At 72.3% G+C, this 41983-nt stretch carries 34 protein-coding genes, 1 other RNA gene and 1 pseudogene; 12 read left to right on the forward strand and 24 right to left on the reverse strand.

All coding sequences use genetic code 11. The annotated features are described in order from the left end of the window. Positions 1-56 precede the first annotated feature (56 nt). Both ACWEVN_RS16800 and ACWEVN_RS16805 read right to left on the reverse strand, forming a co-directional pair. Entirely contained in the window at positions 57-1340 is a 1284-nt protein-coding gene (locus tag ACWEVN_RS16800) for a lipopolysaccharide biosynthesis protein (RefSeq protein ID WP_452051844.1), read from the reverse strand. Continuing rightward, positions 1337-2356, reverse strand: coding sequence for a glycosyltransferase family 2 protein (locus tag ACWEVN_RS16805; protein ID WP_452051845.1), 1020 nt, complete (start codon positions 2354-2356; stop codon positions 1337-1339). The genes ACWEVN_RS16800 and ACWEVN_RS16805 overlap by 4 nt, the downstream gene beginning before the upstream one ends. An 84-nt stretch (positions 2357-2440) precedes the next feature. Here ACWEVN_RS16805 and ACWEVN_RS16810 point away from each other — a divergent pair, with 84 nt between their 5' ends. Together ACWEVN_RS16810 and ACWEVN_RS16815 are read left to right on the forward strand one after the other, a co-directional pair. Continuing rightward, a complete protein-coding gene (locus tag ACWEVN_RS16810) occupies positions 2441-3538 on the forward strand; it encodes a UDP-N-acetylglucosamine 2-epimerase (protein WP_449681960.1) in 1098 nt (365 codons plus the stop codon). A 108-nt stretch (positions 3539-3646) separates the two neighbouring features. Then, positions 3647-6670: a BTAD domain-containing putative transcriptional regulator gene (locus tag ACWEVN_RS16815; protein ID WP_452051846.1), complete on the forward strand. Its 3024-nt coding sequence runs from the start codon at positions 3647-3649 to the stop codon at positions 6668-6670. Positions 6671-6689: 19 nt separating this feature from the next. Here ACWEVN_RS16815 and ACWEVN_RS16820 read toward each other — a convergent pair whose 3' ends face one another. Then, on the reverse strand, positions 6690-7595 hold the full coding sequence (locus ACWEVN_RS16820) for a PIG-L family deacetylase (RefSeq protein ID WP_452051847.1): 906 nt from the start codon (positions 7593-7595) through the stop codon (positions 6690-6692). Continuing rightward, a complete protein-coding gene (locus ACWEVN_RS16825; protein ID WP_452051848.1) occupies positions 7595-9118 on the reverse strand; it encodes a hypothetical protein in 1524 nt (507 codons plus the stop codon). Before ACWEVN_RS16825 ends, ACWEVN_RS16820 begins: the two co-directional genes overlap by 1 nt. Positions 9119-9289: 171 nt before the next feature. Between ACWEVN_RS16825 and ACWEVN_RS16830 the strand changes: the two genes are divergently transcribed. Then, positions 9290-10894, forward strand: coding sequence for a glucosaminidase domain-containing protein (locus tag ACWEVN_RS16830; RefSeq protein WP_452051849.1), 1605 nt, complete (start codon positions 9290-9292; stop codon positions 10892-10894). Between the two features lie 49 nt (positions 10895-10943). Here ACWEVN_RS16830 and recR read toward each other — a convergent pair whose 3' ends face one another. Next, a complete protein-coding gene (gene recR / locus ACWEVN_RS16835; RefSeq protein ID WP_310969294.1) occupies positions 10944-11540 on the reverse strand; it encodes a recombination mediator RecR in 597 nt (198 codons plus the stop codon). 5 nt (positions 11541-11545) lie between these two features. Next, positions 11546-11905 (reverse strand): YbaB/EbfC family nucleoid-associated protein, encoded by a 360-nt coding sequence (locus tag ACWEVN_RS16840; RefSeq protein WP_013230627.1) that lies wholly within the window; start codon positions 11903-11905, stop codon positions 11546-11548. 78 nt (positions 11906-11983) lie between these two features. On the opposite strand from ACWEVN_RS16840, the gene ACWEVN_RS16845 reads away from it, so the two are divergent. Further along, positions 11984-12829, forward strand: coding sequence for an N-acetylmuramoyl-L-alanine amidase (locus tag ACWEVN_RS16845; protein WP_452051850.1), 846 nt, complete (start codon positions 11984-11986; stop codon positions 12827-12829). Positions 12830-12975: 146 nt separating this feature from the next. Here the strand turns inward: ACWEVN_RS16845 and ACWEVN_RS16850 are convergent, their stop codons facing one another. Next, a complete protein-coding gene (locus tag ACWEVN_RS16850) occupies positions 12976-15258 on the reverse strand; it encodes a DNA polymerase III subunit gamma and tau (protein ID WP_452051851.1) in 2283 nt (760 codons plus the stop codon). Between the two features lie 43 nt (positions 15259-15301). Continuing rightward, positions 15302-16864, reverse strand: coding sequence for an ALF repeat-containing protein (locus ACWEVN_RS16855; RefSeq protein WP_452051852.1), 1563 nt, complete (start codon positions 16862-16864; stop codon positions 15302-15304). A 54-nt stretch (positions 16865-16918) separates the two neighbouring features. On the opposite strand from ACWEVN_RS16855, the gene ACWEVN_RS16860 reads away from it, so the two are divergent. Further along, entirely contained in the window at positions 16919-17794 is an 876-nt protein-coding gene (locus ACWEVN_RS16860) for a spermidine synthase (protein WP_452051853.1), read from the forward strand. A 385-nt stretch (positions 17795-18179) separates the two neighbouring features. On the opposite strand, the gene ffs is transcribed toward ACWEVN_RS16860, so the two are convergent. From ffs to ACWEVN_RS16915, 11 genes are all read right to left on the reverse strand, one after another. Next, an RNA gene (ffs, locus tag ACWEVN_RS16865) (signal recognition particle sRNA small type) lies at positions 18180-18274 on the reverse strand. 21 nt (positions 18275-18295) lie between these two features. Further along, on the reverse strand, positions 18296-18889 hold the full coding sequence (locus ACWEVN_RS16870) for a GTP-binding protein (RefSeq protein ID WP_449681952.1): 594 nt from the start codon (positions 18887-18889) through the stop codon (positions 18296-18298). Then, positions 18867-19220 (reverse strand): DUF742 domain-containing protein, encoded by a 354-nt coding sequence (locus tag ACWEVN_RS16875; RefSeq protein ID WP_043776019.1) that lies wholly within the window; start codon positions 19218-19220, stop codon positions 18867-18869. The genes ACWEVN_RS16870 and ACWEVN_RS16875 overlap by 23 nt, the downstream gene beginning before the upstream one ends. After that, a complete protein-coding gene (locus ACWEVN_RS16880) occupies positions 19220-19654 on the reverse strand; it encodes a roadblock/LC7 domain-containing protein (RefSeq protein ID WP_003061341.1) in 435 nt (144 codons plus the stop codon). Before ACWEVN_RS16880 ends, ACWEVN_RS16875 begins: the two co-directional genes overlap by 1 nt. Next, a complete protein-coding gene (locus tag ACWEVN_RS16885) occupies positions 19651-22479 on the reverse strand; it encodes a nitrate- and nitrite sensing domain-containing protein (protein ID WP_452051854.1) in 2829 nt (942 codons plus the stop codon). The genes ACWEVN_RS16880 and ACWEVN_RS16885 overlap by 4 nt, the downstream gene beginning before the upstream one ends. 25 nt (positions 22480-22504) lie before the next feature. Beyond that, positions 22505-23293, reverse strand: coding sequence for an ABC transporter ATP-binding protein (locus ACWEVN_RS16890; protein ID WP_449681949.1), 789 nt, complete (start codon positions 23291-23293; stop codon positions 22505-22507). Continuing rightward, entirely contained in the window at positions 23290-24240 is a 951-nt protein-coding gene (locus tag ACWEVN_RS16895) for an ABC transporter permease (protein WP_452051855.1), read from the reverse strand. The genes ACWEVN_RS16890 and ACWEVN_RS16895 overlap by 4 nt, the downstream gene beginning before the upstream one ends. Next, positions 24237-25250 (reverse strand): ABC transporter substrate-binding protein, encoded by a 1014-nt coding sequence (locus ACWEVN_RS16900; RefSeq protein WP_452051856.1) that lies wholly within the window; start codon positions 25248-25250, stop codon positions 24237-24239. The genes ACWEVN_RS16895 and ACWEVN_RS16900 overlap by 4 nt, the downstream gene beginning before the upstream one ends. A 651-nt stretch (positions 25251-25901) precedes the next feature. Beyond that, complete coding sequence (locus tag ACWEVN_RS16905) at positions 25902-27788, reverse strand: glycosyltransferase family 39 protein (protein WP_452051857.1); 1887 nt, start codon at positions 27786-27788, stop codon at positions 25902-25904. An 81-nt stretch (positions 27789-27869) separates the two neighbouring features. Next, positions 27870-29378, reverse strand: coding sequence for a sensor histidine kinase (locus ACWEVN_RS16910; RefSeq protein WP_452051858.1), 1509 nt, complete (start codon positions 29376-29378; stop codon positions 27870-27872). Beyond that, on the reverse strand, positions 29356-30105 hold the full coding sequence (locus tag ACWEVN_RS16915) for a response regulator transcription factor (RefSeq protein ID WP_449681944.1): 750 nt from the start codon (positions 30103-30105) through the stop codon (positions 29356-29358). Before ACWEVN_RS16915 ends, ACWEVN_RS16910 begins: the two co-directional genes overlap by 23 nt. A gap of 168 nt (positions 30106-30273) precedes the next feature. Between ACWEVN_RS16915 and ACWEVN_RS16920 the strand changes: the two genes are divergently transcribed. From ACWEVN_RS16920 to ACWEVN_RS16935, 4 genes are all read left to right on the forward strand, one after another. Further along, a complete protein-coding gene (locus ACWEVN_RS16920) occupies positions 30274-30882 on the forward strand; it encodes a hypothetical protein (RefSeq protein ID WP_449681943.1) in 609 nt (202 codons plus the stop codon). 101 nt (positions 30883-30983) lie between these two features. Next, positions 30984-32138, forward strand: a complete 1155-nt coding sequence (locus tag ACWEVN_RS16925; RefSeq protein WP_452051859.1) for a sensor histidine kinase — start codon at positions 30984-30986, stop codon at positions 32136-32138. Beyond that, complete coding sequence (locus tag ACWEVN_RS16930; protein ID WP_449681941.1) at positions 32135-32791, forward strand: response regulator; 657 nt, start codon at positions 32135-32137, stop codon at positions 32789-32791. Before ACWEVN_RS16925 ends, ACWEVN_RS16930 begins: the two co-directional genes overlap by 4 nt. A 9-nt stretch (positions 32792-32800) precedes the next feature. Beyond that, positions 32801-32998 carry a hypothetical protein gene (locus ACWEVN_RS16935; RefSeq protein WP_400896558.1) on the forward strand — a complete coding sequence of 66 codons (198 nt, stop codon included), beginning with the start codon at positions 32801-32803 and terminating at the stop codon, positions 32996-32998. On the opposite strand, the gene ACWEVN_RS16940 is transcribed toward ACWEVN_RS16935, so the two are convergent. After that, positions 32988-33434, reverse strand: a complete 447-nt coding sequence (locus tag ACWEVN_RS16940; protein WP_449681940.1) for a nitroreductase family deazaflavin-dependent oxidoreductase — start codon at positions 33432-33434, stop codon at positions 32988-32990. The genes ACWEVN_RS16935 and ACWEVN_RS16940 overlap by 11 nt on opposite strands. Before the next feature lie 125 nt (positions 33435-33559). On the opposite strand from ACWEVN_RS16940, the gene ACWEVN_RS16945 reads away from it, so the two are divergent. Both ACWEVN_RS16945 and ACWEVN_RS16950 read left to right on the forward strand, forming a co-directional pair. After that, positions 33560-34231, forward strand: coding sequence for a TetR/AcrR family transcriptional regulator (locus tag ACWEVN_RS16945; protein ID WP_452051860.1), 672 nt, complete (start codon positions 33560-33562; stop codon positions 34229-34231). A gap of 37 nt (positions 34232-34268) precedes the next feature. Next, positions 34269-35792: a 3-hydroxyacyl-CoA dehydrogenase gene (locus ACWEVN_RS16950; protein ID WP_452051861.1), complete on the forward strand. Its 1524-nt coding sequence runs from the start codon at positions 34269-34271 to the stop codon at positions 35790-35792. A 46-nt stretch (positions 35793-35838) separates the two neighbouring features. Here the strand turns inward: ACWEVN_RS16950 and ACWEVN_RS16955 are convergent, their stop codons facing one another. Together ACWEVN_RS16955 and ACWEVN_RS16960 are read right to left on the reverse strand one after the other, a co-directional pair. Then, on the reverse strand, positions 35839-38814 hold the full coding sequence (locus ACWEVN_RS16955) for a PQQ-dependent sugar dehydrogenase (RefSeq protein ID WP_452051862.1): 2976 nt from the start codon (positions 38812-38814) through the stop codon (positions 35839-35841). A 111-nt stretch (positions 38815-38925) separates the two neighbouring features. Further along, positions 38926-39585, reverse strand: a complete 660-nt coding sequence (locus ACWEVN_RS16960) for a L,D-transpeptidase (protein WP_449681936.1) — start codon at positions 39583-39585, stop codon at positions 38926-38928. A gap of 217 nt (positions 39586-39802) precedes the next feature. Here ACWEVN_RS16960 and ACWEVN_RS16965 point away from each other — a divergent pair, with 217 nt between their 5' ends. Further along, entirely contained in the window at positions 39803-40300 is a 498-nt protein-coding gene (locus ACWEVN_RS16965; protein WP_449681935.1) for a hypothetical protein, read from the forward strand. On the opposite strand, the gene ACWEVN_RS16970 is transcribed toward ACWEVN_RS16965, so the two are convergent. Together ACWEVN_RS16970 and ACWEVN_RS16975 are read right to left on the reverse strand one after the other, a co-directional pair. Next, the gene (locus tag ACWEVN_RS16970) at positions 40290-41180 is read right to left on the reverse strand and encodes a serine/threonine-protein kinase (RefSeq protein ID WP_452051863.1); all 891 of its coding nucleotides are present in this window, start codon (positions 41178-41180) and stop codon (positions 40290-40292) included. The two genes, ACWEVN_RS16965 and ACWEVN_RS16970, sit on opposite strands and share 11 nt — an antisense overlap. An 8-nt stretch (positions 41181-41188) precedes the next feature. Beyond that, positions 41189-41983 (reverse strand): annotated as a pseudogene (locus ACWEVN_RS16975) (SAM-dependent methyltransferase); the annotation flags it as partial.

The following is a 41983-nucleotide window of genomic DNA, read 5'->3' on the forward strand; positions in this document are numbered from 1 at the left end:
GTGGTAAGGCGGGTTCTAACCCGCCTTACCACTCACGACAACTGCGGAAGGGAACCTCAGCCGGCGTCGGACTCGACCGGCTCCGGTGCCCGCCGCAGCACGAACGCCAGGACCACCGCCAGCCCCAGCGTCGGGGCCACCGCCAGGGCCACCACCGCGCGGAACACTGTGTCACCCGGCAGGAACAGCAGCACCAGCGACGCCGTGCCGGTCACCGCCGCCCAGGTCGCCAGCACCAGCTTCGCCTGGGTGCGCGCCACCAGCACCGCCGTGAGCAGCTGCATCGGTACCAGCAGCACCGATGACCACACCAGCCCTGCCACCGACCAGCCGTCGATGTCGTACTTCGGGCCGCTTACGAACCGGACCGCCCAGGGGCCCAGCCACAGCCCCACCAGGGCACCCAGTGCCGCCAAGACCAGCGAGCCCGCCGCGCCGAGGGCCAGGACACGGCGCAAGCGGTGGCGGCCCTCCGGTGTCACCGACAGCCGGACCACGAACGGGACCGCCAGGGACTGGACCGGCCCGATCAGCGTCAGCGGCAACCGCGCGATGACCAGGGCCGCGAACAGCGAACCCACCCGGTCGCCATCGCCGCCCGGGGCCAGGAGGCCGACCAGGGCCGGGTAGCCCGTGATCACCGCCGCCGTCAGAGCCGCGCCGACCAGGAGCATGCCCATCCGGCGGGAGGTCACGCCCCAGCCGTCGCCCTCGACCTGGAAGTCCAGCAGCTGACGAGCGGGACGCGCGAACAGCAGCCAGGCGAACGAGCCCGCCGCCACCGCGATCGCCAGCGAGACGACGTTGTACGCCACCGAGACGAACAGAACACCCAGGATCAGCGCCCGCACCGCCGGTTCGGCGACCACCAGCAGCGAAAACGCCTTCACCTTGTGCTGCCCGATCAGCAACCCGCGTGTGCCGAACTGGCAGGCGAAGGCGACGCCGCCGGCCAGCACGATCACCGCCAGGGACCACTCGCCGTGGAACAGCTTGTCGTTGATCGGCGGGATCAGCAGCGCGAGCGAGAACGCGGCCGCGACGACCACGCCCACCGCGACCGCCCGCAGCGCCGGACGCCCCGCCTTGCCCCCCGCCAGCGCGGCGACCGCCGACTGGCGCGAGAGCTCCTGCTCCAGCGGCGAAAGCGTGCTGCCGAGGCCCATCACCAGGCCCCAGAACGTCACGAAGACCGCGTACTCCTGCGGCGGCAGCAGCCGCTGGCAGGCGACCGTCAACAGGTAGCCGAGGCCGATGGACACGATCAGCGAACCGCCGAGGCTGCCCGCGGTCGTGCGCCCGCTGCGCGCGGCGGCCGGCGTGTCCACTTCGGTGCTCATCGGCGGCGGAGCTGGGCGCGCACGGCCATCGCCAGGCCACGCAGGACACCGGCGCCGAACCCGCCGGCGAACACCGGCAGCAGCTTGGTGACCGCGCGGGCCTCGGGGCCGGTCGCGCCGCACTTCTTGACGACCTCGCCCGCCGCGACCGCGCCGAGCACCCCCGCGGCCAGCGTCGTCTTCGGCTTCTTCGCCGCGAAGACCAGGCCGATGACGCCGGCCGCGAGCGCGCCGAACAGGGCGTTGCGGGCCGGGCCCGGCGAAGCGATGTAGGAGTCCACGTAGGTCGTGCCGCGGAAGTACGCCTGCTGCGTGAACTTCTTGAACGAGTCACGCCCGTTGTAGGTCGCCGACAGCTCCGGGGCCAGCCAGATCCGCTCGCGCTCGGCGATCCAGCGCAGCATGCGGGTGTCGTCGCTGGCGAAGCGGAGGTCGTCGAACAGCGACGCGAACGCCGTCACCGAGCCCTCGAGCAGGCCGCGGCGGGCGCAGAAGAACGTCGTGCCCTTCGGGTAGACGTCGAACTCCTCGATGCCGTACGACATCAGCCGCGGGTTCGCGCAGTACTTGCGCCAGGGCACCTTGACCAGGCCGGCCATGAAGCCGGCGTACGGGTTGTGCTCGGACGCGACGTTGATGTGGCCGTTCCAGACCGCGCGCTCGGGGTGCTCCACGAGCTGGTCGCGCAGGAACGTCAGGGTGTGCTCGTCGACGATGACGCGGCTGTCGAGCAGCGCGACCCACTCGCCGGACGACTTGGCGATGCCGGCCCGCCGCGCCTCGAACCGGCCGGAGTTGGCCTGGCTCAGGACGGTGATGCCGTGGCGTTCGCGCAGGTCGTCGAGCCGGGACGGCGTGGCGTCGGTGCTGCCGTCGTCGACCACGACGACCTCGATCGGCCAGCTCGCGGCCGATGCCGAAGCGAGCAGCGCGCCGACACTGCGTTCGATCCAGTCCTGCTCGTTGTAGACCGGGATCACGACGCTGAGCGAGGGGAGGAGCGGGTTCGCACTCACCGGGCCGAGGCTACCCGGCGGCCCGTGCGCCGGGTCGGCCAGTATCCTTACGCCACCGCACCCGACCTGAAATGGGCTCCTCTGGTGATTTCCTTCATTCTCGGCACCACCGCGGAACTGATCAAGATCGCGCCCGTCTACCACGGGATCCGCGAGCGCGGGATGCGGCCGAAGATCTGGTTCACCGCCCAGCACGTCGACGAGGTCGCGGACGTTCTGGCGGACCTGAACATGCCGGCGCCGGACGTCTGGCTGGTGCCGGAGGACAAGGCCCACAACCTCGAGTCGCCGGCGCAGGTGCCCGGCTGGGCCGCGCAGGTGCTGCGGACGGCGTGGAGCCGCCGCCACGAGCTGCGCGCCGCGCTGACCGAGGACGGCCGTCCCCCGCTGGTGCTGGTGCACGGCGACACGTTCACCACGCCCTACGGCTCGCTGATCGGCAAGCGGATCCTCAAGTCCCGCGTCGGCCACGTCGAGGCGGGTGCGCGGTCGGGCAGCATCCTCTCGCCGCTGCCGGAGGAGCTGAACCGCAAGATCGCGGCGAAGATCGTCGACATCCACTTCGCGCCGAGCATCCGCGAGGTGAACAACCTGCGCCACGCCCGCGGGGTGGTCGTCGACACCGAGGCGAACACCGCGATCGACGCGATGCGCCTCGCCATCAACGGCCCGCTGGACGTGCCGAACCTGCCGGAGAAGTTCGGCCTGGCCACGCTGCACCGCTTCGAGCTGGTTTCGCGCCCGGACAAGTACCGCGAGGCGCTCGAAATCCTGCGCGAGCAGAGCCGCAAGATGCCGATCCTGTACATGGCCGGCGCGCCGGAGCGCGAGAAGATCCGCGCGCTGGGCATCGGGAACATCTTCGACGACCAGTTCATCGTCCAGCCGAAGATGCGGTACCTGAAGTTCCTGCCGCTGGTGGCGCGCGCCGAGTACGTCGTCACCGATTCGGGTGGTCTTTCGGCGGAGTGCTACTACCTCGGCCTGCCGTGCGCGGTGCACCGCGAGCGCACCGAGACGCCGCAGCACCTCGGCGAGACGGTCGTGCTGACCGAGATGCGCGGCGACAAGCTGCAGAACTTCCTCGACACGTACCAGAACCGGCGCGGCGAGTCCTGGATGGACAAGTACCACCCGTCCGAGATCGTCGTCGACACGCTGGCGCAGCTCGGCTACTGCTGACGCACCACCCGGGCCCGGCTGCTCGGCTGCGAGCAGCCGGATTCTTGCGCGCCCACCGGACCGCTGGTTAGCCTCTCGACGAGGTCGGCACGGCGGTATGGGGGGCTTGTGCTGTTTCGGGTACTTGGTGCTGTCGGGGCTCAGCGCGGTGCGGACGCCGTCGCGCTGGGCGGTCCGAAGCCGCGCGCGCTGCTGGCCGCGCTCCTGCTCGCCGAGGGCCGGGTGCTCCCGGTGTCCCGGCTGATCGCCGTCATCTGGGACGACCACCCGCCGGAGAGCGCGCCGGCCCTGCTGCACACCTACGTCTCCGCGCTCCGGCGGGCCTGTGGGCCCGGCGCCGGCTCGATCGTCACCGAGCCGCCGGGCTACCGGATCGACCTGACCGGCTGCACGCTCGACTACCAGGAGTTCACCCGGCTGGCGAAGCAGTCCGCGGCCGCGGCGGCGGCCGGTGACCACGAAACCGCCGCACGCACGGGCCGGGCCGCGCTCGCCCACTGGCAGGGACCGGCCTTGAGCGGCCTGAAGACGGCCTTCGCCGACGCCGAGTCGGCGCGGCTGACGGACCTCCGGCTCGCGGTCACCGAAGACGTCTTCGAGGCGGAGATCGCGTTGGGCCGCGGGGCAGCCCTGGTCGACGACCTGCGCACCCTGGTGGCCGAGCACCCGTTGCGCGAGCGGCTGCGCGGCCAGCTGATGACCGCGCTGTGGTCGGCCGGCCGGCAGGCCGACGCCCTCGGCGTCTACCGGGACGGACGCCGGCTGCTGGTCGAGGAGCTCGGCGTCGAACCAGGCCCGGAGCTGCGGGCCCGGCACGAGCGGATGCTGCGCGGGGACGGGAACCCGGCGGCCGTCGCCGCGGCGGAACCGGAGCCCGAACCCGTCGCCGGCCCGTGCCTGCTCCCGCCCGACATCACCGACTTCACCGGCCGCGGCACCGAGGCGGGGAAGCTCACCGGGACGGCGGCCCGGATCGTCGCCGTCTCGGGGAAACCCGGGTCGGGCAAGAGCTCACTGGCCGTGCACGCGGCCCACCGGCTGCGGCCCCGGTTCCCGGACGGCCAGCTGTACGTCGACCTGCGTGGCGCGCGGGAGACGCCGGTCGAGCCGGTCGCGGTGCTCGGCCGGTTCCTGCGCGCGCTCGGCGTCCCGGACGCCGAACTCCCGGCGGAGCTGGACGAGCGGGTCGAGCTGTACCGGATGGTGACCGCCCGGCGCCGGCTGCTGGTCGTGCTCGACGACGCGGCGGGCGAACGCCAGGTGCGGCCGCTGCTGCCGAGCGGGCCGGACTGCCTGTGCGTCATCACCAGCCGCGTCCGGCCCGCCGCCCTCGAAGCCGCGGAGCACCTCGGCCTCGGCGTGCTCGGCGACGACGACTGCCTCGCGCTGCTGGCCCGGATCGTGGGCCTCGAACGGCTGGCGCGCGAACCCGAGCAGGCCCGGCTGCTGGTGCACCTGTGCGGGAACCTGCCCCTTGCCGTGCGGATCGCCGGTGCCCGGCTGGCCGCGCGCCCGGACTGGCCGCCGTCCCGCCTGGTGTCCCGGCTGCAGGAGCAGCGGAAGTCGCTCAACGAGCTGGCGATCGGCGACCTCGAGGTCCGCGGCAGCCTGGCGCTGAGCTACCACAGCCTCGACGAGCCCCAGCGCACCGCGCTGCGCCGGCTCGGCTGGCTCGGCGTGCCCGATTTCGCGGCCTGGCTGGTGTCCCCGCTGCTGGAGGTCTCGCCGGACGACGCCGAGGACGTCGTCGAGGCGCTGGTGCGGGCCCAGCTGCTGGACGTCGTGAGCACGGAGGACACCGCACCCACCCGGTACCGGCTGCACGACCTCACCCGGGTCTTCGCGTGGGAGCGCGCGGAAGCCGAGGAGGACCACGACGTCCTCCGGGCCGCGGTGGAACGGGCCACCGCGGAGTGGCAGCGGCTGGTCGAGTGGGCGTCCGGCGGGTCGCCCATGCGCGCGCTCCACAAGCGCGCCGCCGGCCGGGTGCCCGGCCGGGTGCCCACGGCCGCGCTGGGCGACCCGCGGGCCTGGTTCGACACCGAGCAGACGGCGCTGGTGCACGTGGTCGAGCGGGCGGGCGCGCTCGGCCTCGCCGACGCCGCGGTCCGGCTGGCGACCACGCTGTGCGCGTCGTCGTTCGCCGTGGAGAACCACTTCCACCACTGGTGGCGCACGCACACCGCGGCGCTGGCCGCCGCCCGGCGGGCGGACGACCTCTGCGGACAGGGGCTCCTGCTGTCCGGGCTCGGCCTGCTGCGCGCGGAACAGGACCGCTACGACGAAGCCGCCGACTACTACCGGGAAGCGCTGGACGCCTACGCCGGAATCGCCGACCCGGTGGGCGAGTCGACCGTGCGCGTGCTGCTGTCCGGGGTCCACCGGGAGCAGGGGAAGCTCGCCGAAGCCCTCGACCTGCTCGACGGCGTCCTTCCCGCGCTCGCCGCGGCGGACGACGTGACGACCTCGGCGCAGGCCCGGCACTGGCGGGGCATGGTGCTCACCGAGCTCGGCAGGCTGGACGAGTCGCTCGTCGACTACGACGCCGCGCTCGCGGGCTACCGCTCGCTGCCGGACGAGCACGGGGTCGCGCTGGTGGTGCGGTCGATCGGGATCACCCACCGCGCGGCCGGGCGGCTGGCCGCTGCGGAACGGCGGTGCGCGGAGGCGCTGGAGATGTTGCGGGGCAAGGGCGACCGGCTGATGTCCGCGTATGCGGCGCAGTCGCTGGCGAAGGTCCACATCAGACGCGGGAACCGGCCGTGGGACCAGGTGCACGCGGTGCTGACCGAGGCGCTGGAGACGTGCCACGGCATGCAGGACGGGTTCGGCCAGGCGCTGATGCTGCGCACGCTCGGCGAACTGGAGCTCGCCCGCCACCGGCCCGACGCGGCGCGGCGGCGGCTGGAACACGCACTGACCTGGTGCGACGCGCTGGCTGTCCCGTTGTGGCGGGCCCGCACGCTGCGGGACCTCGCGGTCGTCCTGGATTGCCTGGGCCTGCCCGAGGAAGCCGGCCGCACGCACGCGGAGGCGCAGGCGCTGTTCGTGACGTGCGGGAGCCGGGAAGCGCGGGAACCGCGCCTCCCGGCACCACGCCGCCAGCCGGCCGAGGACCTACCCGGCTCGTGAGCCTCGGCCGGCGACGTCCTCAGCAGCGGGCTTCGAAGTCGCCCGGCGGCACCCAGGCGGTGCCGGGCCAGAAGATCCGGCCGTCGGGGCGGTACTGCTTACCCATCACGTCGTCCCACGTCCATGGCTCGATCTTGTAGTCGAACGGCTTGTACGCGTTCCAGATCGCCTGCTTTTCGTCCCGCCAGTACCCGAAGACGTTGTCGGGCAGGCCCGCGATGGCGTACCCGGTGTACTCGTCGCGGCGGATCCAGGTGTTCCCGGCGCCGTCGACGTCCGCGTCCGCCGCGAGGATCGCCGCCGACGTGTGGTCGATGTGGTCGCCCTCGCGGTGGCCGATGGTGCTCTCCGTCCGGATGTAGTCGGGCCGGACCTGGCCGATCACCGCGTTGAGCATGCCGACGAAGGAGTCCTTCGTGTACGCCGGGCGCCCGTCGATCGGTTCGGCCTCGTACGCGTCGTCGTGCAGCATCCGGTAGAGGTCACCGCAGTCGTCCTCGGGACCGGCGGCTTCGTGGATGTAGGTGAACACGAGGTGCACGTCGGTACCGTCGAGGTGGTCGACGGCGAGGGGGTGCCCGTCGAACCACATCTCCTCGTAGGTCCAGGAGTTCGCGACCCCGGCCGCCCGCGCGTAGGCGGCGTGCTCCCCCTGGACCCGCTGCTCGGCGTAGTCGATGCCGCACGGGCCATCGCCCCGGCAGGGCAGTTCACCGGCGGTCAGGTAGGCGACCCACACGGCGTAGCCGGCCTGGATGTCCGAGGCGATGTCCGGGTTCATGAACAGCAGGTCGTCGTCCTGGTGCGCGACGAAGCTCAGGGTGGTGGTGCCGGGTTCGGCGGCCGCCTGTCCACTCAGGACCGTCGTGCCGAGGATGAGCGCGACGGCAGGCAGAACGACCGCGCGGCGCAATTTCTCCATCATCACTGCCCCCAGGTTTCGTGGTCGGGCGCGGCCATCTCGGTGTTCCAGTACCAGTGTGCGAGGGTGCCGTCGGCAGCCCGGCCGTAGACGTTCTGCTGCGTCGCCGTGGCGAACCCGGTCGGATCGGTGGCCAGGTCACCGCCCCAGCTCACGTACTGCGGCGCGTTGTCCGCCGGGGTCCACCACCAGTGGCCGAGCTCGTTGCCCGGTGTGCGGGCGAAGACGTGCTGCTGGTCGTTCCAGACGTAGGCGATCGGGTCGCCCGCGATGTCGGCACCGAGCGGTTCCACGGTCACGTCCTCGCCGACCGCCCAGTAGAAGTGCACGAGCTTGCCGCCGGTGTCGCGCGCGAAGACGTGCTGCTGGTCGCCGAAGGCGTACCCGGCCGGGTCACCGGCCAGCCGGCCGCCCCACGAGACGTAGTTGGGGTCGTTGTCCGACGGCGTCCAGTACCAGTGCCCGAGCTCGCCCGCCGGGGTGCGGCCGAAGACGTGCTGCTGGTCGCCCCACACGTAGGCCACCGGGTCACCCACGACGTCCTGGCTCTGCGTCTCCTCGACCACGCCGGTGTCCGGCGTCCAGTAGAGGTGCTTCAGCTTGCCGTCGGTGCCCCGGGCGTAGACGTGCTGCTGGTCACCGAAGGCGTACCCGGTCGGGTTGCCCGCGATGTCGTCGGCGCCCCACTGCTCGAAGTGCGGCTGGTCGTCGGTCGGGTACCAGTACCAGTGGCCGATCGTGTTGTCGGCCAGCCTGCCGAACACGTGCTGCTGGTCCCCGGCCACGTACGCCACCGGCTCGCCGGCCAGCTCCGCGGGGAACGACTCGGACTCGATGGCCTCGCCGGTGTTGTACGAGTGCAGCAACGCCCCGTCGGCTCCCTTGGAGAACATGTGCTCCTGGTGGCCGTAGCGGTAGGACGCCGAAGCCGCGATGCCCTCGTCGCCGAGTGCGGGGCCGGCGTCGTCGACGATGTTGCGGTACCGCATGGGCGTGAAGTTCCGGGCCCAGCTCGACGACCAGGTCCGTTCCTCGGCGGTGAAGGGCTCGCTGTACTCCTCCCACACGACCGGCATCGTGTGCGCGTCGTCCGCCCAGCGGATGAACAGGGCGATGTGCCCGTCGACGTGGTTGGTGTCCTTCCACAGCGCGTCACCCGGCTTGAGGTCGCCCCAGCCGATGACGTCCATCAGCGGCGGCAGCGTCCAGGTGACGTAGCTGCTGTCGAGGTGCCAGGCCATCGACACGTAGCCGGAGCAGTCCTGGCGGTACGTGCCGTACTCGTTCGTCCAGCTCCGGCCCTGGTTGTAGGGCACCCGGTCGCGCAGCCAGGACTGGGCTCTGGTCAGCACCTCCGACCGCGTGATCGCCTCGTTGGAAGCCGCCCGCAGGGACTTCCCCGGCGCTCCCTGGGGTGCGTCGACGCCGCCGGTGACGACCGCACCGGACGCGCCGGCCGGGGTGGTCCCGGCGCTGGTGAGCGCGACCAGCAGCGCCACCAGGGCTCCGGTCCTCTTGATGTTCATCTGCCCTCCCTCGAAGGGCTCCGCGGTGGAGCCGAGGACAGCTTGCGGCGCCGCCCTCCAAGTCCGCCCCAAAACGCCTCCAGAACCCGATCGGCGGGTTTACAGATCGTTTGGTGCCGATCTACAGGCGCGGCCCCGAGGCTGTGACCAGCACCGACCTCGGGAGGACTGATGAAGACCGGCAAACTGTGGCTCACCACCGTCGGCGTCGGCGTGCTGCTGGGCACGCTGACGACGATCTCGCCCGCGCTCGCCGCACCACCGCCCAAGCCCGAGCCCGGGGCCAGCGCGCCCCTGCAGGAGCAGCAGAGATCCGCGGCCGAGTCCGCGGCACCGGGCAGCTACCAGGAGGACTTCGTCGCCGTCGCCGGTCCCGCCGCCCAGCGCGTCCGCGACGACTACGACATCCCCGCCTCGACCACGGTCGGGCAGGCGATCCTGGAGTCGAACTGGGGCCGCAGCGGGTTGTCCGCGAACGACCGGAACTACTTCGGCTTCAAGTGCGTGGACGCGGGCAGCCCCGGCCCGATCGCCGTCGGCTGCCACGCCTACGACACCACCGAGTGCACGCCGGGCTGCCACACCGTGACCGCGTGGTTCCGGGTGTACGCGTCGATGGAGGACTCGTTCCGCGACTACGCGCGGCTGCTCACCACGAGCGGGCTGTACGACCACGCCCTGCCCTACCGCCACGACCCGCGGGCGTTCATCACCGCGGTGGCCCACCCCTACGCGACCGACCCGGACTACGCCGCCAAGGTCATCGGCCTGATGGACAGCTACGACCTGTACCGGTTCGACTCGGGCACCCAGCCGGGCGCGATGCCCGGTGACGAGGGCATCGCGGCTTCGGCGTCCTACCGCTACGGCAACCAGGAGCACATGTTCTCGAAGGGGGCGGACGGGGCGCTGCTGCACTCGTACAACACCGGCGAAGCCATCGAGTCCGAGTCCTACCCGGCGGAGCTCGCGGGTGAGCCGGTCGCGTACGTGGCCGGGGACCAGCAGCACGTCTTCGCCCTGCTGACCGGCAACCGGCTGGGGCACTGGTTCTGGAACCCGACCGACGCCGACCCGACGTTCGAGGTGGCCGCGTCCGACATCGCCGGCAACCCGACCGGGTACGCCTTCGGCGGCCAGCTGCACGCCTTCGCGCGGGGAACCGACGGCAAGCTGAAGCACCTCTACTGGGCGCCCGGGGAACCCGATCTCATCGAGGAGAACCTGGCCCAGTCCGTGGCCGGTGACCCGGTGGCCTACGTGTGGGGCGACCAGCAGCACGTCTTCGGCCGCACCCCGGACGGGCACCTCGGGCACTGGTGGTGGCAGACCACCGACAACGAGCCGAACTACACCGTGTGGGGCGGCACGACCCTCGCCGGCGACCCGGCCGGCTACGCCTTCGAAGACCAGCAGCACGTCTTCGCCCGCGGCACCGACGGGACGCTGAAGCACTTCTACTGGACGTTCGACAGCGGGGTCGTCGAGGAACCGCTCGGCGCGCCGCTGCAGGGCGACCCTGTCGCCTACGTCTGGAACGACCAGCAGCACGTCTTCGCCCGCACGCCGGAGAACACGCTGGGCCACTGGTACTGGACGCCGGTCGACAACGAGCCGCGCCACGACGACTGGGGCGGGAACCTCGGCTCCGACCCGGCCGGCTTCGCCACCCCGACCCAGGAGAACGTCTACGGCCGCTCCGGCGACGGCACGCTGACGCACTGGTACTGGAACACCGAAATGGCCGCCCCCGACGTCGAAACCTGGGGGCAGTAACGCCTCGGGTGGGCTGGAGAGGGCCGCCCTCTCCAGCCCGCCGGTGCCGTCAGAGCACCCGGCGGCCCGACAGCGCGCGGCCCAGCGTCAGCTCGTCGGCGAACTCCAGGTCACCGCCCATCGGGAGGCCCGACGCCAGCCGCGTCACGCTCAGGCCCGGGAAGTCGCGCAGCATGCGCACCAGGTACGTCGCCGTCGCCTCGCCCTCGGTGTTGGGGTCGGTGGCGATGATGATCTCCTTGATGTCCGCCTCGCCGATGCGCTTGAGCAGCTCGCGCATCCGCAGCTGCTCCGGGCCGATGCCCGACAGCGGGTCGAGCGCGCCGCCCAGGACGTGGTAGCGGCCCTTGAACTCGCGCGTGCGCTCGACCGCCAGGACGTCCTTCGGCTCCTCGACCACGCAGATGACCGTGAGGTCGCGGCGCTCGTCGCGGCAGATGCGGCAGGTCGGGTGCTCGGAGACGTTGCCGCAGATCTCGCAGAACTGCACGCCCTCCTTGACCTTGCCGAGCACGTCCTGCAGCCGCGCGATGTCGGCCGGGTCGGTGGCCAGCAGGTGGAACGCGATCCGCTGGGCGCTCTTCGGCCCGACCCCGGGCAGGCGCCCGAGCTCGTCGATCAGGTCCTGGACGACACCTTCGTACAAGTTCGTCAGCCGCCGAAGCCGAGGCTGCCGAGGTCCGGCATGCCGCCACCACCGCCGAGCCCGCCGGCCAGCGGGCCGAGCTTCTGCTCGGTGAGCTTCTGCGCGCTCGCCGACGCGTCGCGGACCGCCGCGACGATCAGGTCGGACAGCGTCTCGACGTCGTCCGGGTCGACCACCTTCGGGTCGATCTGCAGGCTCTTCAGCTGGCTGTCACCGGAGACGGTCGCGGTGACCAGTCCGCCACCGGCGGTGCCGGTGACCTCGGTGTTGGCCAGCTCTTCCTGGGCTTCGACGAGCTTCTGCTGCATCTGCTGCGCCTGCTGCATCAGCTGGGAAAGGTCGAAGCCGCCGCCGGGTTGGGCCATGATCGCACTCGGTCCTCTCTGCACGCCTGTGTCCCCACCAGGGTAGTCGCGCCACGCGAGGTGCCGGGCTGTGGCACCGTGGTCGCCGTGCGACGCGCGACTGCTCCCCTGCTGCTGGCCGGTGCCCTCCTGCTCACCGGCTGCTCCGACGACGCTCCGCCGGCTGGTTCGCCTTCGCCTGCTCCGGTGGTGACCACTGCTTCGCCGTCTTCGTCGGTTGCGCCGCTGTCTTCGGCTTCGCCGTCGCCTACGCCTTCGCCGTCGCCGGTGGCGGCCGGGAAGGTGGTCGTGCTGGATCCCGGGCACAACGGCGGGAACGGCGCCCACCCGGCGGAGATCAACCGCCAGGTGCCGGCCGGGCGCGGGCAGACCAAGCCGTGCAACACGACCGGCACCGCGACCAACGCGGGTTACCCGGAGCACGCGTTCACCTTCGACGTCGCCCAGCGGGTCGGAAAAGCGTTGGCGGACAAGGGAATCCGGGTCGTCTACACGCGACAGGACGACACCGGGGTCGGCCCCTGCGTCGACCGCCGCGCGGCGATCGGCAACGACGCGGACGCGGACGCGGTCGTCTCCATCCACGCCGACGGCTCCGAAGCGGCCGGGGCGAACGGCTTCCACGTGGCGTATTCGTCACCCGCGCTGAACGCGGCGCAGGGAGCGCCGTCGACGCGCCTGGCCCAGACGCTGCGCGACACGCTGCGAACGAGCGGCTTCACCGCGGCGAACTACATCGGCTCGAACGGCCTCTCGGCCCGGGCCGACCTGGCCGGCCTCAACCTCTCGACCCGCCCGGCGGCACTGGTGGAGTGCGGCAACATGCGCAACGCCACGGAAGCGGCCCGCATGACCAGCGCGGACGGCCGCCAGCGCTACGCCACAGCCATCGCGGCGGCGATCGAGGCCTATCTGGCCTCCTGACCCGGCGTGCCGTCCTCCTGATCACGCGTGTCGACCTTTCCCGCACGGCGCCTGCGTGCGCGGAGGGTCGACACGCGTGATCAGGGCGTCGACACGCGTGACTGCAGGGTCGACACGGCGTGGCCGGAGGGTCGGCCGATCCCGGGTCAGTCGAGGGGGCGGGCGCCGAGGTGCTCGGAAAGGAGCTTGCGGGCCACCTCGTCCGGGTCCTTGTCCGGCGGGGGCGGGGGTGGTGGGGGCGCTGGGCTGGCGTCCTCGTTGTAGAGGTCCTCGTCGTCCTCGTCGGAGGGTTCCGGGGGGAGCGGGATGTCCGGCTCGGTCGTCGTGACCTTGGGGCGCGCCGGGGGCGGCGGGGCCGCGGGGCGGGCCGCCGGTTCGGCGGCGGGGGCCGCGGCCGCCGACTGGCGGGTGAACGACCGCTCCGGCGCCGGGGCCGCCTGCTGCGGACGGGCGGCGGGCGCGGCCGGGGCGTTGCCGTGGACGCAGCGGACCTGCCAGTCGCCGCCCAGGACGTCGGTCAGGGCGCCGGCGATCTTGCGGGCGTTGTCCTGGTCGGAAAGGCGGCGGGCCAGGGGCTCGGACTTGTGGGTGAGGGTCACGGCGGTGCCCTCGACGCTCGCGACCGTCGCCTGCGTCAGCATGGCTTCGAGGCTGCGGCCGCCGGTGAACTTCCGCAACGCGGTCATCAGCTGCGGCCAGACGTTCCGGATCCCGGCGGCGTCCAACCCGCCCGACGTCGAGGCCGCCGCGGGCGCGGCTTCCGGCTCCGGGGCACTCGCCGGGGCGGGGGTGCCACCACCGGGGGCACGCACCGCGCCCCAGCCGTCGCCCGAAGGGGCCTCGGCCGCCGGGGCGGGGGTGCCGCCGCCGGGCGTGCGCACCGCACCCCAGCCGTCGCCCGACGCCGCCGCCGGCGCTTGGGTTGCCGCACTAGCGGGAGCGACCGCCGGCTGGGCTGCGGCCGCCGGAGCAGACGCAGCCGCCGGAGCGGTCGCAGCCGCCGGACCAGAGCCGCCCGGCCCGGCCACAGCAGGCGCGGCCGCCGGAGCAGAGCCGCCCGGCCCGGCCGGAGCAGAGGCAGCCGGAGCAGAGGCGGCCGGCCGGGCCGCAGCAGGCGCGGCCGCCGCTTCCGCCGGGCGCTTGACCGGCTCCGCCACCGGCGCCGGTCCCGCCGACGCCGCGCGCTGCGAAGGCCTCGAAAACTCACGCTCGGGCGCCGCACGCACCGGCGGCTCCACGCCACCCTCCGCCGGCGCGCCTCCGCCGCCCGCCAGCGTCGCCCGGCGCTCCAGCCGCTCGATCCGCGCCAGCAGTGCCTTCTCCGCCTCGGTCACCGACGGCAGCAACATCCGCGCGCACAACAGCTCGAGCACGAGCCGGGGCGACGTCGCGCCCCGCATCTCCAGTAGTCCATTGTGGACGATGTCGGCGTAGCGCGACAGCGTGGCCAGGCCGATCCGCTCGGCCTGCGCGACCATCCGCGTCAGCTCCTCCTCCGGCGCGGACACCAGCCCGCCCGCGGAGTCCGGCACCGCGCGCAGCAGCACCAGGTCGCGCAGCCGGTCGAGCAGGTCGGTCGCGAACCGGCGCGGGTCGTGGCCCGCCTCGGTCAGCTTCTCGACCGTGCCGAACACCGTGGCCGCGTCCTCGGTCGACAGCGCGTCGACCATGTCGTCGATCAGCGCGACGTCGGTGACGCCCAGCAGCGCGACCGCCCGCGAGTACGAAACGCCCTCCGGCCCGGCGCCCGCCAGCAGCTGGTCGAGCACCGATTGCGTGTCACGCGCCGAGCCGCCGCCCGCGCGGATGACCAGCGGGTACACCGCCGGCTCGACCTCGACGCCCTCGGCCGCGATGTTGCGCTCCAGCAGGTTGCGCATCGAGCTCGGCGGGATCAGCCGGAACGGGTAGTGGTGCGTGCGCGAGCGGATGGTGGTCAGCACCTTGTCCGGCTCGGTGGTCGCGAAGATGAAGATGACGTGTTCCGGCGGCTCTTCCACGATCTTCAGCAGGGCGTTGAAGCCCTGCGTGGTGACCATGTGCGCCTCGTCGATGATGAACACGCGGTACCGCGACTCGGCCGGCGCGTAGAACGCCTTGTCCCGCAGCTCGCGGGCGTCGTCGACACCACCGTGGCTCGCCGCGTCGAGCTCCGTGACGTCGACGCTGCCCGGCCCCTCGGGCGCCAGCGCGCGGCACGAGTTGCACTCGCCGCACGGGTCCGGCGTCGGGCCCTTGGCGCAGTTCAGCGAACGCGCCATGATGCGCGCGCTGGACGTCTTGCCGCAGCCGCGCGGGCCCGAGAACAGGTAGGCGTGGTTGATCCGCCCGGCGGACAGCGCCGTGCGGAGGGGTTCGGTCACATGCTCCTGACCGACGACCTCGGCGAAGGTCGCCGGACGGTACTTGCGGTACAGCGCGAGAGCCACCTCGCGAGGGTACCGGGCACCACCGACAACCTTCGCCGTGCGGTCAGGAGACCAGGGCCGTCGCTTCGGCGACCATGGCGTTCACCTTGGTGACGTGCGCCGCCGTGAACGCGTCACGCGCCCGCGCCTTCGGCAGCTCGACGTCGAGGTAGTGCTGCAGGCCCGAGTCCGGCCCGTCGAGGACGCCCTGGGCGACCGCGACGACCTCGGGGCCTTCGCCCAGCGTCCGGGTGGCGTAGACGTCCAGGTCGATCAGGTGCGCGACGTACCGGCCGTGGGCCAGGAACTCGCGGACGTCCGCGACGGTGCCGTCGAGCGCCTTCTGCGCCGCCGACTTCGTCGACGGGCCGCCGGCCGCCAGGAGCTGGTTGACCTCGATGCGGTCGTCGGTGTCCCGGCCCGGGTAGTCACCGGTGCGCAGCAGCGCGGCGACACCGGCGTACGGGCCGGCGAGCGCGTCACGAGCCGCCTGGCGCAGGCCCGGGCGGGCGTTCGGGTCCGCCGCGATCGCCGAGACGGCGGCGCGGTCGTCGGACTCCTGCGCGACGGCGAGACCGCTGTTCACGAACGTGACGACGTCGTCGTCCGAGCCGCTCAGCGCGGCCCGGGCGGCGTTCTTGACGGCGGCACCGCCGGTGCGCAGCAGGTAGATCGACGCCTTGCGGCCGTTCGGCACGGTCAGCGCCGGGTCGGCCGCGTCGGCGAGCAGCTTGTCGTTGTCCGTCTTGGCCTTCGCCGCGCGCGCCGCGGCCTCGCTGGCCTGCTGCTGCGCGGCCGCGTCGGCCTGGGCGGCAGCCTGGCCGGTGCGCTGGTTCTCGGCCTGCTGGGCCTTGAGCCGGTCGGCGTTCGCCGTGCGCGCGTCGGCGGCGATCCGGCGGGCGGTGCCCGCGGCGATCTTCACTTCCAGGGTGCGGTGGGCGGCCTTGGCCGCCTTGGCCTCGTCGAGGCGCTGCCGGACCGAGGTGGCTTCGGCGTCGTAGTTCACGCTGACCTGCCACCACAGCGACAGGAAGTACCGGACGTCCTCCGGCGTGCCGTCGAGCGCCGCCTGCCCGGCGGCCTTGACCTCCGGGCCGCCTTCGGCCATGGCCTGGTCGACCGTGAGGCGGTCGTCGACGTCCTTCGCTCGCTGCAGGCCGGTCTCCAGGAAGGCCCGCACGTCGGCGGGTGTGCCGTCGAGCGCCTGCTGGGCCCGGGCGTTGACGGTCGGGCCGCCGGTGCTCATGGCCTGGCCGACGGCGATCCGGTCGTCGGCGATCCGGGCCTGCGCCAGGCCGTGCGCCAGGTACTCGCGGACGTCGTCCTGGGTGCCGCTGAGCGCCTTCTGGGCGGTGCGCTTGGTGACTGGACCGCCGTTGGTGAGCGCCTGGGTGACGAGGACCCGCTCGTCGTCGTTCTGCGCCTGCTGGCGGCCGGTGGCCAGGAAGGCCCGCAGGTCGGCGGGCGAGCCGAGCAACGCCGCTTCGGCGGCTCGCGCGACGCCGGTCCCGCCGGTTTCCAGGTACGCGACGGCCTGCGCCCGGTCGGGCAGCACGTCCGCGGCCGCCGGCGTCGCGAACACCCCGGCCGCGAGCGCGGCGGCAACGATTAGTGCGTTTGCACGCAAGTGAAACCCCCTCGATCGATGATCGTCCGGTGGCTTATCGCGGGGGCGGTCGGAATGTTTCCGATAACCTCGGATTCCGTGAGCCGCACGCGGAAACCCGAGCCGGTGCCCGGGCGCTACCCGGTGCGGTTCGGCACGGCGGAGCTCGTCCGCGACGCCGACCGCGGCAACGCCTGGCTGGTGTCGGTGGACGGCGTCGCGCAGTCGTACGTCGACCTCGACGACCCCGCCCACCTGGAGTTCGACTACGTCCGCCGGTTCGCGGACGTGCTGGACCGCCTGCCGCCCGGCCCCCTGGACGCGCTCCACATCGGCGGGGCGGCGTGCACACTGCCCCGGTACGTCGCGACGGCGCGGCCGGGCTCCCGGCAGCTGGTGTTCGACGCCGACGGCGAGCTGGTGGAGCTGGTCCGCACCCAGCTGGGGCTGCGGGTCCCGGGCCTGCGCGTCCGGGTGACGGACGGCCGGGAGGGCCTGGCGACGCGCCGGGAGGACTCGGCGGACCTGGTGGTGGTCGACGCGTTCCAGCGGGCGACGCTGGCGGGCGGCCTGGCCACGCTGGAGGCGACGACGGCGATCGCGGGCCTCTTGCGACCGCCGGGCATCTACCTGGCGAACATCACGGACGGCTCGGGCCTCCCGTTCGCCCGCCGCTTCCTGGCAACGCTGCTGGAGGTGTTCCCGGAGGTCCTGCTCCTGGCGGACCCGGGCGTCCTGCGCGGCCGCCGGTTCGGCAATCTGGTGCTGGCGGCCTCGGCGACCGAGCTGCCGACGGCGGAGATCGCGCAGCGCACGGCATCGGCGGCGTTCCCGGCGAGGTGCGTACACGGCGCGGAGCTGCGAAAGCTGGCGGGCAGGGCGGCCCCGATCACGGACGCGGACGCCCCACCGCCCCCAAGCCCCCCGGACGACGTCCTGGGCCTGTTCTAGGCAACCCGCGAGTCGCGGCAGCCCACCCAGCCAAGGGCGAGGCACGAGCCCGACCACCAAGCCACGGCAGCCCACCCAGGCAAGGGCGAGGCACGAGCCCGACCACCAAGCCACGGCAGCCCACCCAGCCAAGGGCGAGGCACGAGCCCACCGGCAAGGCCACGGCAGCCCACCCAGCCAAGGGCGAGGCACGAGCCCGACCACCAAGCCACGGCAGCGCACCCAGGCAAGGGCGAGGCACGAGCCCGACCACACCAAGCCAAGCCACGGCAGCCCTCCCAGGCCATGAGCAAGGCACCGTGGGGGTCCGGGGGCTCGGCCCCCGGGAGAAACGACGAAGTGAAGGCCCGGCGAAGGGGCGAAGCCCCGAGAGCCGGAGCCGAAAAGAAGGGGACCCCGCGCACCCGCCAGAGCCTGCTTATCCTTGCTGCCTTCCGGCCCTGGGGAGGTTCACAGGGTGGACGCCGCGCGGGGTCCGTGGATCAGTGTAGCGGGCTCGGTTCAGGCCCCCGCGCCCGCCTGGGCTCGGGCTCGCTTGAACGTGTTGTGCAGCACCGCCAGGAGGGCGTCCCGGACCGAGAGCTTCTGCCGGGCGTCGAACGTGATCAGCGGGACGTCGTCGCTCACCGCCAGTGCCCAGCGCACGTCCTCGAGGTTGTGGCCGAGGGAGCCGTCGAACATGTTGACCGCCACCACGAACGGGAGGCCCGCGTTCTCGAAGTAGTCGACCGCCGGGTAGCAGTCGTCCATGCGGCGGGTGTCGACGATCACCAGGGCGCCGAGTGCGCCGTGGACGAGGTCCTGCCACATGAAGCCGAAGCGGTCCTGGCCTGGCGTGCCGAACAGGTACAGCTTGACCTCTTCGTCGATCGTGATGCAGCCGAAGTCCAGGGCCACCGTCGTCGTGGTCTTGGAGGGGACGTGACCGGTGTTGTCCACGGACATCGAGGTGATCGCCGCCTCGGTGGTCAGCGGCTTGATCTCCGAGATGGACGACACCGCCGTCGTCTTGCCGACGCCGAAGCCGCCCGCGATGACGATCTTGACCGGGGCCGGCGGCCGGGCGCTCGGTTCAGTGAATGGCTTCGAGTCCACGAATGACCCTTTCGATCATGCCGAGGTCGTGCGAGTTGTGGTTGCCCGGCCGCCGGACGACGACGTAGCCCAGCTCGGCGAGGTCGGCCACCAGCACCCTGGCCACGCCGATGTGCAGGCCGAGCATGGCGGCCACCTCGGCGACCGACATCGTGTTCCGGCAGAGGGAAACGATTTCCTGGCGTTCGAACGTGAGCTTCGGGTGCGACGCCGCGCCCAGGCGGGACGTCATGACCTGCGCCTCGATTTCGAGGCTCTGGTCGACCGGCTGGGCCCGGCCCGAGGTCATCAGGTACGGCCGCAGCAGCGAGATGTCCGGCTCTTCGGACATCACGACCCCACAGTGTTCTTGAGCTCCTCGATCAAGCCGGGTGTCAGCACCTCGGTGGCGCGGTTGGCGAACATCGCCATCTCGTAGGCGATCGTGCCGAGGCTGGCCTGCTTGTTGGCCAGCACGCCCAGCGAGCAGCCGATGCTGATCGTGCAGACGAGCAGGTACCCGTGCTCGAGCTCGATGATCACCTTGTCCGGCGAGCCGAGCGGGTGGCTTTCGGAGACGCCGTGGGCGAGGCCGAGCATGGCGGAGGAGATCGCGGCGAGGCGGTCGGCGTTGGAGCGCTCGAGCTCCGTCGACATCGCGATCAGCAGGCCGTCGGCCGAGACCGCGATGGCGGCTATCGCGCCCGCGGTGTGCTGCGCGAAGCGGCTCACCAGCCAGTTGAAGTTCTGGGCTTCGACACTGACGCCAGGTGCGGGGATGCTCATTTCCTGCTCTCTTCTCCTCGTTCCATCACACGACCGGCGACCACGCCTTGGGGCGGGCTGTCTGCCGTAACGTCCTCCGCCTTGGCGAGGCCGGCGGCGAACGCGTCGAACGCCGCTCGTTCGGCCGCCGGGTCCCGCTTGCTGCGGTTGACGACGGCACGGGCGAGCGGCCGCCCCGCGGGCTGCTGACGCAGGCCGGGGGCGAGCTGGGCACCGGGGACCCGGCGGATCAGGCCGTCGCGCGACCGCTCGGCGGCCGTGAACGGGGCGGTGGCCACCAGCGGTGCGTCCACGGGGGCGCGGACCGGGAGAGGTGACACGGGCGCGGTGACGACGGTGGGCGGCGCGGCCGGCGGGTCGGTCGTCAGCGCGCTGACCTCGGCCGCTTTCGTGAAGGCGACGGTGGGCGGCGGGCCGGCTTCGGCAGCCTTCGCGAAGGCGCTCGCGAAGCCGTCCATCGCGGCCTTGGTCGCTTCCGGGTCGTGCCGCGGCTTGGTGTCGGACACCGGCGCGGACGTGCCCGGGCTCGGCAGCTGGGCGCCGCGGACCCGGCGGCGCAGACCGCCCCGCGACTCCGAAGAAGACACCGACGCCGCAGAAGACACAGACACCGACGCCGCGACCGCCACTTCGGGTTCGGGTTCCTCGGCGGGGGTGGCGTCGGGTTCGGCGTCCGGCCACACCGGTTCCAGTTCGCGGAACCAGCGGAAACCGTTGCCGTGGCCGAGCAGCGCCGGGATCGCCGGCGCCGGCAGCTCGGCGGGCCGGTCGCGGTCGGGCGCCGGCGGCCGGAAGTCGTCCGAAGAGGACAGTGGGAGGGGCGTGACCGCCGCGGCGTGCCGCGGCGGTGCGGAGATCGGCGGCGTGGCCTGCGCCGGGATCGCGGGTGCCTGCTCGGTCTTCGGGCGCAGCGAAGTGCGGTGGGTGAACAGCGACGCCGGGATGGTCAGCCGCGCGGTCACACCGCCGGTGGTCGGCGTCGCGAGCAGCTCGACGCCCAGCTCGTGCCGCCGCGCCAGGCGGCCGACCACGAACAGGCCGAGCACACTGGTCGGCGCGAGCTCCAGGCGTTCGCGCTCGACGAGCCGCTGGTTCTCCTCGGCCAGCTTCTCCGCGGTCATGCCGATGCCGTGGTCGACGATGCTCACCAGGCAGGCGCCGTCGGCCAGCGGCATGGTGTCCACCTCGACCATCGAGCCCGGCGGCGAGAACGACGTCGCGTTCTCGAGCAGTTCGGCGAAGACCAGCACCAGGTCGGCACCGAGGGCCGACGACAGCAGGATGTCGGCGACGACCCCGAGCTTGACGCGCTGGTAGTCCTCGATCTCGGCGAGCGCCGAGCGCAGGGCCGTGGACAGCTCGATCGGGCCGGCGATCCGGGTTTCGTCGCGGGTGCCGGACACCACGAGCAGGTTGTCGGCGTTGCGGCGCAGGCGGGTGGAGAGGTGGTCGAGCCGGTAGAGGCTGGCCAGCAGCCGGGTGTCCTGCTCGTTGCGCTCGACCTCGTCGATCAGGGCCAGCTGGCGGCCGACGAGGTTCTGCGTGCGCTTCGCGACGTTCGCGAACATCAGGCTGGTGTTGCGCCGGGTCAGCGCCTGGCGTTCGACCAGCTCGGCCGCGGTGGTCTGGACCCGGTTGAACGCGGCGGCCAGCTTGCCCAGCTCGTCTTCGGAGACGACGTCGATGGTGGCCAGGCGCGGGACCTGCTCCTCGGCCTCTTCGGTGTCGGTCACGCGGACGAGCTCGGTGCCGGCAAGGTCGGCGACCGACGTCGCCGCGGTGGTCAGCTGGCGCAGCGGGCCGGCGATCGAGCGGGACACCGCGACGGCGAGGAAGGCGACCAGCAGGAACAGCGCACCGGCGCCGAGGCCGACCGTCCAGGCCAGCCGCGTCGCGCCGTCGGCGCGTCCGGTCGCGGAGTCGGCGATCTCGTTGATCGCCCGCTCCTGCACGAGCCTCCGCTGTCCCGCGTGGGCGTCCGCCGCGGAGAAGACGTCCGCGACGTACTGCGTGGTGGCGGCCGCGTCGCGCGGCTGCTCGACCAGGGCGGCGAGTTCGTCGACGCGGCGCCCGGCGTCGCTCTGCTCGACCCGGACGACGAGGGCGGAGCGCTGCGAGTCGTCGCCGTCGTCGCCCTGCTTGACGAACCGGTCGACGAAGATCGGCGCCTGCTGGGTCGCGTCGTCCAGGATGGGCTTGCCGGCGTCCGGGGACACCGCGGTCACGATGAGGGCCATCGCGCGCAGCGAGTTCTCCTCGTTCGCGCGCAGCAGCGCGTCCAGCGCGGTCAGCTCGCGGGCGCCCTCGGCGTCGCTGGTGAGCTGCGGGACCAGGCGCAGGGCGTCGATCACCGCGTCGACCACGGCGTTGTAGGTACGGGCGACGCTGTCGAGCGCGACCCCGCGGCGGGCGGCGTTCTGCCGCAGCTCGGCGAGCGAGCCGATCCGGGTCAGCGCCGCGGAAAGCTCGTCGGGGGCGTCGTCGCCCAGCGACCTGCGGACGTCGGCGACCGTCTGGTCGACCACCTTCTGCTGCTGGACCATCTGGTCGGGGCTCGCCGACGGCGTCGCCACGAACGCGGCCGTCACCAGCCGCTCGCGCTGCAGCTGCCACATCAGCCCGCCGAGCTGCTGCGCGTGCCGCGCCACGTCGGCCGACTGCGCCGCCGCACCGGCGCTGTTCGCCTGCGTCAGCACGAACGGCACCGACACCAGCACCACCGCGACCAGCGGGGGCAGGAGCAGCAGGTTCAGCTTGCCGCGGATACCGAGCCGGGCGAGAAAGCCTCCGCCGGCCCGTTTCGCGGTCGGCCTGCCGTGTCTCATCCCGCGACCTTCCCGTCTTCCGTTCTCACTCGACCGCGGCCACCCGGCTCACGTGGCCCCGGTGCTGCTCCCGGACCAGGTCCTCGATCCGGGCGCGCAGCTCGAGGAACCGCGGTTCGCGCTTCACCGCCAGGTCCCGCTCGGCGGGCAGCGCCACCTCGACGTCGGCGGCGATCCGGCCCGGGTCGGAGGCGAGCACCACCACCCGGCCACCGAGGAAAACCGCTTCCTCGACGTCGTGGGTGACCATCAGCACCGTGGTGCCGGTGTCGGCCCACACCTGGCGGATGAGCACCTGCATGTCCTCTTTGGTCTGGACGTCCAAGGCACCGAAGGGTTCGTCCAGCAGCAGGACTTCCGGTTCGCACGCGAGGGCGCGCGCGATCGCGACGCGCTGCTTCTGGCCGCCGGAAAGCTGTTTCGGCAGCGACTTGCGCACGGTCTGGAGGCCGGTTTCGGCGAGGTACCAGTCCACCCGCTCGGCGCGCTCGGCCGGGTCGAGCGAGAGCAGCTCGAGTCCGAACGCGACGTTCTTCTCGACGCTGCGCCACGGGTAGAGCGCGCCGGCCTGGAAGACGAGCCCGCGGTCGGGCCCGGGCCCGGTCACCGGCACGCCGTCGAGCACGATCGCGCCCTCGGTCGGCCGGCTCAGCCCGGCCACCAGCGAAAGCAGCGTCGACTTGCCCGAGCCGCTCGCGCCGACGACGCAGACGAACTCGCCGCGCAGCACTTCGAGGTCGACGCCGTCGAGCGCGCGGGTGACCTTGCCGCGGACGGTGTAGTCCTTGGCGACGTTCCGCAGTTCCAGCGTCATGCCGCCCACTTCCCGACCCGCGTGCGCAGCAGGCGCAGCAGGACGTCGATGGCGAGCCCGGCGATCCCGATGACCACGAGCACCGCGAAGATCTTGTCGGTCTGCAGGAACCGCTGCGCGCGCACGATCCGGTAGCCGAGGCCGGCCGAGGAGTTGATCAGCTCGGCGACGACCACGAAGTTCCACGCCGCGGCGGCGTTGACCCGGATCGCGTCGATCATGCCGGGCAGCGAGTGCGGCACGACGATCTTGCGCAGCACCTCGCCGCGGCGCGCGCCGAGCGTGTAGGAGACGTCGATGAGCGAGTTCGGCACGCCGCGGACGACGTCGGCGGTCATCAGCGTGTTGAAGAAGACCGTGCCGATGAAGAGGATGGCGATCTTCGACGGCTCGCCGAGGCCGAGCCAGATGATCAGCAGCGGGATGAACGCGCTCGCCGGCAGGTAGCGCAGCAGCCCGATCAGCGGCTCGAAGAACGCCTGCCCGGCGGTGAAGCTGCCCATCAGGATGCCGAGCGGGACGGAGACGAGCACGGCGAGGCCGAAGCCTTCGAGCACCCGCTGGGTGGTCGTCCAGAGGTCGTCGAAGAGCTCGCCGCTGCCCGCCATGTCGAGGCCGGCCTGGAGCACCGCGGCCGGGGACGGCAGGAACGTCGAGTCGACGGCCCCGCTGAAGCTCAGCACCACCCAGGCCAGGAACGGGACGGCGAACGACAGCACCGCGAGCGTCCAGCGGGACGCCGCGGAAATGGGCGTGCGCAAGGAGAACAGCGGTGAAGCGGACGGTTTCAGCCCGGCCCGGCGGGGCAGCGGCGACCAGGCCGGCCGCCCGCCGCCCGCCCGGCCGGCCTCCTGCTGCTCGGCGAGCCGCTGTTCCGCTTCCTGGGCTTCCGCGGCCCGGGCGTCGGCCGTGTCCGCCGGGGTGGTGCGCTGGGTCGGACCGGTCACTGGGGCGCGGCCTTCACGAACTGGTCGTCGAACAGGCCGTCGAGCGAGGGCCGCTGCTGGGCGAGACCGGTGCCGACGATGAAGTCGATGATCTTGTTCGCCTGGAAGTCCAGGTGCTGCGCGGTGACGCCCGGGGTGAACGCGTCGATGTTCTGCTGGCGCGTGAAGATCGTGGTGCCGGCGTCGTAGGACTTGTAGTCCGCCTCGGAGACACCACCGCGCTTGGCCATGATCTTGACGGCCGCGTCCTTGTTGTTCTTGATCCAGGTCAGCGTCTCGAACCAGGTGTTGACCAGCGCCTGGACGTCCTTCGGGCGGTCCTTGACCAGCTTCTGCGACGTGACCAGGTGGTCCGGGATGGCGCCGGGGAACTCGGCCGACGACGAGATCGCGCGGCTGCCCGCGCGCTCCAGCGCCGTCGAGGTGAACGGCGCGAACGCGGCGACCGCGTCGACCTGGCCGCTCTTGAACGCGGCGGCCGCGGCGTCGGTCGGGAGGTTGACGAGCTGGATGTCCTTTTCGGTCAGTTTCGCCGACTGCAGCGCCAGCAGCAGCAGGTAGTGGTCGACCGCGCCCTGCTCGACGGCGACCTTCTTGCCCTTGAGGTCGGCGATGCTGGTGATCCCGTCCCGCGCGATGATCTTGTCGTTGCCGGTGGAGTTGTCGTTCACCAGCACGATCGACAGCTTGGCGCCGCCGGAAACCGACGACAACGTGTCGTTGAGGGTCTGGCTGTTGGCGTCGATGGCGCCACTGGAGAGGGCGTTGATGCTGTCGGTGTAATTGTCGAAATACTTCAGATCGACGTTGACGCCGTTCTTGGCGAACAGGCCCTGTTCCTGCGCCACCTGCCAAGGGAACCAGCCCGGCCAGGCGCTGAACCCGATGGTGATCTTGCCGCCGCTGCCGGAAGCGGAACTGTCGCTGCACCCGGAAAGCGCAGTGACCCCGGCGAGGGTCAGCAAAGTCAGGAGCACCGTCAGCAGACGGGGGCGAGGACGGGAAATCACAACGAACTCCAGGTTGCGGGGGAAGTGGAGTGGTGCGTACCGAAAGGGGGAATTGCGGCGCTCGGGACTACGGGTGGTGACGACGGGAAGGGCAATCGGTTCGAGCTGCGCTGCCGCGCACGGTCATCAATGCTCACTTCCGCCGCACCTGATCGGGTCATCGCGAGAGAACGCGGACAGGAGGCGCCTACCACCAGTGAAATCCCAGCACTCAGCGCACCGGATCAGCCACCCCTGTCCCTCTCCCGGCGGAGAGCCTAGCGAGTGACACAAGATCCCCACAACGTCCGTCCAATGCAGCCGAACGAGTGACCGCCGCCCGGGTCAGCCTGCGGCATCGATGTGTTCGAGGGTGTTTTGAACGGCATTTCTGTCGGCCGCCCGGCCAAGATCACGGCGCGCGTGTGCGCGGAGCGCGTGCAAGTGCACGCCCCGAAGTCTCTTGTCGTTACTGCGATCGCAACCGGTGCCGAGAGTGTTACCCAGCGCGATCCTGCAGATCCGAACGGCCGTTCGGAATGACCCGCATACGCTCCGGCTATTCGAACACCTGTCCGCATCCGCCGATACCGCACAGGTCTCGAATACGCCGAATGATTCCCCGACTGTTTACACGCTTGAAACAATTCAACCCGGCCGGCCGAATTTCTATCAATCGATAGATTTAGTCAGGTCGTAAACCGTCGTGCCCCCGACCGGCAGCGACGCGAAGTTCTGCTCGACCCAGGCCTGGATCTCCCCGGCGGTCCCGCGGCCGCCGCCGAAGCCCCCGCGACGACCGGCGACGTAGTAGCGGATGTCGCCATCGGCGACGTACGCCTGGAACTGCTGCAACGTCGGCGCCGGGTCGCTGCCGCTGAAGCCGCCGATCGCGAGCACCGGGCGTCCGCTCGCCAGGGCCAGCCCCGCCGACTGCATCGCGCCGCTCTGCGCCGCGGCCCACTTCGTCGTCGTGCCCTTCAGCAGGTCGATGACCGCGGTGCCGGCTTCCCCCGCGCCGAAGCCGCTCGGCCCCCGTCCACCGGCGACGGCCGGCCCGGACGACGGTGTCCCGCCGGAGTGCGCGGCCGCCGCGGTGGCCAGCGTGAAGGACGTCGTCCCGAGCAGCGCGCCGCACAGGCCGAACACGGCCACGACCGGGCCGAGCCGCCGGAACCGGTCGGCGCCGAAGAGCAGTCCCGCGACGGCGGCGGCACCGATCACCAGGAGCGTGTAGCGGACCCACGGCTGCCAGTCCGGTGTCCGCGCGAGGAGGACGAAGGCCCAGACCGCCGTCACCGCGAGCATCACGGCGAGCACCGCGCGAGCCGCGAAGTTCGCCCGGCCGCGCCAGAGCTCGCGCGCGGAGATCGCCAGCGTCGCGGCGATGCCGGGGGCCAGCGCGACCGTGTAGTACGGGTGGATGATGCCGCTCATGTAGCTGAACACCAGCGCGGTGACCACCAGCCAGCCACCCCAGAGCAGCAGGGCGGCCCGCGTGCGGTCGGTGCGCGGCGCCCGGCGGGTGAACCACAGGCCGGCGGCCAGCCCGATGACCGCGGCCGGCAGCAGCCACGACGCCTCGCCGCCGAACTCGCCGCCGAACAGCCGGGTCAGGCCGGCCTGCCCGCCGAAGCCACCGAACCCGCCACGGCCGCCGGTGGGCAGTTCCATCCCGGCGGGCGGCGTGAACGTCCGGCCCCCGCCACCGCCGCCGCGGCCTTCGCCGAAGATCCGGCCGAGGCCGTTGTAGCCGAAAGCCAGTTCGAGCACGGTGTTGTCGGTCGAGCCGCTGATGTAGGGCCGGTCCGCGACCGGCCACAGCGCGACGGCCGCGATCCACCAGCCGGCGGAGACGACCACCGCACTCGCCGCGGCGACCAGCTGCCCGATCCGGCGCCCGAGCGACGCCGGGGCCGCGACGGCGTACGCGAGCACGAACGCGGGCAGCACGAGGAAGGCCTGCAGCATCTTGTCGAGGAACCCGAACCCGATCGCGACCCCGGCCAGCACCAGCCACTTCGTGCCGGCGTGCTCCAGCGCCCGCACCACGCAGTAGCCGCCGGCGACGAGCAGCAGGACGAGGAAAGCGTCGGGGTTGTCGTAGCGGAACATGAGCGCGGCGACCGGCGTCAGCGCGAGCCCGGCCCCGGCCAGCAGCCCGGCACCCGGCCCCGAAAGCCGCCGCACGGCGAGGTAGAGCAGGCCGACGGAGGCGACGCCCGCGAGCGCGTCCGGCACGAGCAGGCTCCAGCTGGAGAAGCCGAAGAGCCGCCCGGACAGCCCCATGAGCCAGAGGGAAAAGGGTGGTTTGTCGACGGTGACGACGTTGCCGGGATCGAGCGAACCGAAGAACAGCGCCTTCCAGCTCCACGTGCCGGCCTGCACGGCCATCGCGTAGAAGTCGTTGGCCCAGCCGGTTTTCGCGAGGTCCCAGAGGTAGAGCAGGCCGGTCCCGAGCAGCAGGGCGGCCACGGAAGGCTTGACCCACCGCGGTTCCCGGGCGGGAGCGGGCGGCTGGGGCTGGGCGTGCGCGGGCGCCGACAGCGTGGTCGTCATGACGCTCACCGTGTCGGCGGCGCATGTGGTGAACTTGTGGCGAAGCTGTGCGCCGGCTGTGCATCGCCCCCGGACGGGTGATCACTGCGGCGCGGGCGCCTCCGCCAAGGTGATCTCGAACTCCGTGCGTCCCGGCCGGCTCTGCACCCCGACGCGGCCGCCGTGCGCGGCGACCACCGCGGCCACGATCGCCAGGCCCAGTCCCGTGCTCCCCGCCGCGCGCGACCGGGAATTGTCGCCGCGGGCGAAGCGCTCGAAGATGTCCGGGAGGATTTCCGGTGGGATGCCCGGGCCGTCGTCGGCCACCCGGAGCCGGACGATTCCGTCCGAAGTGGACAATGCGGCCGTCACCGTGGTGCCCGGCGGCGTGTGGGTGCGCGCGTTCGCGAGGACGTTGATCACCACCTGGTGCAGCTGGCCCGCGTCGCCGAGGACGCCGATCGGCTCGCCCGGGACGTCCATCAGCCACTTGTGGTCCGGGCCCGCCACGTGCGCGTCCGCGACCGCGTCGGCCACCAGCCGGCACAGGTCCACCCACTCGTGCACCACCGGCCGCCCGGAATCGAGGCGGGCGAGCAGCAGCAGGTCCTCCACCAGCGTCGTCATCCGGCGTGACTCGGACTCGACGCGGCTCATCGCGAACGCGACGTCCGGCGGCACCTGCTCGCCACCGCGCCGGGTCAGTTCCGCGTAGCCGCGGATCGCCGCCAGCGGGGTGCGCAGCTCGTGGCTCGCGTCCGCGACGAACTGGCGGACGCGGTTCTCGCTCGCGTGCCGCGCGGTCAGCGCGTTCGCGACGTGCTGCAGCATCCGGTTCAGTGCCGAGCCGACCTTGCCGACCTCGGTGTTCGGGTCGGTGTCGGCCTCCGGGACGCGTTCGGACAGCGCGACTTCGCCGCGGTCCAGCGGCAGTTCGGAGACGCGGGTCGCGGTCGCGGCCAGCCGGTCGAGCGGCTGCATCGTGCGCCGGATCGTCGCCGCGCCGACCGCGCCCGCCACCAGGATCCCGGCGAGCGCAACCCCGCCGAGGATGAACCCGAGCTGCCAGAGCGTCTCGTTGACGTCCTTCAGCGGCAGGCCGATGACCGTCTTTTCCCCGCGCGGCGACGTCGTCGAGACGACGCGGTACTCGCCGAGGCTGGCGCCGAGGTCGATGCTCCGCTGCTTTCCGTCCGACGGTAGCGCGAGCAGGGCCAGCACCTGCGCCGTCGGGACTTCTTTGAACGGCGCCTTGCGCTTCGACGGACCGGCGGCGCTCGAGTCGAGGACGCCGGCCGTGGCCTTCGAACCGATCTGGACGACGGCGAGCGTGCCCTCGCCCTGACCGAGCACGCGCAGCGCGTCCGGTGGCGGCGTTTCACCGTAGGGCCAGGGTGCCGGCCGTTCCGGGCCGTGTGCGGCGCGGTCGCTCGCCGCGGCCAGCCGCTTGTCCTGCTGGCCGACGAGGAACTCGCTCAGCGCGAACTCCGTCACGACGCCGACGACCACGCAGACCAGCGCGAGCAGCGCCGCCAGTTGGACGATCAGCCGCCGCCGCAGCGACCACGGCCGTCGGGCGCGCCCCGGTTCAGCCTGCGGGCTTGAGGACATACCCGGCGCCCCGCATGGTGTGGATCATCGGCTCGCGGTCGGCGTCGATCTTCTTGCGCAGGTAGGAGATGTAGAGCTCGACGATGTTGGCCTGGCCGCCGAAGTCGTAGCTCCAGACGCGGTCCAGGATCTGGGCCTTCGACAGCACCCGCTTCGGGTTGCGCATCAGGTAGCGCAGCAGCTCGAACTCGGTCGCGGTGAGCGGCACGAGATCGCCGCCGCGGTGCACCTCGCGGCTGTCCTCGTCCAGGGTGAGGTCGCCGACGACGAGCGTCGACCCGCCGGCGCCGGTGACCCCGCCGGCCCGGCGCAGCAGCGCGCGCAGGCGCAGGGCGACTTCCTCAAGGCTGAACGGCTTGGTGACGTAGTCGTCGCCGCCCGCGGTGAGCCCGGCGATGCGGTCCTCGACCGCGTCCTTCGCCGTGAGGAAGAGAACGGGCAGGTTCGGCGCCTCGGACCGCATCCGGCGCAGCACTTCGAGGCCGCTGAAGTCGGGGAGCATGACGTCGAGGACGACGGCGTCGGGCCGGAAGTCGCGCGCGATCCGGACGGCCTCGGTGCCGTCGCCCGCGCTGCGCACCTCCCAGCCCTCCATCCGCAGGGCCATCGACACGAGCTCGGCCAGCGTCGCCTCGTCGTCGACGACGAGCACCCGCACCGGGCTCCCGTCGGCGCGGCGCAGGTCGGCCTTGCCAGGGCCGGGTGACGTGGCGTTCATAGCGGTCATAGTGCCACCTTCCCGGCCCGGCGTCGGTGTTCGCTGTGTGGTCGCTGTGCATTTGCTGTGAAGGTTCCCGCGATCGAGGCACAGCGCCCGCTGACGCTCCGCACAGCTCAAACACAGCCGCGGCGGTGAACCTGAGCGGGACCAGTGTGGGCACCACCGGAGGACACGATGACGACCGAGCCGATGCCGAACACCCAGCCCGAGGGCGCCAATTGGGGCGATCCGGCCCCGGCGGCGCCGAAGAAGGGGTGGTCCGGCAAGAAGACGGCGATCGCGGCCGGCATCGCCGTGGTGATCGCGGCGGGCGGCGGCGCGGCGATCTGGGCGGGCACCAGCAGCGCCGACAACTCCGCGCAGGGCCCCGGCGGCTTCGGCGGCCCCGGCGGCGGTCCGGGCGGCGGCCAGTTCCGCGGCCAGGGGCCGGGCGGTGGCTTCGGCGGCGGAATGACGGCGTTGCGCGACGCCCTCCACGGCGACTTCGTGGTCTCGAACGGCAGCGGCGGCTACACGACCGAGCGCCTCCAGACCGGCGACGTCACCGAGCTGAGCGCCACTTCGGTGACGCTGACCAGCAAGGACGGCTACAAGCAGACGTACACGCTCGACTCGTCGACCCAGAAGACGGGTGACGTGAAGACCGGCGACACGAACGTCACGGTGGTGGCCAAGGTCGAGGGTCAGACGGCCACCGCGACGACGTTGGGCAAGGGCTTCGAGCCGGGCCAGCGCCAGCCGGGTCAGCGCCGGGGCGGCTACTCGGCCCGCCCGACGAACTGACCCGCCTCCCCCAGTCGGGGAACGCCCCGGTGCCGCGCACACCCCCTCACGTCGCATCGGGGCGTTCCCGTCCGTTCCCCGGGTAGGGCACAGTTGCGGGTGTGCAGGACATCCGGGGGTCGCTGAGACGGCAGTCGCTGCTGGTCGCGCTCGTCTGCGTCGTCTGCGACGCCGCCCTCTTCACCCTGCGCGGGCCCCTTCCCGAGGCCGGGTGGCGGGCCTGGGTGGTGCTGGCCGCCGGGATCGCCGTCAACGCCGCGCTCGCCGGGGCCGCGCGCTACTCCGGCTGGGTCGCCCTCGCCCACGCCGTGCTCTTCGCGAGCGCCCCGCTCCTCCTCTGCACGTGCCAGGGGTACGTCACCGGCAACAACGCCGGGATCCTCATCGCCGGCTACCGCGCCGGGGCCTGGCTGCGGACGCGGCCCGCCGTGCTCGCGCTCGGCGCCCTGCTCACCGGCGTCACCCTCGGCTGCATCGAAGGCGGCGGCCGGACCGCGTCCGACTGGCGGCTCATCGCCATCAACGTCGGCGTCTCCGCGCTGCTGCCGTGGCTGGTCGGCCGGTACACGACCGCGCGGCGCGCCTACATCGCCGACCTCGAGCGGGAAGCCGACGAACGGCGGCAGCACGAGGAAGAAGCCGTCAAGCGGGCCGTCCTCGAGGAGCGGACCACCATCGCGCGCGACCTGCACGACGTCATCTCCCACCACGTCAGCGCCATCGGCGTGCACGCCGGCGCCGCCCGGCTCGGCCTGCCCGAGGGCGCCGGAGCGGTGCGGAAGTCGCTCGGCGCGGTCGAGTCGGCGAGCCGCTCGGCGATGGCCGACCTGCGCCGGCTGCTCGACCTCCTGCACGCCGAGACCAACGCCGAACAACCCGGTCTCGACAACCTCGACGAGCTGGTCGAGACGGTCCGCGCGGCCGGCCTGCCCACCCGCCTGACGCTGCGCGGCGAGCCCCGCGAACTGCCCGGTTCGCTCGACATCGCGCTCTACCGGATCGCGCAGGAGGCCCTGACCAACGCCCTGCGCCACGGCCAGGGTCCGGTCGAGGTCGAGCTGAACCACGGCCGCACCGAGGTCGTGCTGACGGTGACGAACGGGCTCCGCGCCGGCCGCGTCGAAGAGAACGAGCACGCACCCCGCGGCCTGGCGGGGATCCGCCGGCGCGTCACCCTGTTCGGCGGCCAGGTCTCCTACGGCGAGACCGGCGGCCACTGGCAGCTGCGCACGACCTTCCCGGTGGAGAGCACATGATCCGCGTCCTGCTGGCCGACGACCACGCGATGTTCCGCTCCGGGATGCGCGCGCTCCTCGACACCCAGCCCGACTTCACCTGCGTCGGCGAGGCATCCGACGGCCGCGAGGCGGTCGCCGAGACCGCCCGCCTCCGCCCGGACGTCGCGGTCCTCGACGTCCGCATGCCCCGCCTCGACGGCCTGGCGGCGACCGAGGCGATCCTGGCCGCGCCGGGCAACGACACCCGCGTCCTCGTGCTCACGACCTACGACGCCGACGAGTACGTCTACCGCGCCCTGCGCGCCGGGGCGAGCGGGTTCCTGCTGAAGAGCCTGGCGCCGGAGGAGCTGGTCGCGGCGATGAGGGTGGCGGCCCGCGGCGACGCCCTGATCGACCCCTCGGTGACGCGGCGCTTGGTGGCGAAGTTCGCGGCGGTCCTCGAGCCGGCGGCCGCGGAACCCCCGGAGCTGGCCCGGCTGACGTCCCGCGAGCGCGAGGTGCTGCTGTTGCTGGCGGGGGCCTGCAGCAACGCCGAGATCGCGCGGAAGCTGCACGTCGGCGAGGAGACGGTCAAGACGCACGTCTCGCGCGTGCTCAGCAAGCTCGGGCTGCCCGACCGCGTGCACGCGGTGGTCTACGCCTACCGCCACAACCTCGTGCCGCCCGCTTAAGCTGGGTGGATGAGGCGGTGGATCACCCTCGCGGTCGGAGTCGTGCTCGTGCTGGTCGGCGCCGTTTGGGTGCTGCAGGGGATCGGCGTCATCACCGGCAGCTTCATGACCGGCCAGAAGCTGTGGTTCCTGATCGGCCTGGCCGCGTTCCTGGTCGGCGTGGTCCTGGTGGCGGCCAACCTCACCCGGCGCAAACCTACTTCGTGAAGATCTCGAAGATCGGGTAGCCCGGGGCGATCTCGCGCAGCTTCTCGTCCGAGGCCTTGGCGTCGACGCCGTCGAAGAACACGCCGACCTCGAACTTCCAGCGCTTGAGGTACGCGCGGAGGATGCCCGGCTTCTCGTCGTGGGCCAGCTCGCGGAACGTGAACGTCTCGACCCGGCGCCCGACGCGCAGCGTGCCCTGGCCGGCCGCCCGAAGGTTGCGAACCCACTGCGTCTCGCCGCGCGGGGCGACCAGGTACCGGACGCCGTCGACGGTCAGCAGGTTCACCGGCACCGAGCGCGGCTCCCCGCTCTTCCGGCCGACCACGGTCAGCACCCGGCTGCCCCAGACGCTCAAGCCCAGCTTCGTCAGCTTCGCGACCAGCTCGTTGAAGGCACTGGTCGACTTCTTCGGCTCGATGTAGCGGGTCCCGGTCATGGTGTCCTCCGAAGGTTGGGAGAGCAGTGCTCTCGGTTAAGAGCAGTGAACACGAGAGCAGTGCACCGTGTCAAGAGCACTGCTCTCGGTTTGGTGCACTGCTCTCGTCGTGGCACACTGATCTCATGACCGCCCCCCGCACCGCACGCGACCGTGCCCGCGCCGAACTGGCCCAGGAGATCAAGGACGAGGCCCGCCGCCAGCTCGGCGAGGTCGGCGCGCAGGGTCTGTCACTGCGCGCGGTCGCCCGGGAGCTCGGCATGGTGTCGTCCGCGATCTACCGGTACTTCCCGAGCCGCGACCGGCTGCTGACCGACCTGATCGTCGACGCCTACAACGCCATCGGCGAGGCGGCCGAAACCGCCGACCCCGGCACCGGCGACCTCCGCGAGCGCTGGGTGGCGATCTGGCAGGGCACCCGCGACTGGGCCCGCGCGCACCCCCACGAGTACGCGCTGATCTACGGCTCCCCGATCCCCGGGTACGCGGCCCCGCAGGACACCGTCGTGCCGGCCTCCCGCGTCGCGCTCGCCCTGGTCAAGGTGCTCACCCACACCGAGCTGCGGGACATCGACGGCGAAGTCCCGCCCGAGCTGCGTGCCCAGGCCGAGACGCTCACGAAGGCCCTCGGGATCATCGCCGGCCCGGAAACCGTCGCCCGCCTGCTCATGGCGTGGACGCAGCTGTTCGGCGCGATCAGTTTCGACCTGTTCGGCCAGTACGTCGGCAGCGTCGACCCGGCCGACGCGTTCTTCGCCCACTCGGCGAGGCGGATGGCGGAGTTCGTCGGCCTCTAGGCTGGGGCGAGAGTCCAACGGCGGAAGGCGGCACGACGTGACGGGGTGGGCCGGGCAGGTCGGCAGGATCCGGGTGATCGGGACCGGGGTGATGGGCCGCGGGATCGTCCAGCTGGCCGCGACCGCGGGGGTGACCGTCGAGCTGGCCGACGTCCGGCGCGAGGCCGTCACCGAGGCGATCGATCACGTCGGCGGGATGGTGGACAAGCTCGCCGCCAAGGGCAAGCTGAGCGAAGACGCCCAGGCCGTCAAGGGCCGGCTGGTCGCCGTGGCCGCGCCCGACGCGCCCGCGGACGGCGTCGACCTCGTGGTCGAAGCCGTCCGGGAGGACCTCGAAACCAAGCGCGCCCTGTTCGCGAGCCTCGAACGCGTCTGTCCACAGGAGACGATCTTCGCGACGAACACGAGTTCGCTGTCGGTCACCGAGATCGCCGCCGGGCTGGCCGACCCCGCCCGGCTCGTCGGCCTGCACTTCTTCAACCCGGTGCCACTGATGCGGCTGGTCGAGGTCGTCCCCGGTGCGCGCACGCACGGCTGGTTGCCCGGCGAGGCACTCGAACTCGTCAAGAGCTGGGGCCACGAGCCCGTGCTCGCGAAGGACGCCCCCGGCTTCCTGGTCAACCACGCCGGCCGCGGCCTGAACACCGAGGCGCTGCAGATCCTCGCCGAGGCGCTGGCCGAGCCCGCCGACGTCGACCGCATCGCCCGGGACGTGCTCGGCCTGAAGCTCGGCCCGTTCGAGCTGCTCGACCTCACCGGCCTCGACGTCTCGCACGCCGTCCTCGAAAGCATCTGGAGCGGCTTCCACGGCGACCCGCGGCTGCGGCCGTCGTGGCTGACCCGGCCGCGCGTGGCCGCCGGGCTGTTCGGGCGGAAGAACGGCGAAGGCTTCTACTCCTACGCCGACGGCAAGCAGCAGGTCGCCGACGAGCCCGCCGCCCCGCCGAAGCCGGCCAGCCCGGTGTTCACCGCGGACGAGCACCTCGCCCGCGCGCTGTCGTCCGCGGGTGTGCAGGTGGTGTCCGACGCCTATCCGGACGCGATCCTGCTCGTGCCGCTCTACGGCGAGTCCACAGTGGACGCGGCGATCCGCGCCGGGTTGCCGCCGGCCCGCGTCGCCGGCGTCGATCCGCTGGGCGGCTACGAACGCCGGCTGACGATGTCCGTCCACCCGGGACTCGACCCGGCGGCGGCCCGCGCCGCCTGGGGCGCGCTGGCCGCGACCGGCCACCCGGTGACGGTCGTCCGCGACGGGCCCGCCCCGGTCGCGCAGCGCCTGCTGGCGTCGATCGTCAACACCGCTTGCTTCATCGCGGGCCAGCACCTGGCGACCCCGCGCGACATCGACACGGCGGTCCGCCTCGGCCTCGGCTACCCACGCGGCCCGCTGGCCTGGGGCGACCTCGTCGGCGGCGACGTGGTGCTGCGCATCCTGCGCGGCCTCACGGCGACCACCGGCGACCCCCGCTACCGGCCGAGCCCGTGGCTCACCGAGCGCGTCGCCCTCGGCCTGCCACTGACAACGGCCGGCACGACCCCGGCGGACCTGCGGCAGTCCTAAGAGGACTTGGCGGACGGGCCGGACTTCAGCGACGCCGCGGGCCGGATCACCAGCGGAAGTCGCGGGACCCGGTGGCGGTGTAGGTGATGTACCCGCCTTCGAAGTCGCTGCGGTACCAGCCGTTCGTCACGTACTCGTCCGATTTCGGGTAGCGCAGGTAGGAGTACTCCCAGCCGAGCGCCGCCCAGCGGTTGCGGATCTCGCCCTTCACCATGTGGGCGCCGGTGGCCGTCGTGTAGTAGATCGAGCCGCCCTTGGTGAAGTGGTTGTAGCGGCCGCGGCCGTCCGGGGTCGCGAGTTCGTCGGTCGTCGGGTACCCCAGCCCGCGCTCGTAGTCCAGCGCCGCCCACTTCTTCCGGATCTCGCCGTTGATCGCCCGCGCGCCCGTCGCGGCCGTGTAGTAGATCGACCCGACCGTGCCACCCTTGGCGAAGTGGTTGTAGCGGGCGACGCCGTCCGGTGTCCCCAGTTCGTCGGTCGTCGGATAACCCAGCCCGCGCTCGTAGTCCAGCGCCGCCCACTTCTTCCGGATCTCGCCGGCGATCGCGTGCCCGCCGGTCGCCACCGTGTAGTAGATCGACCTGACGTTGCCACCCTTGACGAAGTGGTTGTACCGCGCGACACCGTCCGGTGTGGCCAGCTCGTCGGTCGTCGGGTAGCCCACGCCGCGCTCGTAGTCCAGCGCCGCCCACCGTTTGCGGATCTCGCCGGTGATGAGGTGCGCGCCCGTCGCGGCCGTCGAGTAGATCGACCCCACGGTGCCGTTGGCGAGGAAGTGGCTGTACTGGGCCACGCCGTCCGGCGTCGTGGCCGTGTCGGACGTCGGCGGCCCGAGCAGGGCGTGCCCGCCCAGGGCGAGGTACTTGTCCAGCACCGGGCCGGTGACGTACCGGGTGCCGGTCCCGGCACTCCAGTAGAGCCGGCCGTTCGCGTAACCGCGGTAGTGGACCGGGCCGTCGGTGATCTCCGGCCCCGCCGGCGCGCCGAGGCTCGCGCGCAACGCCGCGTCGCCACCGTAGCGCTGGTCGATCGGGGTCGCGTAGTTCGCCGTCAGCGTCAGGTCGGCCGAGCCGACCGTGACGATCCACTGGGGATCCGCCGGACCGCCCTGCCAGCCGGCGAACTTCGAGACGCCGTCGATGGCCAGCGGCGCCGCCTCGACGTCGAAGGAAGCGCCTTCGGTGACCATGGCCGAGCTGACCCCGCCCGCCACCGGGATGCTCAGCTCCGCGGGCTGGGTGCCGCGCAGCGTGATCCGGTGCTGCCGCGGCAGCGCCGGGTACGTCTTGGCCGTGGTGACGCCCGCGCTGTCGGTCACCGTCGCGGTGAGCTCCATCCGGGAGTCCGGGTGCGCGGTGAACGGCTGCGAGAAGCTCGACCCCGTCCCGCCGACGCCCGGGTGGGAGTGGCACGTCGCTTCGCTCGGGCAGTGCCGCACCGCCGTGGTCCAGGTGATCGGCAACGCACCGTCCTCGGCGTCGGACGCGGTGGCGCTCACCGAGACCGTCTGGTTGACCGCGAACGTCGTGTTCCCGGGGGTGTTCAGGGTGAGCACCGGGGTGCGGTTGCCGGGCGCGACGGCGATGGCGGCCTCCCCGCTGAGTCCCAGCGGGTCCCGGACGCGCAGCTTCGCGGTGAACGACGCCGTGCCCGCCGGGTAGCGGTGCGACACCTTCGGGCCGGCGTCGACCGCCGTGGTCCCGTCCCCGAAGTCCCAGTCGTAGGCGAGCGGGTCGTCGTCGTAGTCGACCGATGCCGAGCCGTCGAACGACACCGTGCGGGTGTCCGGGTTCGTGGCCGTCGTCGCCTTGGCCACCGGCGCGGTGTTGCCGGCCGAATAGCTCAGGCGGCGCACGTTGCCGGACAGGATGTCGGCGAAGACGATGTCGCCGTTCGGCGCCGCCGCGAACTTCACCGGGCCGCCGACGCCGGTGAAGACCGGCGGGTTCTCCGGGGCCTGGCTGAGCTTGCCCTGGCCGTCGTACCGCAGCGTCCAGACCTTGTTCGCCACGTAGTCGCCGAAGAAGTACGAGCCGCGGTAGGCCGCCGGGTAGCTGGATCCACTGTAGACGATGCCACCGGTGACGCTGTTGCCGTTCATCGGCCCGGTGCCGTGCGTGTACTCGTGGATGGGCGGCTGGTTCGGCACGCCGGCGCAGCCCGCGAGGCCGCTGTAGCCGGGTGTCGGGCGGCTGCCCTCCCAGCACGGCCAGCCGTGGTTGGCGCCGCGCTGGACGACGTCGACCTCTTCCCAGTTGCTCCAGCCGACGTCGCCGGCCACCGGCAGGCCGAGGTTCGGGTCGATGCTGAAGCGGAACGGGTTGCGGAAGCCGCGCGCGAACACCTTGCTCGCGGTCGAGCCCGGGTCGGCGGCGTCGTAGTACGGGTTCCCCGGGACGCCCTGGCCGGACGCGGTCAGGTGGAAGATCTTGCCGTAGGGCTGGTTGACGTCGAGGGCGCGCAGCGCGGCCGGGTCCATCATCCGGTAGTCGCTGCTGTCGCCGACGGACAGCCACAGCGTCCCGTCCGGGGCCGCGATGACCGCGTCGATGCCGTGGACGTCGGAGGTGCCCGGCACCTCGAACAGCGGCTGCTCGCCGGTCAGGCCGGTGGGCGCCCCGGCCGCGTCCACGGTCACCGTGAACTTCGACAGCCGCATGACGAAGCCGCCGCCGGCGTTGATCGACCGCGTGAGGTAGATGGCCCGCGACGTCGCGTAGCCGGGCGCCACGGCGAGCCCGACGAGGCCGAGGTCCTCCTCGGCGCGGACCGGCAGCGTCGCGATCGTCCGGCCGGCGCCGCCGACCGGCAGCCAGCGGACGGCTCCGCTCTTGCCGGTGGCCAGGACGGAGTTGTCGGGCAGGTACGCGAAGTCGGTGAGCTCGTACGGCCCCAGGCCGGTGTCGGTGTCCCGGAGGACGAACCCCGGCGGGAGCGTCGCCGCCGTCGCCACCCCCTGTGACACGACGGGGAGCAGCGCTCCCACCAGGACCATCACCAGCAACAGGCGAAGTGCGCGCATGGCCAACCCCTTCCCGGATGATCTTTCATCGCGGGAGCGCGGGGACTGGTTGCAGCAATCCCGACTACTTCACCCGAACGTGACTTACGCCACGTGACGGAACGTAGTGAATTACGGGACGACCTGCACGACGTCACCGATGTGCAGCGTGTTGAAGAACTTCAGGGACGCGGCCGGCGACAGGTGGATGCAGCCGTGCGAGTACACCGAGAGGCTGCCCGTGTGGAAGGCGTCGCCCGGGTAGAAGAAGACCGAGTTCGGCATCTCCGCGTTGTCGAATTCCTTCGACAGGTGCATCTTCTCCTTCGACAGCACGTGGAACGTGCCGGTCGGGGTCGCGTAGCCCTTGCGGCCCGGCAGCATCGGCACCGGCCCGTAGACGACCTTGCCGCCCTGCAGGATCCACGCCTTGTGCGCGGAGAGGTCGACGCAGGCGGCGGTGCCCGAGGCCGCGGCCGCCGCCGCGCACGGGACGCCGGGGTCCGCCGCGGGCTTCGGGGCCGGCTTCGGCGTCGGCTTGGGCTTCGGCTTGGCCGAGGTGCTGGTCGGCGCCGCCTTCGTGGTCGCCGTGGTGGGCGTCGGCACCGTGGCGGTGCTGGTCGGCGTGGGAGTGGGGGTGGCGCTGGACGTCGTCGGCGTGCCGCCGCCGGTGCCCGCCGCGGCGACGGCCCCGCCGCCCGCGTTCGAGCCACCGGCCGAGCCCCCGCCGGAGCACGCGGCCAGCACGAACGCGGTGGCCAGCGCGGCCGCTCCCGCCAGAAGCCTCTTCACGATCCGGTACCCCCAGCTGTCTCGATCATCGCGTTTGGACACCGGTAAAGACGGTGGTCACCCGTTCGAGGTTCGTCGGGAAAGGTCACGATTTGGGTAGCTGCGGTCAACCCGGGGGTGGAGACCGGAATCCACCCGGATCCGATCCCCGGGCCGACGAAACCGGGGCGCCGGTCGCCGAAGCTGGGGAAACCTTCGAATCCAGGGGAGCCTCGAAATGTCCAGCGTCCTGCTCTACGCGGTCATCGCCGCCTTCGTGCTGTACAAGGTCGTGTACAAGCAGGTCCGCGGCACGTTGCTCAGCCGCCGGACGCTGGTCGTGCTGCCGCTGCTGCTCACGGCCTTCGGCGCGTACCTGACGCTGAAAGCGCTGCCCGGCGCGTCCGCGGCCGAGCTGGGCCTGCTCGCCGCCGACCTGCTGCTGCTTGCCGGGCTCGGCGTGCTGCGCAGCACCACGACGACGCTCACCGAGCGCGACGGCACGACGTTCCAGAAGGGCTCGGCCGTCACGATCGGACTGTGGGTGCTGACGGTCGCGGTCCGGGTCGGCGTGATCGCGCTGGGTACCGCACTCGGCATCACGGGCCCGCTGACCTCGGCGTCGATCGCGCTCAGCCTCGGCCTGAGCATCGCGGTGCAGAACGCGACGACCTACCGGCGCATCCAGCGGCGTGGGCTGCCGCTCGCCGACCAGCGGCCGGCCGTCACCCGCTGACGCGGCCCAGCATCCGGGCGTACATCCGGCCCGGGCTCGGCACCGACGGCGGTACCAGGAAGCCCGGCAGCGGGGGCAGCCCGCCGACGAACGCACCGAGCCGCTCGTACAGCACGGCGGCGCCGGCCGGCCGGGCTTCCGGATCCTTGGCCAGCACCTCGGCGAGCAGCGTGTTCAACGGTTTCGGGACGCCCGGCACCGGCGGCGGCAGCTCCTTGACCTGCCGCTCGAACACCGCGTACGCGGTCGGCCCGTCGAAGAGCCGCCGCCCGGTGAGCATCTCGTGCAGCACGCAGCCCAGCGCGTAGAGGTCGCTGCGCGGTTCGGCGCCGCCCCGCTGGATCTGCTCGGGCGCCATGTAGGACGGGGTCCCCAGCAGCTGCCCGGCCCGGGTGAACTGCGCCGCGTCGGCTTCGCGGAGCACGGCCAGCCCGAAGTCCATCACCTTCACGCCGCCGTCGGGCCCGAGCATCAGGTTGGACGGCTTGAGGTCGCGGTGGCAGACGGCGAGCGCGTGGGCGGCGGTCAGCACCGCGCACGCCTGCGCCGCGATCGCCGCGGCCCACGGCACCGGCAGCGGCCCGTGCTCGGCGAGCAGGTCGGCCACCGTCACGCCGTCGACGAACTGCATGATCTGGAACAACCGGTCGTCGTGGGTGCCGTAGTCGTACAGCGTCGGGACGCCGGGGTGGTCGAGCGTCGCCAGGATCCGGGCTTCGCGCGCGAAGCGGGCTTCGAGCTCTTCGTCGCGGCCCGGCAGCCTGAGCAGCTTGATCGCCACGCGGCGGCCGAGCCTGCGGTCGAACCCGCCGTGCACCGCGCCCATCCCGCCGCGGCCGAGGGGCAGCTCGTCGAGCTCGTAGCGGTCGGCGATCAGCATCCGTTCCCCTAGTGGCCCGGCCTGAGCCGTCCTTCGACAAGTCCTGCGAAGCCTAGCCGGACCAGCTCACGGCCCGTTTCCGCCGCCTCGCACAGGACGGTGTCGAACTCGGCGAGCCTGGTGAAGACCCGGCCGTACTCCCGCTGGACGGCGATCGGCAGCCGCGGGATCCGCACGCGCCTGCCGTCGATCCGGGTGGACGCCGACGCGGCGGGCAGGTCGGCCGCGCGCAGGCAGCCGGCCAGGAAGCCCGCGTCCAGCCGCTCGTCGTCCACGCGGTACACGGTGAGCCCGGCGCCCACCGGCCGCGGCGATCCACTGTGGACGTACGCGATGCCGGTCACCGACGCGACGACGTCACCCGCCTCGGCCAGCGGGTGTTCGGCGTCCGCGCGCACCGGCGCGTGCCGGACGTCGACGACGCCGGCCTTGACCAGCTCGCCGATGGTCGTGAACGCCGGCTCGGCGTCCGCCGCTTCGAGTGGTGGCAGCTGCGGAGTCAGCTCTTCGAACTTCGCGCGCACGGCTTGGAAGGCCTGGCCGGGGTCCTCGTCCCGGATGCGGCGACGGGCGGGTGTCAGGTCGACGTCGTCGTCGAGCAGGTCGATGATCCGGACGCCGGATTCGGGGTGGTGGCCGAACTCCTGCCACATTTCTTCCACTGTGGACAGTTCGTCGCCCGCTTCGCCGAGCAGCACGGTGGACGGCGCGCGCTCGCCGGGAGCCGGCCGTCGCAGCAGCCAGAGGTCGGGACCCGCCGGCGTCAGCGTGACGACCGCGCGGACCGCGCCCGCGCGCAGCAG

Source organism: Amycolatopsis sp. NPDC003861, assembly GCF_053605405.1.

Bases quoted from the DNA above. Each gene is read 5' to 3' on its own strand.
- ACWEVN_RS16940 (WP_449681940.1), bottom strand. From the start codon at position 33,434: ATGACCGGGACCCGCTACATCGAGCCGAAGAAGTCGACCAGTGCCTTC.
- ACWEVN_RS16885 (WP_452051854.1), bottom strand. From the start codon at position 22,479: ATGAGACACGGCAGGCCGACCGCGAAACGGGCCGGCGGAGGCTTTCTC.
- ACWEVN_RS16930 (WP_449681941.1), top strand. From the start codon at position 32,135: ATGATCCGCGTCCTGCTGGCCGACGACCACGCGATGTTCCGCTCCGGG.
- ACWEVN_RS16915 (WP_449681944.1), bottom strand. From the start codon at position 30,105: ATGACCGCTATGAACGCCACGTCACCCGGCCCTGGCAAGGCCGACCTG.
- ACWEVN_RS16880 (WP_003061341.1), bottom strand. From the start codon at position 19,654: ATGAGCATCCCCGCACCTGGCGTCAGTGTCGAAGCCCAGAACTTCAAC.
- ACWEVN_RS16890 (WP_449681949.1), bottom strand. From the start codon at position 23,293: ATGACGCTGGAACTGCGGAACGTCGCCAAGGACTACACCGTCCGCGGC.
- ACWEVN_RS16920 (WP_449681943.1), top strand. From the start codon at position 30,274: ATGACGACCGAGCCGATGCCGAACACCCAGCCCGAGGGCGCCAATTGG.
- ACWEVN_RS16905 (WP_452051857.1), bottom strand. From the start codon at position 27,788: ATGACGACCACGCTGTCGGCGCCCGCGCACGCCCAGCCCCAGCCGCCC.
- ACWEVN_RS16970 (WP_452051863.1), bottom strand. From the start codon at position 41,180: ATGCTGATCGCCGACCGCTACGAGCTCGACGAGCTGCCCCTCGGCCGC.
- ACWEVN_RS16945 (WP_452051860.1), top strand. From the start codon at position 33,560: ATGACCGCCCCCCGCACCGCACGCGACCGTGCCCGCGCCGAACTGGCC.
- ACWEVN_RS16965 (WP_449681935.1), top strand. From the start codon at position 39,803: ATGTCCAGCGTCCTGCTCTACGCGGTCATCGCCGCCTTCGTGCTGTAC.
- ACWEVN_RS16935 (WP_400896558.1), top strand. From the start codon at position 32,801: ATGAGGCGGTGGATCACCCTCGCGGTCGGAGTCGTGCTCGTGCTGGTC.
- ACWEVN_RS16875 (WP_043776019.1), bottom strand. From the start codon at position 19,220: ATGTCCGAAGAGCCGGACATCTCGCTGCTGCGGCCGTACCTGATGACC.
- ACWEVN_RS16955 (WP_452051862.1), bottom strand. From the start codon at position 38,814: ATGCGCGCACTTCGCCTGTTGCTGGTGATGGTCCTGGTGGGAGCGCTG.
- ACWEVN_RS16820 (WP_452051847.1), bottom strand. From the start codon at position 7,595: ATGATGGAGAAATTGCGCCGCGCGGTCGTTCTGCCTGCCGTCGCGCTC.
- ACWEVN_RS16860 (WP_452051853.1), top strand. From the start codon at position 16,919: ATGTTTCCGATAACCTCGGATTCCGTGAGCCGCACGCGGAAACCCGAG.
- ACWEVN_RS16800 (WP_452051844.1), bottom strand. From the start codon at position 1,340: ATGAGCACCGAAGTGGACACGCCGGCCGCCGCGCGCAGCGGGCGCACG.
- ACWEVN_RS16910 (WP_452051858.1), bottom strand. From the start codon at position 29,378: ATGTCCTCAAGCCCGCAGGCTGAACCGGGGCGCGCCCGACGGCCGTGG.
- ACWEVN_RS16825 (WP_452051848.1), bottom strand. From the start codon at position 9,118: ATGAACATCAAGAGGACCGGAGCCCTGGTGGCGCTGCTGGTCGCGCTC.
- ACWEVN_RS16830 (WP_452051849.1), top strand. From the start codon at position 9,290: ATGAAGACCGGCAAACTGTGGCTCACCACCGTCGGCGTCGGCGTGCTG.
- ACWEVN_RS16840 (WP_013230627.1), bottom strand. From the start codon at position 11,905: ATGGCCCAACCCGGCGGCGGCTTCGACCTTTCCCAGCTGATGCAGCAG.